This is a genomic window from Halomonas almeriensis, from assembly GCF_030409235.1.
In the GTDB taxonomy this organism is placed as follows: Bacteria; Pseudomonadota; Gammaproteobacteria; order Pseudomonadales; family Halomonadaceae; genus Halomonas; species Halomonas almeriensis.
Genome location: NZ_JAUFPO010000006.1, coordinates 169,981 through 226,747, shown reverse-complemented (window position 1 = coordinate 226,747; position 56,767 = coordinate 169,981). Strand labels below are relative to the sequence as shown.

Genomic DNA, 56,767 nt, shown 5'->3' with positions numbered 1-56,767 from the left:
GCCGCGGACAGACGCTCGGCTGCCGGACGCATCAGTTCACAATGCGATGGCACGGACACCGGCAACGGCATGGCCCGCTTGGCACCCGCCTCCTGGCAGGCGGTCACGGCGCGGTCGACGGCGGCCTGGCTGCCGGCGATGACCACCTGACCCGGCGCATTATAGTTGACCGCCGACACCACGTCGCCTTCGGCCGCCCTGGCGCAAGCGGCTTCGACCGCCTCATCATCCAGCCCGAGCACCGCGGCCATGGCCCCCTGACCCACCGGCACAGCTGCCTGCATGGCCTCACCACGCAGCTTCACCAGACGCACGCCCTCGGCAAACGGCAGAGCACCGGCGCAGACCATGGCACTGTATTCCCCCAGGCTGTGACCGGCCATGGCGGCAGGACGAGGGCCTTCGAGCTCCTGCCAGACCCGCCAGATCGATACGCTCGCCGTCAGCAGCGCCGGTTGCGTGCAGGCCGTTGCGTTCAGATCCTCGGCTGGGCCTTCCTGAACCACCTGCCAGAGGTCATAGCCCAGTGCATCGGACGCCTCCTCGAAGGTCGTTCCGACGACACTGTAGCGCTCGGCCAGCTCTCGAAGCATACCTATCTGCTGGGAGCCCTGCCCGGGGAAGATGAGGGCAAGGGGTTGAGTCATGTCGATCACCTTTGCTCTTGTTGACTGGCTTCGCCGCACCTTGGTGCTGTGACGCGACGGATATCCTGCGCCCCTCGACGCCTGCCTGATGACGCAGGACAAGAGACGCCGACCCGGGTTCAAAATTGAAGGAAAATGCCTTCGGCCGACGATGCCTAAACGCCTCCGACGGCCGACTGACCCAATACCGGCTCTTGCATTTCCTAGGAGCCTGTCGGACTTAACGCTGATTTGCTACGGAACCCGGGCTTTCGGCCAATTTCATTCGATCTGATTCGTTAAATAGCGGGCTATTCGCCTCATCAGATCGATAAACTTGTCTCGAAATCCGTGATTCTCGCGACGATCGGTCAAATCCGACAGGCTCCTAGCGCCTCGGTGTCTCGCCGATCGGCCTGCGCCTGCCAAGCTCCTCGGCCAGGCAGCCCGGCAGATCGTGCGCAACCTCACGCGCCGCCCGCGCCACGGCAAAATCAAAGCCTGCCGCATCGGCACTGCCGTGGCTCTTGACGACGATACCATTCAGACCCATAAGGCTGGCCCCATTGTAGCGTACCGGGTCCAGCTCACCACGCAGCCTGGCCAGCGCCGGACGGGCCAGCCAACCCACCAGCCGACTCGACCAATGAGCCTCGAACGTGGCCTGAACACGCCTGACCAACATCCGGGCGAGCCCCTCGCTGGCCTTCAACACGGCATTGCCGACGAAGCCGTCACAGACCACCACATCGACGTCGCCGGAGAAGATCGCATCTCCCTCGACGAATCCCAGATAGTTCAGTGAGGTCTCCTGCTCGAGCAGCTCATGGGCAAGCTGTACGCTGGCGGTGCCCTTGGTGCCCTCGACGCCCAAATTGAGCAGCCCGACACGAGGGCGGTCCAGCGCATCAATGCGCCGAGCCATCACCTCGCCCATCAGGGCAAAGTCTCTCAAACGCGGGGCATCGACATCCACGTTCGCCCCCAGGTCGAGAAGGTAACAGCGCCCTTCACGACGCGTGGGGATGGCAGTACTGATGGCCGGGCGTGACATACCTGCCACCATGCCCAGAGCGCGGCGCGCCAGCGCCATGAGCGCGCCGGTATTGCCGGCACTGACCCCCGCCTGGGCTTCGCCGTTTGCCAGACACGCCAGCATGCCAGCCATGCTGGTGTCCTGGGCATCGCGCAGGACCTGGGCCGGGGGCTGATCCTGGGTGACGACGCGTGGCGTATCCATGAGGCGTAAAGACGACGATGCCGCGGCTAGAGGCCGCGGCAGCCGCGAGATCTCATCTTTAAGCTGAGCGGCGGGGCCATACAGCAGAATGGTGAGATCGGAGTCGGCCGTGACGGCACTTGCGGCGCCGGCTACCGCGGCACGCGGACCGAGGTCCCCGCCCATGGCATCAACGGCAATGCGCATCTCAGTGCGCCACCATCACGACCGGGCCGGCGTGGTTACGCGTCCACGACCTTGCGACCACGGTAGTAGCCGTCCGGCGCCACATGGTGACGCAGGTGGGTCGCGCCGGTTTCTTTGTCCTGGGACAGCGCCTTGCCTTCCAGGGCGTCGTGGCTACGACGCATGCCGCGCTTGGAACGGGTCTTGCGGTTCTGTTGAACTGCCATGAGATATCACTCCAGAGTGAATCAGTGAATAATCAGTGTTTGCCCTTGAGGTGCTTGAGCACGTCGAAGGGGCTCTCGGCGGGAGTCGCTGCCTCGACATCTCCTGCCCCGCTGCTCAGCTGGTCGCGCGAGACCTGGCAATCGGCCTCGTCGTGGTAAACCACCTGGGGCAGACTGAGGATCAGCTCATCCTCGACAACACCCAGCAGGTTCAGCTGTTCGTTTTCCACCAGCACCGGCTCGTGGGTGCTCGGCAGGTTGGCCGCCAGCGCATCACTGGTGACCAGCCCCAGCAGAAAGTCACTCTCGACCACGCTTGCCATGGGCGACAGGCAGCGTCGACACGGCAACTGCAGCTCGGCCTCGAGATGTCCCTCGATACCCCGTCGCCCCTGGGCATCAATGGTGAAATCCAGCCACACCTGCGCATCGCCGCTCTGCTGGCCGACGGCTTCGGTCAGCCTGGGCATGTCCGCGAGCGATACCAGGCCTGCGAGGCGTTCGCCGTGGGCCGCAAGCTTGTAGGGCTCGACCCGTATAGGTAGTGGTGAGATCAACATAGGCGCGCAATGATAGGCACTCCCCCTCCCCCTGTCAAAGCCACCGTGCTCTCGGGTTAGAATGCCATGCCCGCCCTGCCCTCTGAATCGACTGGAGTCTGCATGTCACGATTGGTACTCGCCTCCGGATCCCGCTTTCGCCGCCAGTTGCTCGACCGCCTGGACCTGCCCTATGCCTGGGCCAGCCCGGATATCGACGAGACCCCGCGCCCGGGCGAGTCACCGCAGAGTCTGGTGCACCGCCTGGCCCTGGCCAAGGCACAGCGCCTGGCCGATGACTGGCCGCAACACCTGATTATCGGCTCCGACCAGGTCGCGGTGTTCGATGGCCAGACACTCGGCAAGCCCGCCGATGAAAACGCCGCCTGTGCTCAACTCGCCGCCTTTTCCGGGCAGCGTGTGGCCTTCCTGACCGGACTGGCGATGATCGATACACGCCAAGGCAGCCACCGGGTATGCCATGAACGCTATGACGTACACTTTCGCCGGCTCGAAACACGCGAAGTCGCGCGCTATGTCGAACGCGAACGCCCGCTGGACAGCGCCGGCAGCTTCCGCATGGAAGGCCTCGGCATCACCCTGTTCGAACGCCTGGAAGGCGACGACCCCAACACCCTGATCGGCCTGCCGCTGATCCGCCTGTGTCAATGGCTCAGAGACGCCGGGGAGGATCCGCTGGGCTAACCCAAAGAAGGAAGAACGCGGCTACGCCGCTGAAAGAATGAAGAGCGGCGCTCCGCGCCTGGAAGTGGGAAAAACCTGTCTTGCCACGGGCTTAACCTGGCTTCTTCCCTCTTCCTTCTTACCTCTTACTACTTCAGCGCAGTTGATACCTCACCGGCGCTTCAGTGCCCGAGAGGCCGAGCACCGAGGCCATGACATTGCCGAAGCGGCGCGAGAGGCGCTCGAAGGGGTCGAGGCGCGGGGTATAGTTCCTCAGGCGCGTCTCGTCCAGCAGGCGCCGGGCTTCTCCATCCAGGCTGCCGAGCCGGTCCACCAGACCCAGTTCGACGCCTTGCTCTCCGGTCCAGATCAGACCGCTGAACAGGCGTTCATCATCGCTGAGGCGGTCACCGCGACCGGCCTTGACGTCCTCGATGAACTGCTGGTGAGTGGTGGTCAGCACGTCCTGCCAGAACGCCCTTTGATCCGGTTCGACGGCCGAGAAGGGATCCAGAAAGGCCTTGTTCTCGCCCGCCGCGAAGACGCGCCGCTCGACGCCCAGCCGTTCGATGGCCTGTTCGAAGCCGAAGCCGGCATGAATCACCCCGATGGAACCGACCAGACTGGCGGGTGCGGCGACGATGTCATCTGCCGCGGCGGCAATATAGTAGGCACCGCTGGCGCCGATATCCCCGACCACGGCGATGATCGGCTTGTCACCGCTGTCACGCAGACGCATCAACTCATCGAAGATACGCTGGGACTGGACCGGGCTGCCTCCCGGGCTGTCGATATGCAGTGCCACGGCCCTGGCCCAGGGGGCTTCCCAGGCGCGTCGAACGCCCTCGATCACTCGGGCGGCACTGGCCGGCGATTCACGGTCGATGACGCCCTCGACAGAGACCACCCCGAGGTGCGGCCCCTTGGCCTGCCCCATGTCCTGCGCCATGAACAGGCCAAGCGAGGTAATTGTCAGGGAAGCCACGATCAAGGCCACGAAGACAAAACGAAAGAACAGCTTCCAGCGCCGGCTGCGGCGCTGTTCGGCGAGCACCTCGGCGATCCAGCGGTCCAGCATGGCCTGTTCGCCCAGCCGGCGGCGTTCGGCCAGGACCTCGTGGCTTCCGTCGGCAGGCGCCGCGGCACTGCCCGCCGGCGGCTCCTCGGCACCTCGGGCACGCGCCTCGCGGCGGCGACGCGCCTCCTCTGCCGACAGTTCCGGCCCGTCAGTCCAGTCGTCGTCTCGCTCACTCATCGGAATCGGGTCTCCAGGACAGGTTCAGGCTCTCAGCCAATGCAGGAGCTCGGGAAAGCTATCCGCCGTCATCACCGGCCGACTGGCGGCCAGACGATCGGCGTCATGCACGCCATAGGACACGGCCAAACGGTCCATGCCCAGGGCACGGGCCATTTCCATGTCGTAGACACTGTCACCGATCATCACGGCTTCGTCGATCGGCACATCGAGGGTTTCGAGCAACTCCTCGAGCATCTGTGGATGCGGCTTGGAGCGCGTTTCATCGGCGGTTCGACTGGCATGAAACCAGTCACCGCAGCCGCTCTGGCGGAACACCCGGTCCAGGCCTCGACGGCTCTTGCCGGTGGCCACGGCCAGACGCAGCTCTTGCGTCGACTGCAACTGCTGCAAGCCTTGCGTGACGCCGGGATAGAACGCCATCGGCGACGGGTCGCCGGCGACGAAGTAGTGAGCATATCGCTGCTTGAGTGCCTCGGCCTGGTCATCGCCGATGCCGGGACACATCTGGGCAATGGCCTCGGGCAACCCCAGACCGATGATGTCGCGGACCTGGTCGGCGGTCAGCTCTCCCCAGCCCACATCGCGGCTCGCCGCCTGCATGCAGGCGACGATGTGCCCCAGCGAATCCATCAGGGTGCCATCCCAGTCAAAGATGATCAGTCGGTAACGCATCGTGTCTCTCTGCTTGTTGACGACTCGTGAGTCGGCTTCACTTCGTCCGGCGAGCCTGGTGGAGCACCGCTTCCAGGGTGTCGTCGAGGGGCGCGCGAATTTTCACCGGCTTGCCGCTGGTGGGCTCCGCGAAGGTCAGCGACGAGGCATGCAGAAACAGGCGCGAAAGCCCCCACTGACGCGCCAGGTGCTGCCCCTGGCGGGAGCCGTATTTATCATCCCCGAGCAGGGGGTGGGCGGCATGGGCGGCGTGCACACGAATCTGGTGGGTGCGCCCGGTGACCGGCTCGGCCTCCATCAGGGTCGCGCCGGCAAAGGCCTCACGCACCGCGAAGCGCGTACGGGCCACCTTGCCGTTGGCATCGACGCGCACACGCCGCTCGCCATTGCCGGCATCGAAACGATCCAGCCGGGCACTCACAAAGTCGCGACGCACCGGCCAGCGACCGGCCACCAGCGCCAGATACTGCTTGCTCATCTGATGCTGCTTGAGCGAGGTATTGAGGGTGAGCAAGGCCTCGCGTGACTTGGCGAGCAGCAGACAGCCGGAGGTATCACGATCCAGGCGGTGCACCAGCTCGAGGAAGTCCAGATCTTCACGCACCTGGCGCAGGGCCTCGATCAGACCGATCTTGACGCCACTCCCCCCATGCACGGCGAGCCCTGACGGCTTGTTGATCACCATCCAGTCGCGCCCTTCCAGCAGCACACTGCCGGCCAGCAGATTGCGCAGATTGTCGCTGACCTCGCGCACCGCTTCCCGGGGTGCCAGCTTGAGAGGTGGGATGCGCACCACATCGCCTACGCATAGTCGCGAGTCGGCCTTGACACGTTTCTTGTTGACCCGCACCTCCCCCTTGCGAACGATGCGATAGACAAGGGAACGTGGCGCCCCCTTGAGACGCGTCATCAGGAAATTGTCGACGCGCTGACCGGCCTGGCCCTCGGTCACTTCCACCCACTGTACTTCGCGGCCTTCGGCCATCCCGGCTCACTCCACTGGAAACTGCAATGCGGAGGATTCTACCGCAGTCAGGCCCTTCCTGCGTCAATTGCCGGACACTTCCATTGCTGTTATATTGCCAATGCACTCTAGTGGGTTGACTGACTGAGGTTAAATTCAACCCGGCAAAGCGCCTGCACGACTCACACGCCGGCCGGAGTGAAAAGATCGGGCCGCGACGACTCTCGACAATCCGGGGTCCCGCCGCCGCAGTAAGTGATACGCAACCAAGCGATACAACGCCACGCCCGCCCTGTCGCGACCCACCTCGAGATACGCTCGACATGACGCGACAGATCAGCACGGGATACGTACAACATCGTGCCGGAGGCCGGCGTTGGCGAATCGATGAATGCCAGGTGTTGGCGGTGACCGCAAGGACCGGATGGGCGACGACCCGCCGAGACACGTCCTGCCTCCGCCGAGTACTCAACATGATCATGTCGTGGCAACAAGCCCTAAACGCCAGGGCCACGACCGGGCGCAGTACCGCATCCGCGACATGCGCTGAGCACAAGCACGCAGCACCCAGCGGTTCGCCTTCGTCGATGCATGGAAGTCCGAAGGCTTGATGGTCGTCACGAGGGAGCAGGGTTTCGATACGGGGAAGCCGGCACAAGCACGGTCTGCATGACGGCACCGTGGCCTCTGCCCGCCCGCCATGTCGCAACGCCTGACTCGATGCCTCAGGCCATCAGGTTGACGGGGCTGTCCGGGCGCCCACCGGCGCGTCCATATTGCGAGACACCATGAAACGGATGCTCATCAATGCGACCCAGCCCGAGGAGTTGCGGGTCGCTCTGGTCGATGGACAACGCCTTTACGACCTGGACATCGAATCCGGTGCCCGGGAACAGAAAAAAGCCAACATCTATCGTGGCAAGATCACCCGGGTCGAACCCTCTCTGGAAGCGGCCTTTGTTGATTTCGGTGCCGACCGCCACGGCTTTTTGCCGCTCAAGGAAATCTCCCGCGAGTATTTCGTCAAAGAGCCTTCGGGCCGGCCCAGCATCAAGGAAGTCCTCAAGGAAGGCCAGGAAGTCATTGTCCAGGTCGACAAGGAAGAGCGTGGCAACAAGGGCGCTGCCCTGACCACCTTCATCAGCCTGGCCGGACGCTTCCTGGTACTGATGCCCAACAACCCGCGGGCCGGCGGTATTTCGCGGCGCATCGAGGGCGATGAGCGCGCCCAGCTCAAGGAAGCCATGTCCGAGCTGACGGTCCCCGACAAGATGGGCCTGATCGTGCGCACGGCCGGCATCGGCCGATCTTCGGAAGAACTCCAGTGGGACCTCGACTACCTGGTGCAGGTCTGGGAGTCGATCACCGGCGAAGCGACCAAGCGCCCAGCTCCCTTCCTGATCTATCGCGAGTCCAACGTGATCATTCGCGCCATGCGCGACTATCTGCGTCCGGATATCGGGGAAGTCCTGATCGACAGCGAGAAGGTCCACGAGGAAGCCCTGACCTTCATACGCCAGGTCATGCCCTCCTATCAGCAGAAGATCAAGCGCTACGCCGATGAAGTGCCGCTGTTCTCACGCTTCCAGATCGAGTCGCAGATCGAGACCGCCTACGAGCGAGAGGTCAAGCTGCCCTCCGGTGGTTCCATCGTCATCGACCATACCGAGGCACTGGTGTCCATCGACATCAACTCGGCACGTGCCACGCGCGGCAGCGACATCGAGGAAACCGCGCTGCAGACCAATCTCGAGGCTTCCGACGAGATTGCCCGGCAGCTGCGCCTGCGCGATATCGGCGGCCTGGTGGTCATCGATTTCATCGACATGAGCCCGGCGCGCAATCAGCGCGAGGTCGAGAACCGCGTGCGCGATGCCCTCAAGATCGACCGCGCCCGGGTGCAGATTGGCCGCATCTCGCGCTTCGGTCTGATGGAGATGTCGCGCCAGCGCCTGCGCCCCTCCCTGGGCGAGACCAGCGGTGTGGTCTGCCCGCGTTGCGATGGCCAGGGGACGATCCGCGATGTTCGCTCGATCTCGCTGTCGATCATGCGCCTGATCGAAGAAGAAGCCATGAAGGAACGCAGCGCGCAGATCCGCGCCATCCTGCCGGTTCCGGTGGCGACCTACCTGCTGAACGAAAAGCGCGGCATGCTCGCCGACATCGAGCAGCGCCAGCAAGTGCGCGTGGTCCTGCTACCCCATCCTGACATGGATACGCCGCACTATGATGTGCAACGCCTGCGTGACGACCATGTCGATGACGAAGGTGGCGTGCAATCCAGCTTCGAGCTCTCCATGGACACCGAGGTGGGTCGCGAGCCCGAGGCGGCCTTCGGCAAGCCCGTCAAGCGCGACGAGGCAGCGGTGACCACCGTGGAGCACAACGAACCGGCCCCAGCTTCCCTGCAGCAGGATAACGCCAGCCAACCGGCCGCTACCGCCAAGCCGGAGGCCGCACCGGTCACTACCACGACGCCGGCCACTCAGCGCAGTGGTGTCGTGGGACGCCTGATCAAGGGGTTCACCCGTCTGATCAATGGTGAAGCCGATTCCAGGACAAGCACCGGAACCAGCGGCACCGGCGGCACCACCGATCAACAGCCGCAGGCCCGCGACAGCGGTAACCAGCGCCAGAATCAGGGCTCGCAGGGCAGCAGCAACCAGAATCGTCAACGCAATCGTCGCGGCTCGTCCTCCGGCCGTGGCGGTAGCAGCCGCCAGGATAGTCATCAGGAGAACCGCGGCAACAACGCGACTCAGGGCGATGACAGCAAGGCCGACCAGCAGAGCCGCAATCAGCGCGGCAACCGCGGAGGTCGTCAGGAAGACAATCGCGGCAAGTCGGGAGCTGCGTCCAAAACGTCCGACAAACGTGACGGCAAAACCGACAACAGCAAGACGGACAATAGCAAGTCGGATGGCCGCAACTCGAGCGGTAAGAACCAGGGCAAAGCCTCCGACAACCGTGCCAAGCCGGACAACAAGGGGCAGAGCAACAAGCCCCAGGAAGGGCAAGCCAAGTCCGGGGATAGTCGCAAGTCCAAAGCGGAAGCGAAGCCGTCCGCCGAGGCGAGCACTGCCGGCAGCAAGCGTGATGACAACAAGCAGCCGGCCAGTGGCGGTTCCGACAAGCCCAAGCGGACGCGAAATAATCCGCGCCAGCGCAGTCGTCAGCATGCACTGAACCCCAAGGCTGAAGCCGAACAGAAGCGTCTGCAGGAAGAAGCTGCTCAGCAGGACGCATCCTCCGAGCCCAAGGCCGAGGCCAAGCCTGAACCGAAGGCAGAGGCCAAGCCCGAGCCCAAGGCAGAAGCCAAGCCTGAACCGAAGGCAGAAGCCAAGTCCGAGCCCAAGGCAGGGGCCAAGTCCGAGCCCAAGGCAGAAGCCAAGCCCGAGCCGAAGGCAGAGACCCAGTCCGAGCCGAAGGCAGAGGCCAAGTCTGAACCGAAGGCAGAAACCAAGTCCGAGCCCAAGGCAGAAGCCAAGCCCGAGCCCAAGGCCGAGGCCCAGTCCGAGCCCAAGGCAGAAGCCAAGCCCGAGCCGAAGGCAGAAGCCAAGCCCGAGCCGAAGGCAGAGGCCAAGTCTGAACCGAAGGCAGAAACCAAGTCCGAGCCCAAGGCAGAAGCCGAGCCCAAGGCCGAGGCCCAGTCCGAGCCCAAGGCAGAAGCCGAGCCCAAGGCCGAGGCCCAGTCCGAGCCCAAGGCAGAAGCCAAGCCCGAGCCGAAGGCAGAAGCCAAGCCCGAGCCCAAGGCAGAAGCCAAGCCTGAACCGACGGCAGAAGCCAAGCCTGAACCGAAGGCAGAAGCCAAGCCTGAACCGAAGGCAGAAGCCAAGCCTGAACTGAAGGCAGAAGCCAAGGCTGAACCGAAGGCAGAGGCCAAGCCTGAACCGAAGGCAGAGGTCAAGTCGGAGCCGAAGGCAGAGGCCAAGCCCGAGACCAAGCCCGAGACCAAGGCCGAGGCCAAGGCAGAGCCCAAGCCTGAACCGAAGGCAGAAGCCAAGGCAGAGGCCAAGTCGGAGCCGAAGGCCGAGACCAAGCCCACGTCAGAGGCGCCGACCTCAACCGCGTCTGACAAGGCCGCTGACAAGACGCCGGCTCAGGCAGGGAGCGAGGCAACGCCCGCCGCCTCTCGCAAGCGTCGTCGCCGAGCTCATAATGATCCCCGCGAGCTGCGCAAGCGAGAGCAGGACGCCAAGCGCCAGGAAGGTGGCGCAGGCTGAGACCACCCGCACCTGACGCGAAAAAGCGCCCGCTGCCGATCGGCAGCGGGCGCTTTTGCATCATGAGCGTTCAACAGCGCCGTTGGTCTTCATAAAAGCGACGACGGGCCGCCGCTATCAGCGTCAGCCTGGGTCGATGATGCGGCGCGGTTCGCGCTGCAGCGTGACCCCGAAGCGCTGTTCGACGCGCCTTGCCACCATCTCGGCCAGCTCCAGCAGCTCTGCCGCCGTCCCGCCCCCATGATGAACCAGTACCAGAGCCTGGCGATCATGGACGCCAAAATGACCATGACGCCAACCCTTGAGGCCACACTGGTCGATCAACCAGCCCGCGGCCAGCTTGACGCCATCCGGCTGAGGAAACTGAGGCATATCGGGGTAGCTGACCCGCAGGGCGTCGGCCTGGGCCCGGGGCACCACCGGATTGGTGAAGAAACTGCCCGCATTGCCCAGCACGGCGGGATCCGGTAGCTTCTCGCGGCGTGTGGCACATACGGCCCGGGCCACTTCCAGGGGGGTCGGAGCTGCCGAGACCCGCTGCGCCAGGTCGCCATAATCGAGACGCGGAGTGGCCCGGCGCGACAACCGCAGGATCAGGCCGGTAATCACGAACTGACCGGCCAGCTCCCGCTTGAAGAGACTGTCGCGGTAACCAAAGGCGCACTCATCGGCCGACATCCAGCCGGCGCGGCCATCCTGGAGCGACACGACGCGAACGGCTTCCAGCACATCCGCCAGCTCGACCCCGTAGGCTCCAATGTTCTGGATCGGTGCCGCACCGCAATGGCCGGGAATCAGGGCTAGGTTTTCGATGCCCCAGAGCCCCCGGCCCGCCATGGCCATTACCAGCTCGTGCCAGACCACTCCGGCATCGACCTCGATCCTCGGCGTATCGCCCTGCTCAAGCCAGCGCCAGGCGTTCATGGCCGGCTGAATGACCAGCCGGGAAAGCCTCGACGGCAGGATCACATTGCTCCCGCCACCCAGTACCAGCGGCGCCAGGCCCTCCTGCTGTGCCAGACTCAGCGCCTCGCTCAGCGTGGCCTCAGAACTCGGCGCCACGAAACGCGCGGCATGACACGGCAGCCCCAGGGTATTGAGGCCCGCAAGGTCATGCTCGACGCGCACCTCGAGGCTCAAGACGAAGCCTCCAGGCGCTCTCTGAGACTGGCCATCAATCCTTCGCTGGCACGATCGAGCAGCTCCATCATCTCTTCGAAGCCACGCTCGCCACCGAAGTAGGGATCGGGAACGGGCGTGTCGCTGAGGCCGGCAAAGTCCAGGAAGAGCCCGACATGGGCACGGCACTCGGCAGGCCGGCGCCTCTGCAGGACAGCCAGATTGTCGTGGTCCATGGCCAGCAGATAATCGAAGCTCGCGAAATCGTTCGCCGTCAGGGTACGTCCGCGAAGATGTTCAATGTCCAGGCCGCGACCGGCCGCCGCTTTGCGGGCTCTCGGATCGGGGGGCTCGCCCACATGCCAGGCGCCGACCCCACAGGAATCGACCTCGACCCGGTCCGCGAGACCGGCTGCCTCCAGTTTGTGGCGCAACATCCCCTCCGCGGTCGGCGAGCGACAGATGTTGCCCAGACAGACGAAGAGTACACGAATCATGCATCGGCTCCCTGAGCGTTGATCCATTGGCGGACCCGTTCCAGGTCCTCGACGGTATCCACCCCGGCTGGATTGGGTTCCCGGGCCAGTCCCACCTGAATGGCATGGCCATGATGCAGGGCGCGCAATTGTTCCAGCTGCTCCAGCTGTTCGAGCGTCGACGGTGACCAGCCAAGGTACTCGGCCAGAAAGCCCGCCCGGTAGGCGTAAATGCCGATATGACGCAGCCAGGCATCGGTTTCGAGATGCTCCGGCGCCTTGGTAAAGGCATGGCGATCCCATGGAATCGGTGCCCGCGAGAAATACAGCGCCCGCCCGGAAGCCTCGCGAACCACTTTCACCGCATTGGGATTGAACAGCGACTCGACATCGGTAATGGGCTCGGCGAGCGTGGCGATGGAAGCCCCGCTGTCATCGAACAGGCGCTGGGCAACCTGGTCGATCAGGGCCGGCGGAATCAGCGGCTCATCTCCCTGTACATTGACCAGCACGGCATCATCGGGCAGCGCCAGGGTGTCGGCGACCTCCGCCAGGCGGTCGGTGCCCGAGGGGTGGTCCGCGCGGGTCATCACCACCTCGGCCTCCAGGCCGTCGAACACCTCGCCGATGCGCTGGTCATCGGTGGCGATCACCACACGCCCGGCCGAGCTCTCACAGGCGCGACGCCAGACATGCTTGACCATGGGCTCACCGGCAATGTCCAGCAGCGGCTTGCCCGGCAGACGGGTAGAGGCGAAGCGTGATGGAATGACGACAATGAAATCCTGCATCGGCGACTCCTCAGGGTCCGTCCGGGCGCCCGCGGGACGCCGGAAGCTTTTCGTCGACATCCATCTGCCGCGCATCATCGGGCAGCATGACCGGAATCCCGTCGCGCACCGGATAGGCCAGGCCGTCATAGCGACACAGCAGTTCATCGGCCTCGCGGTCGTATTTCAGCTTGCCCTTGCAAAGCGGGCACACCAGCATTGCCAGCAATTCCTTGTCCATCGCATCGCCTCCATGAGCGTTGTCGGCCATTCTCGGGGATGGCACGGGTTCGAAACAGGGTCACAGCCTTGCCAGGCGCGCCGCCAGCCAGTCGACGAAGGCGGGGTCGGGGTGCGCCTCTACATCCAGACTCCAGGCATCCCGGGTCAGTTCGCGGCATTTGACCGCATCCTTGGCCGTCATCACCAAACTGCGCTGGTCGCCGAAAGCCAGGTCGGCGGGGGTAAACCGATGATGGTCGGCAAACGCATGCGGCACATAGTCGACGCCCAGTTCATCCAGGGTGGCAAAGAAGCGAGCCGGCCGACCGATGCCCGCCAGGGCGTTGACCGTGCCGCTGAATGGCAGGGGCAACAGGGGCTGCGGCATGCCCTCCGTCAGCGAGCGCCAGGCGATCGGCGTGAGCTGCATGCCGTGACTGGCCACGGGCAAGCCCTGCTGCAGCTCGCCGGTGACCAGCACCGCATCAACCTGATGCAGACGCTCCACCGACTCGCGTAGCGGGCCGGCCGGCAGACAGCGGCCATTGCCCAGGCCGCGCTGACCGTCCACCACCAGCAGTTCCAGGTCGCGCTCCAGGGCCAGATGCTGCAGGCCGTCATCACTGATGAGGATATCGCAGCCGGCCTCCAGCAGACACTGACCACCCCGTGGACGGCGCGGGTCCACGACAACCGGACACCCAGTCTGGTCGGCCAGCATGCGTGGCTCGTCGCCGCTCTCAGCCACCGGCGTGCGCGGCGTCAACCGCAAGGGGTAACCGGCCGCCCGGCCTCCATAGCCGCGAGACAGGATACCCGGCGACCAGCCCGACTCGCTCAGGTAGCGCGCCAACCAGGCCACCAGCGGCGATTTTCCGGTACCGCCCAGGGTAATATTGCCGACCACGATCACCGGCACCGGCGCCCGCCAAGTGTCACGCCGCCCTGCCCCGTAGGCCCTCGCGCGGTGCTGGACGACCCGTCGATAAAGCCATTCCAGAGGGCGTAGCGCCTTCAGCCAGGCCTGCCCCGTATAAGCGGCCTCCAGCCAACGCTCGGCCAGTCGGCTCATGCCGGCTCGATCTCCTGAAACTGCAGCCGATGCAGGGCGGCATAGGCGCCGTCTTTCGCCATCAGCTGGGCATGACTGCCCTGCTCGACGATCTGTCCGGCTTCCATGACCAGGATGCGATCGGCCCGCTCGATGGTCGAGAGTCGGTGGGCGATGACGAATGTGGTGCGACCGCGGCAGACCTCTTCCAGTGCCGCCTGGATATAGCGCTCGGACTCGGTATCCAGTGCCGAGGTGGCCTCATCCAGTACCAGCAAGGGCGCATCCTTGTAGATCGCCCGGGCAATCGCCAGGCGCTGACGCTGACCGCCGGACAGCATCAGGCCGTTTTCGCCCACCACGGTGTCATAGCCCTCGGGCAGCGCCTCGATGAAGGCGTCTGCATGGGCCGCTCGCGCCGCGGCCTGAATGGCCTCCGGACTGGCCTCGTCCATGCCGTAGGCAATGTTGTCGGCGATACTGGCATTGAACAGCGTGACCTGCTGGGACACCAGGGCGATGCAGCGGCGAAGCGGCGCCAGCTGGAAGTCCTCCAGGGGGACCCCGTCGATCAGAATGCTGCCCTGAGTCGGGTGATAGAAGCGTGGCAGCAGGCCCATCAGGGTCGACTTGCCACTGCCCGAGCGGCCGACGATGGCCACCATTTCACCGGGGGCGACCTCGAGGTCTATGCCCCTGAGCACTTCGGGTTGATTCTCGCCATAGGCGAAGTGGACCCTGTCGAAGCGTACATGCCCCTCGAGGCGCCCGGGGTGACGATCGCCGCCATCGGCCTCCAGGGGCTCCTCGAGCAGACCAAAGAGCTCGCCCGCCGCGGCAATACCCTTTTGCACGATGGCATTGACCTCGGTGAGCTGGCGCACCGGCTTGGCCATCAGCGAGGCCGCGGTAATGAAAGCCACGAACTCGCCGGGCGTCATGTTGGCCATCAGCGCCGGTGACATGGCCAGCCACACCAGACCGGCCAGGGCCAGCGCCACCAGCAGCTGGATGACCGGTGTGCTGGTGGCCTTGGTCAGGGCCTCTTTCATGCTCTGCTGGCGATTGGCCTCGCTGGCCTCTGCAAAGCGCGACTTTTCATAGGGCTCGGCGCCATGGGTACGCACCACGCGGTAGCCCGACAGAGCCTCGGAAGCCACATGGGTCACATCGCCCATGGAGCGCTGAATGCGTTGCGAAATCCGGCGAAAGCGCTTGCTGGCGTAGCTGACCACCCCGCCGATCAGGGGCGTCACTGCCAGAAACAGCAGGGTCAGCATCCAGTTGGTCCAGAGCAGGTAGGCCACCAGGCCGATGACGAAAAAGCCCTCGCGCAGGATGATGGTAATGGCCTTGGTCGCCGCCCCGGTGACCTGCTCCACGTGATAAGTGACCCGCGAGACCAGGTGCCCGGAGGAATGGGTGTCGAAAAATTGTCCGGGCAAGTGAAGCATGTGATTGAAGACGTCACAGCGCAGCGCATGGACCAGGTTTCGGGCAACATGGGTCATGAAGTAGGTACCGAGGAAAGTGCCCATGCCGCGAAAGGCGAACATACCGACGACGAACAGAGGCAGCCACATGCGGAAAGCGGCATCCGGATCCTGAATGCCGTCGATCAGACGCTTCATCATCTCGGCCAGGGCGGTACTGGAGGCGGCGTACAGCATGTAACCCACGATGGCCAGCGAGAAGGCTTTCCAGTGCGGCCTGACATAGCCCATCAGACGCTTGTAGAGAGTCCAGCCGGAATATTCGCTCACGGTGTCTCCGCTCGAGTGGATAGGGCGCGGGATCAGCGCTTGCCTGACGCCGATTCTACCGCAAGGCAGTCCTGCCCGACACCGCCATTGCGGCCAGGGCCCGGCCGGGGCGGACCCGGGCCATGGGACGCACCACCGGCGGTCTCAATGCTCGGCACCGCACCATCCGCCAGGTGCAGCGTCACGGCACCATCCTGGGCGGTACTCCATTGACAGCTACCGGCACGACGAAAACGCCGCACTACCTCGTCGGCCGGGTGCTCGAAGCGTCCATCGAGGGCGGCACTGTAGATGACGACGCCGGGGTCAAGGCGGCTCACCAGAGTTGGCCCCGAGCTGGTACGACTGCCATGGTGCCCCGCCACCAGGACAGAAATGCCGGCCTCCATGCGCGCCACAAAGCTGCGTTCCACCCGGCGACCGACATCCCCGGGGATCAGCAACCGGTGCGAGCCGGTGCGCACCAGCAGCACACAGGAACGGTCATTGCGGGACAAGCCGCGCAGCGTCTCGGGAGGCCACAGCACACGGAAGGCCACCCCGTCGCGATGCCAGCTCTGCCCCGTATGACAGGGTTGAAAGGCCACCGGCAGGTCCGCCTCGGCAGGGGCCAGATAACGCGCCACCGCATGCTGTTCCTCTAGAGCCTGGAGGCCGCCAGCATGATCCCGGTCGCCATGGCTGACCAGGACGTCATCGAAATACTGGCCCGGCGGCCAGAGGGATTCCAGCGGCATGAAGCCGGAGCCGAAGCGCGGCCCGGTGTCCACCAGCAGCCGGTAGTCGCGGGTTCGCAGCTCGACCAGTTGCCCCTGGCCGACATCATGCACCCTTACCCGCAGCTCGCCGGCTGGAAGCGGCTCTGCCTTCGGCCAGGCCAGGCCGAGGATCACCAGGCCGGTCAACAGGCCCCGCCAACTGCCGGCCAGGCCAGGAAGCGCCCAGGCCAGCCCGCCCAGCGCCAGCCCGAAGGCCAGTGGCAAGCGTCGTGGGGCAGCGGGTTCCCAGAGCGGCGAGACGGCCACACCGAACTCAAGCAAGGCGGCCAGGCTCTCGCTGAGCATCGCGAAGAGGGTCCAGCAGGCTGACGACAAGGGCGGCAGCCAGGCCAGCAACCAGCCCGCCAGGCCCAGCGGCACCAGGAGGCTGCTGACCAGCGGCACGGCCACCAGATTGATCAGCGGGGCGGCCGGTGCCACGCGTCCAAACGCCAGCAGGACGGCGGCGGCCATGATCGGCGCCAGCAGGCACTGGGTTCGCACCAGGGCCAGGCACCAACCGGTTGCGCCCTGCGGCCTGGTTCGCCCCTGCCAGATGACGATCAACACGGCCACGGCCACAAAGGATAGCCAGAACCCGGGCCGCCAGGCCGACAGCGGGTCGATCAGCAGCACCACGGCCAGGGCCAGCCACCAGGCTTGCCAGGCACCAGGGGCGTGACGGCCACTGGCCACCCAGAGCCCCACCAGGGCCATGACCAGGGCGCGCAGCGCTGGCGCCTCGAGACCGGCCAGGAGCGCATAGCCACAGGCGCAAAGCCCGGCAGCCCACCAGGGCCAGATTGCCAGGCGCCAGTTGCCGGGGCGCAAGGCACGCGCCAGGCCACGGCAGAGCAGCAGGCTAAAGGCCGCCACCAAGCCGATATGCAGGCCGGAGATGACCACCAGGTGCGTGGTGCCGGTGGCATTAAGCAAGTCCCAGTCATCCCGGGTGAGCTGGTCTTCGGCACCCAGCGTCAACGCGGCCAGCCAGCGTGCGGGCCGGGCGCCCAGGTCCTGCGCGGCAAGATGCGACAGTGCACGGCGATGCACGGAAGGTGACGCCTTCGCCAGACGCCGGGGAGGTGGCGAGGCGCGCAGATACCCGGTGGCCTGAATGCCTTCACGCCACAGCCAGCCTCGATAATTGAAGGTCCCGGGGTTGCGGAATCCCGAAGGGGGGCGCAGGCGCGCCGTGAAGCGCCAGCGCTCACCGGCCCGGATCTTCGGCCCCTGATAGACGCTCAGCCGCGCACGCGACAGGTTCCGACAGGAAGGCAGTTGCGCCCTCATCGGGCGACACGCCTCGACCCTAAGGTCAAGACGCGCCATCCCCGCCTGGCGGGAGACAGCCTCGACCTCGGCGTCGAGCCGCACCTCCTGACGACTTAGGCCCGGCGCCAGCTCGCCGTCGATGACCGCCAGCACCCGCACCGCCACCAGCAGGACGACACCTGCCAGAGCCAGTCCTCGCCAGCGACGCTGCGCTAGTGCACACAGCCCCGCCAGCGCAACAAGCTGAAGCCAGGCCGCAGCGGCCAGAGCCGCGACCACAATGCCCAGCAGCGTCGCCAGTGCCAGTGGCATGGCCCATCCATATCGCATCGCGTCATCCATGACCGGCTGAATTTACCGTCTCGCCTGTCGGCTGGCCGACATGGCAGGAGACCTGCCTTGTATGGATAATAGACGCTGATTCGACCCTTGGGGCTCCCCTCATGCCGCGCCGACTGTTGCAGCGTTACCTTCCGCATCCGGAAACCCTCAGGCGCCAACCGTCGCTGCGCTTCATGAGTCAATGGATCGGTGATCCGGCCCTGTGGGTGCTTTCCCGGCGCAGCGTCGCCAATGCCTTCTTCATCGGCCTGTTCTGCGCCCTGCTGCCGATTCCCTTTCAGATGGCCCCGGCAGCGCTTGGGGCCTGGGCCCTGCGGGCCAATCTGCCGCTGTCGATCGCGCTGGTATGGATCACCAACCCCCTGACCATGCCGCTGATTTTCTATGCCAATTATCGGCTGGGGGCCTGGCTGCTGGATGCGCCGCCGAGACAGGCCCCGGACGGCCTGTCGACGCGCTGGATTGCCGAGCAGATGCTCGACATTCTGCCGGCACTGGCCCTGGGGTCTCTGGTCGCGGCGCTGGTCTGTGGTCTAGTGGGTAGCCTGGTGGTCCGGCTGGTGTGGCGCTGGCAGGTCGTCAGGAGCTGGAAGCGCCGTGCCGCTCGACGGCGGCACTGGCGCAGCAAGGGGCCGCCGAAGAGTGGCGGGCCCGACAGCTAGTCAGTCGCTGCCGGTCTGATCGCTGAGGCGACCGGCGTCCAAGCGCAGCACCCGATCCTGGTGGGCGGCAAGGCCGGGGTCGTGCGTCACGATGACAAAGGCACAGGCGGCCGAGGCAGAGAGTTCGTCCATCAGCCCCAGAATGCTGGCGGCGGTGGTCTGGTCGAGGTTGCCGGTGGGCTCGTCCATCAGCACCAGGCTTGGGTCGGTGACCAGAGCCCGCGCAATGGCCACGCGCTGTCGCTCGCCCCCGGACAACTCCCCCGGCTTGTGATCGGCCCGATCGCGCATGCCGACCCGGTCAAGAATCTGCATGGCACGTTGCTCGGCCTGGCGCTTGCGCTGACCGCGCACGATCAACGGCAGGGCCGCATTCTCGATGGCCGTGAACTCGGCCAACAGGTGATGGAACTGGTAGACGAAACCGATGTGTTGATTGCGGAAGCGCCCCAGCGCGGCATCGCCCAGGCTGTGCAACACCTGGCCGGCCACCCGAACCTCGCCATGACTAGGACGATCCAGCCCGCCCAGCAGGTTGAGCAGCGTCGTCTTGCCCGAGCCCGAACTGCCGACCACGGCGACCCGCTCACCGGCGCGGACTCGAAGCTCGAGTGCATCGAGCACGGTCAGGTCATGAGGGCCCTCACGATAGGTCCGAGTGAGGTCACGACACTCGAGCATGTAGTCGGCGGTCGCCTGCGCGGATTTCTTCGCCGTATCATTCATAGCGCAGCACCTCCGCGGGTTGCACCCGAGCCGCTCGCCAGGCTGGGTAAAGCGTCGACAGGAAGGTCAGGACAAAAGCCGCCAGCACGATATTGCCCACATCGGACCAGAGCAGCTGCGACGGCAGGTCGCTGATGAAGTAGACACCGGCATCCAGGAAGTGAACCCCCAGGGTCGACTCGACGAAGGCGATGATGTCGGAGATCGTCAACGCCAGCAGAACTCCCAGCCCGACCCCGATGAGAATGCCGATGATGCCGATGGTCAGCCCCTGCACCATGAAGATCCCCATGATGGAGCGAGGCGTGGCGCCGATGGTGCGCAGGATGGCGATATCGGCATGCTTGTCGGTGACCACCATGACCAGGGTGGAGACAATATTGAAGGCGGCCACTGCCACGATCACGGTGAGCAGCAGGCCGATCATGCGCTTCTCCATCTGGATGGCCTGGAAGAGGTTGCCGCGGCTGTGAGTCCAGTCCAGGCCCCGATAGCCGGTGCCCAGTTCATTGATGACCGACTGGGTCACGCTACCGGCTTTGAACAGGTCATCCAGCTCCAGGCGCAGCCCGCCCACGGCATCGCCCATACGGGCCAGGGTCTGCATGTCCTCGATGTGGGCGTAGGCCAGATTGGCATCGAGATCCGCGCCGACCTGAAACAGGCCACTGACGGTAAAGCGCTTGAGGCGCGGGAAGACACCCGCCGGCGTGATCGATGCCTCGGGCACCAGCAGCGTCACGCTGTCGCCGACGCCGACGCCGAGTTGGCGGGCGAGCGCCGAGCCCAGGACCACCTTCCACTCCCCGGGGGCCAGATCGTCCAGACTGCCCTGGGTCATGTGGTCACCGACGATCGACACCCGACGCTCCCAGTCGGGCTTGATGCCGTTGACCATGGCCCCCTGGTTGCGGCCGTCCACGGCGAACATGCCCTGCTGCTGGATGTACGGAGCCGCGCCGACGACATGTTCGCGCTCGCTCAGGCGCTCGGCCAGGGACTGCCACTCGGTCATGCCGGCGGGTTTTTCGATCTGAGTATGCGGCACCATGCCCAGAATACGGGTGCGCAGCTCCCGGTCAAAGCCATTCATGACCGAGAGCACCAGAATCAATACCGCCACGCCCAGGGTCAGGCCCAGCATGGAGGTCAGGGAGATAAAGGAGATAAAGTGGTTGCGCCGCTTGGCGCGCACATAGCGCAGCCCGAGCAGTAGTGGCAGACGATCCAGCATATCAGCGTTCCTTCTCGGCGGACGCTCATGGTAAGGCTTTTCGGGGTCGGCTGCACCGCCCCGACCGGGGATTTACGCTTTCCTTGCACGATCCCCGGGAGGCCCCGATTCTCCAGGGCCCCGACGAGGGTTGCACCGCTTGCCGGCGGCTACTTCCAGAAATCGCGGATGGAGGCGATCCCCTGGGCGCCCACGGCTCGCGCGTGATCGGCATCATGGCGGGTCATACCCCCCAGGGCGAAGACCGGCATGCCCGCATGCTCGACCAGTCGCTGAAAATCATGCCAACCGATCGGCGCCACCTCGGGGTGCGAGGGGGTGGTGCGCAGCGGCGACAGGGTCACGAAGTCACAGTCGATGCGATGCGCATGGTCGAGCTGTGCATGATCATGCGTCGAGGCGGCCAGCCATTTGTCGGCGGCGATGGGCCGACGCTCCAGGCTCATCAGGCGCTGGCTGGTCAGGTGAATACCGTCGGCATCGACGCGCTCGAGCAGCTCCGGCTCACCATTGAGGAGCAGGCGCGCCTCGTGACGGCGACACAACGCCAGGGCCTTCTCGGCCCGTGCGATATAGGCGGCTTCGTCGAGGTTCTTGGCCCTAAGCTGAACCAGACGCACGCCGTCTTCGCGCATGGCACGCGCCAGTCGCTCCAGAAAGACGTCATCCTCGTCTTCATCGGCACTGATCAGGTACTCGGTGGGCAGCATGACGGCACGCAGGATCGGCAGGTTGGCCGCCGGAAACGGATAGCCATGCAGATCCTTCATGGGCACCCAGCGCACTGCCTGGCCCTCGCGACCGAAGGGCTCGCCGGCAAAGTCGTGGACCTGCCAGACATCCAGCAGCACATGCTTGTCGGCATATTCGTGATGGATGCGAATCAGCGGCTGGGCACGACAAATCTCGATGCCCATTTCCTCGTGCAACTCGCGCTTCATGGCTTCCAGGCCGGTCTCGTAGGGCGCCAGCTTACCGCCGGGAAATTCCCAGAGGCCGCCCTGGTCAACATTGGAGGGGCGTCTGGCCAGCAGTACTTCGCGCCCATCGGCGCTGATGATGGCGGCAGCCGCCACATGCACCCTTCTTTTCACCATTGCGTTCATTCACCTATCCAACGTTTCCACCTGGTACGGTGGCAATTGCTATGAGGCTTGTCAGTCTCGATTGACAAGGCATGCACTGAGCGGGACCCGATCAAGTGCGATAGTCCGCATTGATGGCAACGTACTCACGGGTCAGGTCCGTGGTCCATACGGTGGCCGCTCGCTGGCCGCGGGCCAGATCGATGCGAATCCCGATTTCTTCCTGCGCCATGACTTCACTGCCGGCCTCCTCGGTATAGCCCGGCGCACGCCCGCCCTGCTCGACTAATCGCACACTACCCAGGTCGATTGTCACCCGGGAGACATCGAAGTCGACCACGGGTGCGCGGCCCACGGCAGCGAGGATCCGCCCCCAGTTGGCGTCGCTGGCTGCCATGGCGGTCTTGACCAGCGGCGAATGAGCCACCGTAAAAGCCACGTCGAGCGCTTCCTGACGGGTCACGGCACCATCCACCTGCAGGGTGACGAACTTGGTGGCGCCCTCGCCGTCGCGCACAATTGCCTGAGCCAGTTCGTTCATGACGCGCTGCAGGCCATCACGAAAGACGGCCAGGCGCTGGGGGTCGTCGACCGCCGGGCCACTTCCGGTAGCAATGAGCATACAGGCGTCATTGGTAGAGGTATCGCCGTCCACCGTGATGCAATTGAAGGAGTGGTCCACGGCCTCGCGCAGCAGTTCATCGAGCACCCCGGGTGGAATGGCGGCGTCCGTGGCGACAAAGCCCAGCATGGTCGCCATATTGGGTTGGATCATGCCCGACCCCTTGCTGATGCCATTGATGGTGACGGTCTCGTCTCCCATGGCAATGGTCAGGCTGGCCCCCTTGGGGCGGGTATCCGTGGTCAGAATCCCTTCGGCCGCGGCCTGCCAGCCCGCCGTTCCATCATCCAGGCCCCGCAATGCAGCGGGCAGACCGGCCAGCAGACGGTCCATGGGCAGGGTTTCACCGATCACGCCGGTGGAGAACGGTAATACCGCGCTTTCATCGACGTCCACCAGGCCGGCGAGCTCGGCACAGGTGGCCCGGGCATCACGCATCCCTACTTCGCCGGTACCGGCATTGGCGTTCCCCGTGTTGATCACCAGGTAACGCGGCGCGGCGTCTCGCAGGCGGCAGGCCTGGAGATGCTCTCTGGCCACCGTCACTGGCGCGGCGCAAAAGGCGTTGCGCGTAAAGGTGCCCGCCACGGTTGCCCCCTCGGGCACCTCGATCACCACGAGGTCCCGACGCTGGGCGGTCTTGATACCCGACATCGCGGTGCCGAGCCTGAGCCCCTCGATGCGGGGCATTTGCGGAAAATTGGCCATACCCACAGGCATGCTGGGATCTCCTCATGTTCTGGTCGGCGGCAGGTTACGAGACGCGAGTTAACTCAGCTTGCCGCAGCACTGCTTGAACTTCTTGCCCGAGCCACAGGGACAGGGGTCATTGCGGCCGACCTTGGGCCCTTCGCGACGTGCCGGACGCGTCTCTTCCGCAGCCTCTGGCGCCCCGGTCTCCGCCCCAGCGCTCTGCGTGTCTTCATCGCGCCGGCTGTCCGCAGCCGCCTGCTCGCGCTCCAGGGCTTCACGACGCTGACGTTCCAGCTCTTCGACTTCCTCGGGCTGACGTACCTTGACGTGGCTGAGGATCCGCGTGACATCGGCCTTGATATTGGTCAGCAGCAACTGAAAGAGCTCGAAGGCTTCGCGCTTGTATTCCTGCTTGGGGTTCTTCTGGGCATAGCCGCGCAGATGGATACCGCGCCGCAGATGATCCATGGATTGCAGGTGCTCTTTCCAGCGGGTGTCCAGCACCTGCAACATCACCTGTTTCTCGAAACGACGCATCAACTCGGGACCGGCGGTCTCGACCTTTTCCTCGTAGGCCTGTCGATGCATGGCATGCAGCTGTTCGCGGAGCTGCTCCTCGTTGAGCCGCTCATCGTTTTCCGACCACTCGACCACCGGGGCATCCAGGTTGAACTCGTTCTTGAGATGATCCTGCAGCCCGGCGAGGTCCCACTGTTCCGGCAGGCTCTGGGGTGGCACGAAACTGCTGATGGCCTCGTCGAGAACTTCCTGACGAATGCCGATGACATTCTCGGACACATCGTCGGCGCCCAGGATGTTATTGCGCTGCTCGTAGATCACGCTGCGCTGGTCGTTGGCCACATCATCGTATTCAAGAAGCTGCTTGCGGATATCGAAGTTGCGCCCCTCGACCTTCTTCTGAGCGCGCTCGACCGCATTGGACACCATCTTGTGCTCGATGGCCTCGCCCTTCTCGAGCCCCATGGCCTGCATCATGCGCTGCACCCGATCCGAGCCGAACAGCCGCATGAGGCTGTCCTCGAGGGACAGGAAGAAGCGTGTGGAGCCCGGATCCCCCTGACGTCCGGAGCGACCGCGCAGCTGGTTGTCGATGCGCCGTGATTCGTGACGCTCGGAGCCGATGACGTGCAGGCCGCCGGCTTCCAGAACAGCGTCGTGACGCTGCTGCCATTCGCTCTTCAGACGTTCGAGGTCGGCTTCGCTGGGGTTATCGAGCTTGGCCGCCTCGGCCTCCCAGTTACCGCCCAGGACGATATCGGTACCGCGGCCGGCCATGTTGGTGGCGATGGTGATCGCGCCGGGGCGCCCGGCCTGGGCAATCACCTCTGCCTCGCTCTGGTGCTGCTTGGCATTGAGGACATTGAACTCGAGTCTGGCGCGGTTCATCAGCTCGGCCAGGTACTCGGAAGTATCGATGGAGGCCGTACCCACCAGCACCGGGCGGCCCTGAGCGGTCTGCTCTTTGACATCCTCAATGATGGCGTCAAACTTCTCCTCGCCGCTCAGATAGACCAGGTCATTGTGGTCCTTGCGGATCAACGGCCGGTTGGTGGGAATCACCACGACGTCGAGGCCATAGATCTGACGGAATTCGAAGGCTTCCGTGTCCGCGGTGCCGGTCATGCCGGACAGCTTGTCATAAAGACGGAAGTAATTCTGGAAGGTGGTCGAGGCGAGAGTCTGGCTCTCGCGCTGCACCGTGACCCCTTCCTTGGCTTCGACCGCCTGATGGAGTCCTTCCGACCAGCGACGACCGGGCATGCTGCGGCCGGTATGTTCGTCGACGATCACCACCTGGCCGTCATCAACGATGTAGTCCACGTCGCGATGATAGAGATGCCGGGCGCGCAGTGCCGAGTGCATGTGCTGCAGCAGGTTGAGGTTCTGTGCCGAATACAGCGAGTCTTCGGCCCCCAGAAGACCTTCCTCGCGCATCACCTCCTCAACGCGATGGTGACCGCCTTCGGTCAGTTCCACCTGCTTCTGTTTCTCATCCAGCGTGAAGTCGCCGCTCTCCGGGTCTTCCTCGTCTTCACACACGGTCAGCGACGTCGCCAGCCGGTCCACTACGCGATAGAGCTCGGTGTTTTCATCCACCGCCCCGGAAATGATCAGTGGCGTACGCGCCTCATCGATCAGGATCGAGTCGACCTCGTCGACAATAGCAAAGTATAGGTCCCGCTGAACCTTGTCTTCCAGCGAGAAGGCCATGTTGTCGCGCAGGTAGTCGAAACCGAACTCGTTGTTGGTGCCGTAGGTAATGTCACAGCCATAGGCATGGCGTTTCTGTTCGGGGCTCTGACCGGCATAGATGGTACCCACGGTAAGCCCCATGGCTTCATACAAGGGGCGCATCCAGTCGGCATCACGGCAGGCCAGGTAATCGTTGACCGTCACGACGTGGACGCCCTTGGCCGGCAGGGCATTGAGGTACACGGCCAGGGTGGCCACCAGTGTCTTGCCCTCGCCGGTCTTCATCTCGGCGATGCGACCGTTGTGCAGCGTGACGCCGCCGACCATCTGTACATCGAAGTGGCGCATGCCCATGACACGTTTGCTCGCCTCGCGCACGGTGGCGAAGGCCTCGGGCAGCAGGTCGTCGAGGGACTCGCCGTTGTTCAGGCGCTCGCGAAAACGTTGCGTACTGGCCTTGAGGGTCGCGTCATCGAGGCCCTCGTATTCCGTCTCGAGCGCATTGATGCGCGTCACCATGCGGTTCATGCGCTTGACTTCACGGTCGTTCTTGGAGCCGACGACCTTGCGGAGCAGGTTGTTGATCATGAAGGGTCCTGTTGCTGCATAGGGGAAGCGGCCGCCATCCAGGGGCAGCCATTGAATCACTCAAGCAAGCAACGCGCCTGGGGGGCCACGGCGGGTCAGGACATCATGCGCGGCGACTGAACAAAGCGGTGCACGAGGCTGGTGGGGCAAGGCGGACGGGGTGTCGTCATCGTCGCCCGCCGGACGCGATGGCCAGCGAAAGACGGCACGACGCCGCGCGCGCAACTGCGAGCTGGCACGCATCACGGCGGGTGCCAGAATACACATCTGCACGACACGCTCGGTGGCACGCCACTCGGCCTGAGCCAGGCCAGCCGGCAGCAGACATCCGACCAGTAGGCCGGCCAGCCACCACCTGCCCGGCACCCCACGCGGACGCCGCGGGCGCGCGTGCACCGCTGTACGTTGGCTGTCGGCTCCAGGCGTCGCCATGCTGTTGAAGAACTCCCCTGCGTGCTAGTCTCGGATTGTCGAGGGCGCCACGGGGCGCCGCCGCCACCATTCACCCCGTACCGGGGTTGTTCCGAGAATCAGACTGATGAGTATAAAGGTTAAGCGGTTCCGAGCCCAGCCCATGTCGGGGCTTCTGGCAGGTCAAGGCGAACTCGGCAACCTGATGCGCACCGCGCGTCTCATCGAGCGCGCTCAAGCACACCTCCGAGCGCAGCTTTCCGGCGAACTGGGGGAGCACCTGTTCGTCGGTGGCTTTCGCAACGGTCGGCTGACACTGATCACCGACCGTGCCGTCTGGATGACACGACTGCGTTACGAGCAGCCACGCCTGTTGAAGCACCTCCAAGAGCTGGAAGGTTTCGAGGCGGTCACCGGCTTCGACCTCAAGGTTCGCCCCGTGCGGCCGCCCAAGGCACCGCTGCGCCAGACACGCCAGCTACCCGCCCACGCCGCCGACGAACTCTCGAGCTGCGCCAATGACGTCGATGACCCACGCCTGAAGCAGGCACTGGAACGCCTCGCCTCGCATGCTGAGCGTGAGAAGTGAGGGGCAAGGTGTGAGAAGTGAGCCGGTCTGCCATTGATGTCGTGCCCGGCAACATGAAGAAGGCCCGCCAGATGTCTGGCGGGCCTTCTTGGTGAAGCGGGTGGCTTATGGCTCCCGGCGCAACCGGAATCAGGCCATCGCCGGGGCGGCGTAGGAGATGGGCGCCACCTGTGCTTCGTCCTCGAAGGTGACCAGCTCCCAGGCCTGGGGGTTATCGATAAGGGCCCGGCACAGCTGATTGTTCAGGGCATGACCGGATTTCACTCCGCGAAATTCGCCGATCAGGCTGTGGCCTAGCTGGTAGAGATCCCCGATGGCGTCCAGCACCTTGTGCTTGACGAACTCATCGTTATAACGAAGGCCCCCTTCATTCACGATGCGATAGTCATCGACCACGATGGCATTGTCCAGACTACCGCCCAGCGCCAGATTGTTGGAGCGCAGATATTCCAGATCACGCATGAAGCCGAAGGTGCGAGCGCGGGAGACCTCCTTGACGAAGGAGGTAGTTGAAAAGTCGACCGAGGCCGTCTGCTGCTGATCCTCGAAGACCGGATGCTCGAAGTCGATTGAGAAGGACACCTTGAAGCCCTGATGAGGCAGAAAGATGGCCTCCTTGTCTCCATCGCGCAAGACCACTTCGCGCTTGATGCGAATAAACTGCTTAGGCGCCTGCTGTTCGGCGATGCCGGCCGACTGGATGAGGAACACGAAGGGGCCGGCACTGCCATCCATGATCGGAACCTCAGGGGCGCTGACATCGACGAAGGCATTGTCGATGCCGAGCCCAGCCAACGCCGACATCAGGTGCTCGACAGTCGCCACCTTGACACCATCTCGAGACAGGGCAGTACACAGGGTGGTGTCGGTGACGTTCTCGGCACGAGCCGGAATCTGGACTTCCGGCTCCAGGTCGGTGCGCACAAAAATGATGCCGGTGTCGACGGGTGCCGGGCGAAGCGTCAGGTAGACCTTTTTTCCCGAATGCAGGCCGACGCCGGTGGCGCGAATGACATTCTTGAGCGTTCGTTGTCGGATCATGGGCGTTCGCCAGGCAGTCGTTGGTTATCAAACACCGTTCACTATAGCACCGAACGATCGTTTTAACAAAAACATCATCGCAACCACTGCCTCAGCTCGTGAGAGCCAGGTCAGTCAGCCTGGCGACGCAGGAAAGCCGGGATGTCCAGGTAGTCGTCCAACTCCTGGGACTTGCGCGATTCGGGCTGGGCGCGCTGCGACTCCTGAGACTCGGGCTTCGAAGCCGCGGCCGTGCGGCCCTGCTGACCATGCCCCTGAGAGCGGCTGGCAGCGGCCTGCTGACGAATCGCGGCGGCATCGTTGCGCCGAGCGGTCGGCTTCTCGCGGCTGGCTGTGGTCGCCGAAGGCGCCTGACGCTGACCATCCAGGCCAGCGGCAACGACGGTGACACGCAGCTCGTCGCTCATTTCCATGTCGATCGAGGTGCCCACCACGATGGTAGCGTCCTGGGAGGCGAACTCCTGAACAGTGGCACCCACGTCGTTGAACTCGCCGATGGACAGGTCCGGACCGGCCGTGATGTTCACCAGGATGCCACGTGCCCCATGCAAGTCGATATCCTCGAGCAGCGGGCTGCGAATCGCCTTCTCGGCGGCTTCGCGGGCGCGACTCTCGCCGGTGGCCCCGCCGGTGCCCATCATCGCCATGCCCATCTCGGACATCACGGTACGCACGTCGGCAAAGTCGACGTTGATGATGCCCGGGCTGGTAATCAGCTCGGCGATACCCTGGACGGCGCCCAGGAGCACATCATTGGCGGCGCTGAAGGCCGTCAGCAGGCTGGCACTCTTGCCCAGCACGGAAAGCAGCTTCTCGTTGGGAATCGTGATCAGCGAGTCGACATGCTCGGAAAGTTCCTTCATGCCCTCTTCCGCTGCACGCATGCGCTTCGGCCCCTCGAAGGGGAAGGGTCGCGTGACCACGGCCACGGTCAGGATGCCCAGTTCCTTGGCCACCTGCGCCACCACGGGTGCGCCACCGGTACCGGTGCCTCCCCCCATGCCGGCGGTGATGAAGACCATGTCGGCACCACTGAGCAGCTCGGCGATGCGTTCACGATCTTCCATGGCAGCATTACGGCCGACTTCCGGGTTGGCACCGGCGCCCAGCCCCTTGGTAATCTCGCTACCCAGTTGCAGGACCGTCTTGGCCGAGACGCTCTTGAGCGCCTGGGCATCGGTATTGGCGCAGATGAATTCAACGCCCTCGATGCTGCTCTCGACCATGTGGTTGACAGCGTTACCACCGCCGCCACCGACACCAACTACCTTGATAACCGCACTGCTGGATGGTGCGCTATCGACAAGTTCGAACATTTGCCCCGTCTCCTGGGCCGCTGAAGCGGCCCTGTCAAAAATTTCCCTTGAACCAGCTCTTGAGCTTAACCAGCGCTGAGGACCCTTCCTCTGGCCCACGCCGGGAGACATCATTGCGCCTCGTTTGCGCCGGAAGAGCGCCATCCTGCTCTTGCTGCCCCACTCCCTGGCGGTTCTCGTTTAAAGCGTAATGTAGCAAACCGACGCCAGTCGAATAAATCGGGTTGCGAACCACATCGGCCAGCCCACGGACATTCTGCGGGCAAGCGATGCGCACCGGCATGTGGAAGATTTCCTCGGCCAGCTCGACCACGCCTTCCATGCGAGCGGTTCCGCCCGTTAGTACCACGCCGGCTGCCACCAGATCCTCGTAACCGCTTCGCCGCAATTCGTCACGTACAAGCGTGAAAAGTTCCTCGTAGCGCGGCTCGACCACCTCGGCGAGGGATTGCCGCGATAGATCGCGAGCGGCACGGTCGCCAACGCTGGGCACCTTTATCATCTCATCGCCGGAGGCCATCTGGGTCAGCGCACAGGCATACTTGACCTTGATTTCCTCGGCATGCTGCGTGGGGGTCCGCAAGGCCATGGCGATATCGTTGGTCACCTGGTCACCGGCGATCGGAATCACCGCCGTATGACGGATGGCGCCCTCGGTGAAAACGGCGATATCGGTGGTTCCACCGCCGATATCGACCACGCAGACACCCAGCTCGCGCTCATCTTCGGTGAGCACGGCATGACTCGAGGCCAGTTGCTCGAGAATGATGGCATCGACATCGAGACCACAGCGGCGCACGCACTTTTCGATGTTCTGGACGGCATTAAGCGCCGCCGTGACAAGGTGCACCCGTGCCTCGAGGCGAACGCCCGACATTCCAAGCGGCTCGCGAATGCCACCCTGGGTATCAATGGCAAACTCCTGGGGCAGGACGTGCAGCACGCGCTGCCCTTCAGATATTGCCCGGGCGCGCGCCGAATCGATGACTCGGTCGATATCGGCCGAAGCGACTTCACGCTCCTTTATGGCCACGACACCATCGGAATTCATGGAGCTGATATGGCTACCGGCGATGCCGACGTAAACGGAATGAATATCGCAACCGGCCATAAGCTCCGCTTCTTCCACGGCACGCTGAATCGATTGCACGGTGGACTCGATATTGATGACCACACCCTTCTTCATTCCGCGCGAGGGGTGTGAGCCAATACCGGCAATCTCTATTCCGCCATCGTCGGTGGGCTGGCCCACAATTGCGACGACCTTGGACGTTCCGATATCCAGCCCGACAACCATATTGGACACATTGGAAGGACCTGCCATGAGCCGGGAATACTCCTCGAGCCTGACCCGCTAGGGGGAATGCATGATTACCACGAAAAAACTGGGCTAATTATAGGAACAACTCAGGGTATTTCACCAGCCCGTTTGCAAAAAACAATCTTTAACGATACGGCGATTTTCGCGCTAAAGGAACACCGTCAGGCTACGCCATACGTCACTTGCACTCAAAAAAACCGCTTAGCCTTCTTCTGCCTCTGCGTCTTCTACCGGTTCGGTTTCGCCATGCCAGGCAACCGAGACACCGTTCGGGTAACGCAGGTCGATGTAGCGAATGTGCGACGCCCACTGCCCCAGCTCTCGCTGCCAGGCGGCTTCGAATCGACCCAGGCGGCCATCGCGCTGACTGCGCCCCAACATGACCCAGATACCATCGTCCAGCTGCAGGCGCCACGCGCCCCTAGCCTCCAGACGAAGCTGGTAGACCCCTAGACCGACGTCATCCAGCCGCGACACCAGGGTATCGTGGTATGCCAGGACCTCCGGGCCGCTTCCGGCAGGGCCGGAGAGGTCCGGCAGCCCCTGCGGCGGCGTCACCGGTTCGTGGCGAAACGGCTGGCCTTCGGTGTTGAGCAGGCGGCCATCACTCCAGCGTGCCACGGGACGCTGCTCTTCGAGCTCGAAACGCAGGGCGTCGGGCCATTCACGGTGAATGCGCACCTCCTTGAGCCAGCCAATGTCACGCGCATTATCGCGCATGGCATCGATATCCACCGACAGCCAGCTCTGCCCCTGAACCAGGGGCGCCAGCTGGTTGCGCAGGTATTCAGCGCTGACATGGCGCAAATCGCCGCTGATCGACACCCGCTCGATGGGGCGGTCCAGCCACACCCAGAGGGTACGCCCGGCCGCCCCGAGCAGCACCACCAGCAGCAGAACACCTACAAGGGTAGAAGAGCGCGTCATCCGCCACACCGGTCGGCCGTATCAAGAATGCGCATGACCAGACTGTCGAAGTCGATCCCGGCAAAGGCGGCGGCCTGGGGCACCAGGCTATGATCCGTCATCCCCGGGATGGTATTGACCTCGAGCAGCCAGAAACCGCCCTGGTCATCACGCATGACATCCACACGCCCCCATCCCTTGCCACCGATGGCCTCGAAGGCCCGCAGGCAGAGATCGGCGAGCTCGGCCTCCTCGGCATCGGTCAGGCCACAGGGCAGATGGTAGAGCGTATCGTTGGACAGGTACTTGGCTTCATAGTCGTAGAAGCCACTGGGCACTTCGACCCGTATCGCCGGCAAGGCCCTGTTGCCCAGCACCGACACCGTATATTCGCCGCCCCGCACGAAGCGCTCCGCCATCACGCGGGCATCATAGCGGGCGGCATCACGATAGGCAGCGGCCAGTTCCGCAGCGCTTTCGACAATGGTGATGCCCAGGGTCGAGCCTTCATTGACCGGCTTGACAATCAGCGGCAGGCCCAGGCGCTCGGCGACCTCTTCCCAGTCGGAATGCTCTTCGAGCATCACGCATTCAGGGGTGGGCAGCCCCATGGCCTGCCAGACCAGCTTGGTGCGCTGCTTGTCCATGCCCAGCGCTGAGGCCAGGACACCACTGCCCGTGTAGGGAATGCCCAGCAGTTCGAGGGCGCCCTGCATGGTGCCATCCTCGCCACCACGCCCATGCAGCGCGATAAAGACGCGATCGGGGGCCAGGGCTTCCAGACCGGCCAGGCCACCCTCGGCCGGATCGAAGGCGATTGGCGCCAACCCCTGACGCTTGAGGGCCGCGCACACGGCCTCCCCGCTTTTCAGGGAGACTTCCCGCTCGGCGGACTCGCCGCCGTTCAATACCACTACCCGTCCATGGTCGATGGTCATAAGGTTACCTCATCAAGCATTAGCCGCGCGTCACAGAGCTGCTGTGCGATACCGCCCACATCTCCGGCGCCCTGGGTGATCAGGATATCACCGGGACGCAACAGCTTGCTCAACAGATCCGGCAGCTCGGCCTTGTCCTGCACAAAGATGGGATCGACATCGCCACGCTGACGAATCGAGCCAGCCAGGGTTCGCCCATCGGCCCCGGGGAGAGGGGATTCACCGGCACTGTAGACATCCAGCAGCAGCAGGGTGTCAACACCGGCCAGGACCCGGACAAAATCCTCGTAGAGCTCACGGGTCCGCGAATAGCGATGCGGCTGATAGACCATCACCAGGCGACGCTGAGGCCAGCCATCGCGAACGGCCTTGATGACCATTTCCACTTCCCTGGGATGATGGCCGTAATCGTCCACCAGCATGACCTCACCGCCGCCCTGCGGCGCCGGAAAATGGCCATGTACCTGGAAGCGCCGGCCGACACCGGCGAAACTGGCCAGGCCGTGCAGAATCGCCTCGTCAGCGACACCGGCATCGCTGGCCACGGCAATGGCCGCCAGGGCATTGAGCGCATTGTGTTCGCCGGGCATGGCCAGGCACACAGCCAGAGGCGCCTGACCGGCTGGCCGGCGTACACGGAAACGGACTTCCCCGGCATCCTGAACGAAGTCCTCGAGCCGGTAGTCGGCATCCTCGCTGAAGCCATAGGTGACAAACTGGCGATTGAGGCGCTCGATGAGCCCTCGCACATTGGCATCATCGATGCAGAGCACCGCCAGACCATAGAACGGCAGATTATGCAGAAACTCGACAAAGGTGGCCTTGAGACGCTCGAAGTCCCCCCCATAGGTGGCCATGTGGTCGGCATCGATATTGGTGACAATGGCCAGCAGGGGCTGCAGGTGCAGAAAGGACGCATCCGATTCGTCGGCCTCGGCGACCAGGTACTCGCCCTCGCCGAGGCGCGCATTGACCCCGGCACTGGTCAGGCGCCCTCCGATGACGAAGGTCGGATCCATGCCGCCCTCCCCCAGCAGGGTCGCTGTCAGGCTGGTGGTGGTGGTCTTGCCGTGTGTGCCGGCCACGGCGATGCCATGGCGGAAACGCATCAGCTCGGCCAGCATCTCGGCACGCCGCACCACCGGCACGCGATGTTCGTGGGCCCAGCGGATTTCCGGATTGGTCTCGTCGACGGCCGTTGAGACCACGACGACATCGGCATCCTGCATGTTGGCCGCGTCATGGCCAATGGCCACCTCGATACCGCACTGGCGAAGATGCTCGACCACCGGTGACACCTTGAGGTCACTACCGCTGACCACATAGCCCTCGTTGGCCAACACCTCGGCAATACCGCACATGCCGGCCCCGCCGATGCCGACGAAATGAATCCGCCGGATCCGCCGCATCCCCATGCCGCGCCCTCGGCGAGGCGGGTGAGCCGGACCATTCACCGCTTGCTGACTGAGATCACTCAAAACCTGTCTCCATGCAACCTGCCGCCAGCCGCTCCATGGCATCGAGACGCGCACAGCGCCGTGCCTGAACGGCCATAGCGGCCAATGAATCGGGATCCAGCAACGTTGCCAATCGCTCGGTCAACGCCGCCGCGCTCATGGCGTCCTGGGCTATCAGCGAGGCGGCCCCTTCCTCCACCAGCGCCGCTGCATTGGCCGTCTGATGGTCGTCCACGGCATGGGGAAAAGGCACGAACAGCGCCGGCTTGGCGGCCGCCGCCAGCTCGGCTACCGTCAGGGCACCGGCGCGGCAGACCACCAGGTCGGCCCAGTCATAGGCACCAGCCATGTCATCGATGAAAGCGGACACGTGCGCCTCCAGGCCATGCCGGGCATAGCCTTCTCGGGTCGCCTGGTCCTTGTCTCGGCCTGCCTGGTGACACACCTCGGGGCGCTGCTCGGGCGCCAGCCCCGCCAGGGCTTCAGGCAGACGCTGATTGAGGGCCTGAGCCCCCAGGGAACCGCCGACCACCAGCAAGCGCAGTGGCCGCTGACGCATGCTGTCCGCAGCACGCGGCTGCTCGCCGAGCGCGGCGATTTCGGCGCGAACCGGATTGCCGACCACCTCGCCACGGCCGGGAAAGGCCTGCGGGAAGGCCGCGAAGGTCCGCCGGGCGAGACGCGACAGCACCCGGTTGGTCAGCCCGGCCACGGCATTCTGTTCATGGATCACCAGGGGCCGGCGCATCAGCCAGGCGGCTAGCCCGCCGGGGCCGCTGGCAAAGCCGCCGAGGCCCACCACCAGTTGGGGGTCGAATTCGCGGACCACACGCCGCGCCTGCAGCACGGCCTTCGCCAGTCGCCAGGGCGCAGCGAGCCAGCCCGTGAGGCCATTGCCGCGCAGGCCGCTGACCGCAATGCGATGCAGCACAAGTCCGGCGTCGGGTACCAGTTGGTTCTCGATGCCGCGCGGGCTGCCCAGCCACTGAACCTCGACGCCGCGCTCGGTCAGGGCTCGTGCCAGTGACAGGGCCGGGATGACATGCCCTCCCGTGCCGCCGGCCATGATCAGGACTCGTCGCTGTGGGGCTGTTGTCATGCTCGGGCCTCCCTGCCCTGATGCGGCGCCGTGGGCTGCTGACGGCGCTGAAGGTGACGCGTCTCGATGTCGGCACGCAACAGCATGCCGATCATGGCGGCACTGATGACCAGACTCGACCCGCCATAACTGAGCAATGGCAGGGTCAGCCCCTTGGTCGGCATCATGCCGCTGCTCACCGCGATATTGATGAAGGCCTGGGCACCGATCACCAGCGCGATGCCGTAGCACAGATAGGCCGCAAAGGGCCGCTTCGCCAGCTCGGCCCGCCGCCCCACGGCCATGGCCCGCCATACCAGCAGGGCAAAGAGCCCGATCACCGCAATGGCACCGACCATGCCCAGCTCCTCGGCCAGCACGGCAAAGACGAAATCTGTATGCGCCTCGGGAAGGTAGAACAGCTTCTGGACACTGTTGCCCAGGCCAGTCCCGAACCACTCACCACGCCCGAACGCAATCAGCGCCTGGGTCAGCTGATAACCGCTGGCAAACTGATCCGCCCAAGGGTCGATGAAGCTGGTCAGGCGCGCCATGCGGTACGGCTCGGCGACGGCCAGCAGTCCGCCCATGACCCCCACCAGCACGAGCAACAGAATGAAGCGCCCCCAGGGGGCCCCGGCCATCAGCAGCATGCCCATGACACAGCCCGTCATGACCACCACGGCGCCATAGTCCGGCTCGAGAATCAACAGGCAGCCAATCACCCCCATGACCGCCAGCGGACGCAGGAAGGCGCCCCATTGGCGGCGCACCTGGGGCAGGAACTTTTCCAGATAGCCGGCCAGATAGACGATCAGGCAGAGTTTGGCGATTTCCGAGGCCTGGACATTGATGGGTACGCCGGGCACCGAGAGCCAGCGCTTGCTGCCGTTGACCTCCCGCCCGACCAGCAGCACCAGGACCAGCAGCACCATGCCCACCAGCAACAGCAAGGGCCCGTTGGCCTTCCACCAGGCCAGGGGCACCCGCATCACGCCCAGGGCAAAGACCATGGATATCAACAGGAAGACCCCGTGGCGGATGCTGAAGTACCAGGGATTGCCGGTCAGACTGGTGGCCACTTCGGTGGAAGCCGAGGTCACCATCACCCAGCCGACCAACATCAGCGACAGCGCGGCCACCACGAGCCAGCCATCGAAAGCATGATCTCGCGTGGACAGCTGCTCACGCAGGCGAGCGAAGCGGTTCATGGTGTCTCCTTGCTTATCCACTGCCTGACGGTCTGGCGGAAGGCCTCGCCACGTGCCTGGTAATCGGTGAATTGATCGAGACTGGCACACGCCGGTGACAGCAGCACGCAGTCGCCCGGACGCGCCTGTTCGAAGGCTTCTTCCATGGCGTCTTGCAGGTCCTTCACCCGGTGGGTCGTCAAGGCCCCTTTCAGCGCATCTTCCAGCCGCTCGGCATCCTGACCGAACACAATGGCCCGGCGACCATATTGCGCGAGCGGTGACGCCAGCGGCGAGAAGTCCGCGCCCTTGCCGTCACCGCCGGCGAGCAGCAGCAAGCGTCCTTCAAGGGTCGGGCCGATGCCGGCAATAGCCGCCAGCGTGGCGCCGACATTGGTGCCCTTGGAGTCATTGATCCAGCGCACTCCCCGGATATCGGCAACCCATTCGCCGCGATGCGCGAGTCCGGCAAACCGCTCCACCACCCGGAGCATGTCCGGCATCGGCAGGCCGAGGCGCTGCCCCATGGCCAGGGTGGCCAGGGCATTGGCCTGGTGGTGTCGTCCCTGGAGCCGCATGGCCCCGGTAGGTAGCAGCGCCACATCGCCATGCATCAGCCAGGTGTGTCCATCCTCGCCCGGCCGTATTCCCCATTCGCCCGGCTGTGGCGCCGAGGTGGTAAAGCGCTCGAGCGCGGGAAGTGCTGCATCCGGCCAGGTAGCAACCTGCTCGGCATTGACGATCGCATGCTGCGCACCACGGAAGATGGCCTGCTTGGCGCGACGGTAGCCCTCCATGTTGCCATGCCGGTCGAGATGATCCTCGGAAAGATTGAGAAAGGCGGCGGTGGTCGCTCCCAGGCTGGGCGTCGTCTCGAGCTGAAAGCTGGAAAGTTCCAGGACGTAGAGGTCGGCGTCCGGCTGTTCGGCCAGCAGGTCCAGCGCCGGCGTCCCCAGGTTTCCGCCCACGGCCACCCGACGGCCGGCAGCCTGGGCCATCTCTCCCAGCAGGGTCGTCACGGTCGACTTGGCATTGGACCCGGTGATCGCTGCCACGGGCGCCTTGCAGGCCCGGGTAAAAAGCGCCATTTCGCCGACGACCAGCGGTTCGCCGCATGGCCCGGGGCGCTCGGCCAGCACCGCCAGCTCGGGCTGATAGGGGTCCACCCCGGGACTGACCACGATTTGCCGTGCCTCCGCCATGTCGAGGCCGGCCAGCGCGCCACAATACACCTCGATGTCGGGGTGCGCCGCGCGAAAGGCGGCCAGACCGGGCGGCGCGTCACGTGTGTCGGCCACCATGAAGGCAAGCCCTAGGCCCTCAAGGTGGCGGCAGATGGCGCGTCCCGAGACCCCCAACCCGACCACCAGCGTGACTCCTTCGGGCACCTTGACCATCAACGGCTCCTCGCGTGATCGACAGCTCTCTCGACGAGCCTCAACGAATCTTCAGGGTGGCCAGGCCGAGCAGCACCAGCACCACAGTGATGATCCAGAAGCGGACGATGACCCGCGGTTCCGGCCAGCCCTTGAGCTCGTAATGATGATGCAGGGGGGCCATGCGAAAGATGCGCCGCCCGGTCACCTTGTAGGACATCACCTGCAGGATCACCGAAACCGTCTCCAGCACGAAGATACCGCCCATGATGAACAGCACGATTTCCTGGCGCACGATGACCGCCACCACACCGAGTGCGGCCCCCAGGGCCAGGGCGCCGACATCACCCATGAAGACCTGGGCCGGATAGGTGTTGAACCACAGAAAGCCCAGACCGGCACCGGCGATGGTGGCACAGAACACGGCCAGCTCGCCGGCACCGGGGATCATCGGAATCTGCAGATACTCGGCAAACACCACATTGCCGCTGGCATACGCAAAGACCGCCAGGCCCATCGCCACCAGCACGGTCGGCATGATGGCCAGGCCATCCAGGCCGTCGGTCAGGTTGACGGCATTGGAACTGCCGACAATCACCAGGTAGGTGAGGACGATGTAGAAAACCCCCAGGGGCAGCACGAATTCCTTGAACAACGGCAGTATCAGGCTGGTTTCGACGCTGGATGCCGCGGTCACGTAAAGGATCACCGCAGCGCTCAGGCCGATTACCGACTGCCAGAAATATTTCCAGCGTGCCGGCAGGCCGCGGGGATTCTTTTCCACGACCTTGCGAAAATCATCCACCCAGCCAATGGCACCGAAGCCCAGCGTCACCGCCAGCACCACCCAGACGTAATGATTGGTCAGATCCGCCCACAACAGGGTGCTGATGGCAATCGCGATGAGAATCATGGCGCCGCCCATGGTCGGCGTGCCCGCCTTGGAGAGGTGCGATTGCGGCCCATCATCGCGAACCGCCTGACCGATCTGGCGCTCCACGAGACGGCGTATGACCAGGGGCCCCAGCCACAGGCACAGCACCAGCGCGGTCAGCGTACCGAGAATCATCCTCAGGGTGAGGTAGTTGAAGACATTGAAGGCGCTCTGAAATTGCGCCAGGAAATCAGCCAGAAAAAGCAGCATGTAATGCGTTACCTTGATGCATCCGAGCGCAGCGCCGCCACCACATGCTCCATGCCGGCGCTTCGCGACCCTTTGACCAGAACACTGGCCGAAGGCGGCAGATGGTGGAGAACATGGCGCGTCAACGCCTCTCTATCATGAAAATGGTACCCGCCTTCACCGAAGGCCTGGCTGGCCGGCTGTGCCGCCTCACCCAGGGTACCGAGAAAATCGATGCCGAGCGCTCGGGCATGGCGTCCGATCTCGGCATGCCAGTCCGCCGCCGCATCGCCCAGCTCGCCCATGGCCCCCAGCAGGCACCATCGGGGGGCCGGCAGCGCGACCAGCGCCTCCAGTGCCGCCTTCACGGCACCGGGGTTGGCATTATACGTATCATCCAGCAAGCAGGCACCGTTGCGGCCGGCCACGATGCCCATGCGCCCGGCGACCGCCCCAACCTCGGCCAGGCCCGCCAGCACATCCGCCGGCTCGGTTTCCAGAGCCAGGGCCGCCCCCGCCGCCGCCAGGGCATTAGAGACATTATGACGTCCAATCAGCGGCAGTTGGAGACGACCCAGCTCCCGGCCCTCGAAACACAGCGTAAAAGCATAGCGCCCCAGCTGATCGGCGACCAGTGCCCTGGCCTGCAAGCGGCCCTCGCCGTGCAGACCGTAATCGACCACTTCGCGGGGCACCGCCTGGCTCGCCCAGAAGGGATAATACCGATCGTCCCGGTTGAGCACGGCGACCCCCGTGGCCGACAGGCCGGATAGGATCTCGCCCTTGGCCTGGGCAATGCGCCCCATGCCGCCGAATTCACCGACATGCGCGCCCGTCACGTTGGTGATGACGGCCACATCGGGCAGCGCCAGGGAGGTGGTCCAGGCGATCTCGCCCAGATGGTTGGCACCGAGCTCCACCACGGCCTGCTGGTGTTGCGCGCTCAGTTCGAGCAGCGTCAGAGGGGCGCCAAAGTCATTATTGAGATTGCCATGCGTGGCCAGGGTATCACCGCGGCGCGAGAGGATGCCGGCGAGCATCTGCTTGACGGTCGTCTTGCCGCTGTTGCCGGTGACCGCTGCCAGCGGTCCGCCCCAGGCTCGGCGCCGCGCACGACCCAAAAGCCCCAGCGCCAGACGCGTATCGGCGACCTCCACCTGCGGCAGCGGGTCGTCCTGGCGGGACTCCACCAGCGCCGCCACAGCGTCGGCCTCCCGGGCCTCGGCCAGGAACCGATGGGCATCGAAGCGGTCCCCGACCAGCGCCACGAACAGAGCCCCCGGCGCGAGCTGGCGTGTGTCGGTGGTAATGGTGCTGATAGGGACGTCATGGCCCGGGGCCTCGACGCCGAGTGCCCGGGTCACATCGCTGAGGCGCTGCAGGCCGGCGTGTGTCATGAGGAGGCATCCCTGTAGCGTGCGTTCAGGGCAGTATGCGCTTCCTGCCCGTCGGAAAAGGGGTGACGCACGCCAGCGACTTCCTGATAGGTCTCATGGCCCTTGCCGGCGATCAGGATGACGTCGTCGGCATCGGCCGATTGAATCACCGCGCGAATGGCTGCTGCTCGCCCTTCGTGAACCTGGGCACGGGACCGGGTTGTCTCGCTCAGGCCGGCCAGAATCTGTTCGCGTATCGCGGCCGGCGACTCGCTGCGCGGGTTGTCATCGGTCACCACGGCAATGTCGGCGTGACGCTCTACGGCAGCGGCCATGAGGGGGCGTTTCCCCGGATCGCGATCACCGCCACAGCCGAACAGGCACCACAGTTTACCCTGGTCGGGCAGGTGCAGGCGCAGGGCCTCCAGGGCGTTCTCGAGTGCATCCGGCGTATGGGCATAGTCGATGACCACCGTGGGCCCCCGGTCATCCGACACGACCTCCATGCGACCGGGAACCGGTGTCAGTTCGGCGGCGGCACGGAAAAGCGCCTCGAGATCGTCCCCCAGGCCATAAAGCGTGGCGATGGCCAGCAGCACATTGGTCAGGTTGAAGCCGCCGACCAGGCCGATTTCCAGGACACGTTCGCCGTCCGGCGTGGCAATGACCGCTCGCTGCCCCTGGGGCAGCGGTTCGATACCCACCACCCGCAGGGTCACGGATTCATCATCACCGACCGCCAGAACGCGCACACCGCTCGGCAGACCGGCCAGCATGAGGCGCGCCAGCGGGTCGTCAGCGTTGACCACGGCCAGCGAGAGTTCCGGGCGCTGGAAAAGCCGCGCCTTGGCGGCGGCATAGGCGCCCATGCCGCCATGGTAATCGAGGTGATCGCGACTCAGGTTGGTAAAGACGGCCGCCGAGACCCGACACCCCGCCAGCCGTTGCTGGTCGAGGGCATGCGACGATGCCTCCATGGCCACACGGCGGAGCCCCGTGGCGGCCAGCTCGCCCAGCGCGGATTGCAGCGCCAGTGGCCCCGGCGTCGTCAGCCTCCCCTCGTGCAGTGCACCAGGCCGACCGTGCCCGAGGGTACCGATCATGCCGGCCTCGCTCCCCAGCCGTTGACTGAGAGCGGCAATATAGTGGGTCACCGAACTCTTGCCGTTGGTGCCGGTCACCCCGATCAGTTCAAGATCCACGGGAACCTCGAACAACTCGCGACCAAGCTCACCGAGACGTTCGGCCAGCCCCTCGAGTCGCAGTACCCCGGGGGAAGACGACGCCGGCTCGCCCGCCTCGATGTGGCAGAGCACCCCGCTGGCACCCGCCGACAGGGCCTGATCGATGAAGTCACGGCCATCCACGCTGGTGCCGGGCAACGCCACGAAGATATTACCCTGCTCCACGGACCGGCTGTCCAGGGTCAGTCTGATAGCGTCAGGGAGCTCGAGCGAGCCAACCTCGCTGGCCTGCGCCGGCCAGTGCTGGCTCAGGGCGGCTCTCAGCCGTGCCGCGGTTACGTACATGCCGGCCTCACTAGGGTCGTTGGGTCAGGATCCATCATCGGCGTCCGCCTCCTGGTTCACTCGATCGGGGGGGACATCCAGCATGCGCAGGGCATTGCCGGCCACCCGGGAGAAGACCGGCGCCGCAATAGCTCCGCCATAATAAGCATCCCCGCGGGGATGGTCGATCATCACCACGGTAATGATGCGCGGATCGGAGGCCGGCGCAATGCCGACAAAGAGGGCACGATAGGTGTTTTCCTGATAACCGCCACTGCCGGTCTTGCGGACGGTGCCCGTCTTGCCGGCCACGCGATAGCCGGGCACCAGTGCTCGCCTGGCACCGGTGCCGGGGGTGACCACTTCATCCATCATACTCAGCACCCTGTCGGCCACCTGTGGATCAGTCACCGGCTCGCCCTGGGGAGCCTGGTTGAGGCGCAACAGCGAAGGCGGAAGACGCGTGCCGTGGTTGGCGATGGCCGTGTAGGCACTGGCCAGCTGAAGGGCCGACACCGAGAGGCCATAACCGTAGGAAAGCGCCGCCCACTGGCTGCTCGACCAGCGCACCGGCGCCGGCACACTGCCACTGGCTTCACCGGGGAAGCCGGTGCCCGGGGCACGATCGAAACCCAGGGCGCGATAACGCCGGGGCACCACGGGATCATCCAGCTCCAGGGTCAGCTTGGACATGCCGATGTTGGACGACTTGCGCAGGATCCCGGTTAGGCTCAACTCGCCATTGTTGGACACATCGCGGATGGTATAGTTGTCGATGCGCATCCAGCCGGGCGAGGTATCCACCACGGTGTCCGCTGGAAATCTGCCGGTCTCGAGAAGGGCCGTCATGGCCAGCGGCTTCATCACCGAGCCAGGCTCGAAGGCATCGACGATGGCCTGATTGCGCAACCCGGCCGGGTCCAGGCCGGCCCGGTTGTTGGGGTTGTAGGAAGGCTGGTTAGCCATCGCCATAACCTCCCCGGTATCCGCATCGAGCATCACCAGGGTGCCACCATCGGCATCGTTCTCCTCGACGGCCGCTTTGAGCTCGCGATAGGCCATGTATTGCAGGCTCTGGTCGATCGCCAGGGTCAGGTCACCGCCCGGCTCAGCCTCCTTGAGCACCTCCAGATCACGCACCAGACGACCACGGCGATCCTTGAGAACACGGCGCTTGCCCGGCACGCCGGCCAGGTAGGGTTGATAGGCCAGCTCCAGCCCTTCCTGACCCTGATCGTCGATATTGGTTACGCCGAGCAACTGAGCAGCCACCTCACCGGCCGGATAATAGCGCTTGTACTCCTTGCGGGCATGCACCCCGGGCACTCGAAGGTCCAGCACGTCCTGCGCCGCGCCAGGCGTCATGCGACGCTCAAGGTACATGAACTCGCGATCGGCATAGCGCTCGACGCGTTCATTCAGGGCATCAAGGTCCTGCCCCAGGGCCTGGGCCAGGCGCAGGCGCTGAATGCCGTCCTCCGGCAGATCCTGAGGGTTGGCCCAGAGCGTGACCACCGGCGTCGAAATGGCCAGCGGATTGCCGTCACGATCGGTAATCATCCCGCGGTGCGCCGGAATTTCGTCGACCCGCAGGGTGCGCGCATCGCCCTGCCCCTTGAGAAAGGTGTGATCGAAGACATGCAGGTCGACGATGCGGCCCGCCAGCAGGCTCAGGCCGATCAGCACCAGGGTCATTATGACGATGTAGCGAGCAGGACCCATGGGCTCTATGGGGGGCGGACGCCGCGGTGTGACACCGTTGGGGGGTGTTCGACTCATGGTCGGATCACCTCGACCTCGTCAACACCGGGCAGGCGCATCTCGAGGCGCTGGGTGGCCAGGCGCTCGATACGCGACGGTGACGACCAGGCACTTTCTTCCAGCAGCAGCTGCCCCCATTCGGTCTGCAACTGCTGTTGTTCACTCTGCAACTGCTGGAGGCGCGCGTAGCGTTCGCGAATCTCATGGCTGGTGGCGATCACCACCAATGCCGTGGCCAGACACAAGCCCAGCAGCACGGCGTTGAGCAGCAGCTTGAAGGTCGGCTTCGGGCGGGGGGTGGGCCAGCCGAACCCGGGGGCTGCGGCGGAGGCATTGCGTCCCTGTGCCATGTCACTCCCTCAATAACGTTTACGTGCTGCTCGCATGACAGCACTTCGAGCGCGCGGATTGTCCTCGACCTCTTCCGGGCTGGCGCGCCGCGCCTTGCCCAGGGCCTCCAGACGGCGCTCGATCTGGTCATCCCGCAGTGGCACGCCACGCGGCAGATGCGTGTCGCCCCGGACGTGATCGCGTATAAAGCGCTTGACGCGACGATCTTCCAGCGAATGAAAGCTGATCACCACCAGATGACCGCCGGGTGCCAGCGCTTCCAGGGCGGCGTCCAGGGCGGCTTCCAACTGATCGAGCTCGCCGTTGATGTGGATGCGCAGCCCCTGAAAGGCTCGCGTCGCCGGATGCTTGCCCTTCTCCCAGGCGGGGTGTGCCGTCTTGATGACCTCGGCCAGGTCAGAAGTGCGCGTAAAAGGTTGCTCGCTGCGTCGCGCCACGATGGCTCTGGCCAGTCGCCGCGCGAATCGCTCTTCGCCATAGGTCTTGAACACCCGGGCAATCTCGGCTTCGTCGGCACGCGCCAGCCAGTCGGCAGCACTCTGGCCATGATCCGGATCCATGCGCATGTCCAGCGGGCCGTCACGCAGAAAACTGAAGCCGCGCTCCGGGTCATCGAGCTGCGGCGACGACACGCCGATATCCAGCAGAATCCCGTTCAGCTTGCCATGCAGGCCGCGAGCCTCGGCGAGCTGCCCCAGGTCCGCAAACTCCCCGCGGGCAATGGAAAAGCGCGGGTCATCGATCGCCGCCGCTTCCTGAACCGCTTGGGGGTCACGGTCCATCGCCAGCAGGCGACCTTCGGGCGCCAAGCGCTGGAGGATCGCTCTCGAGTGCCCACCACGGCCGAAGGTGCCATCCAGGTAATGCCCGGCCGGGTCGTGAATCAAGGTATCGACTGCACCATCGAGCAGAACGCTGGCATGGCGGAATCCGCGCGGGGCGTGTTCGGAAGCGGGTGACGACATGCGGCTCTCGTGGTGACTCGGAAGGACCGTTCGCCGGGGCGACGGCAGGGGCATAATCTTTTACGATTACCGAAAATGACGGGAGTCGGCCGATAAGCCGGGTTCTGTCGAGGACAGTCATTCGTCTAGGAGCGCCGTCACCGACGCCCTCAAGCAACCTACCCGGACCCAGCGCGGGCCACGCCGTCGGGTCCCTATTTGGCCTTGCTCCGAGTGGGGTTTACCGTGCCACGCACTGTTGCCAGGCGCGCGGTGCGCTCTTACCGCACCCTTTCACCCTTACCGGCCTCCCGCGGGAGACGTAGGCGGTCTACTCTCTGCTGCACTTTCCATCGGCTCACGCCGCCCAGGTGTTACCTGGCACTCCGCCCTGTGGAGCCCGGACTTTCCTCCCCCGAAACGCACATGGCGCTCGGCGGCGACTGTCTGGCCAACTCCCGAGCCGTAGCATAACAGTGCCGCGCCCCCCTCTCAATCCCCGTCCTTGAGGCGTTGCGCCCGGGCGTACCAGGCCTTGCGGGGGCCGCCGAGCAAGCGTGCCACGCAGCCGGCAGCCTGCTTGACCCCCACGCCCTCGGCGAGCAGACACTCCAGCAGTCTATCCGACTCCACCTGGACGCTCTCATTGACCTCGCGCGGCGGAGCCCCCTCGACCATGATGACGAATTCGCCGCGCGCCTGATCCGGATCCGACGCCAGGCGTTCAATCAGGCTGGCAGCCGTGCCGTCAAGGAAGGTTTCGAAGGTCTTGGTGAGCTCACGGGCCAGGACCAGCCGCCGCTCGCCGAACACCTGGGCCAGATCCGCCAGGGTGTTGTGTATGCGATGCGGTGATTCATAGAAGACCAGGCTGGCCTGGTGATCCTGCAGGGCTTCGAGTCGCCCGCGACGGGCACCTCCCTTGGCCGGCAGAAAACCGCTGAAGAGAAAGCGATCGGTGGCCAGCCCGGCTGCCGACAGTGCCGCTACCAGGGCACAGGCGCCGGGCACCGGCACGATGCGACGCCCCCGGGCACGCAGCTCGCGCACCAGCACAAAGCCGGGGTCACTGATCAAGGGAGTGCCGGCATCGCTGACCAGCGCCACATCCTCGCCGTCCGCCAGGCGCCGATCAATCTGTTCGACCCGGCCCGCCTCGTTGTGCTCATGCAAGGAGATAAGCGACGGCGACACCCCCAGATGGCGCAGGAGCCGCGCGGTGTGGCGGGTATCCTCGGCGGCCACCAGAGCCACCTCGCCGAGCAGGCGGGACGCCCGAGGCGAAAGATCCTCGAGATTACCAATCGGCGTGGCGACCACGTACAATGACCCTACTAACGCGTCTGACATTTCGGCCCCCTGGGATGCTTTCTGCCACCATGCGACAAGGAAGGATCGATGAAGATTTCGTTTCGCGGCCTGATGGCCGCCCTGTTATTGGCACTCTTGCTGGCTGGCTGTGGCACGCAACCCAGCAAGACACAGCGCCAGCCTGCGGATGACCCGGATCAGCTACTGCAGGCCGCCGGCGAGCAGGCACCTGCCGCAGCGGCTGAATCCCGCCTGGAAGCCGCCAACATCCTAGCACGCCAGGGCCGCGCACCCCAGGCGCTGGAAGTCGCCCGAAACCTCGACTCGGCGAAACTTTCCCTCGAACAGCGTCGCCGCTGGGCCATGCTGCTTTCCGAGCTGGGCGAGTCCCAGAACGATCCCCAGGCCGTGGTACAGGCCGGTCGCCTGCTCAAGGACGACACTCCGCCGCGCGAACAGGCCAATCTGCTGCTGGGCCGCCTGGCCCGGGCGCTCGACGAGCTGGATCAGCCCCTGCCGGCGGCAGCCGCCTTTCTACGTCTGCAGGCCGCCAACGATGACGCCGAGCTCAATGACCCCATCTGGGATCAGCTTTCCAGCCTGCCCGGCCGTTCGCTGGACAAGCTGCGCAACAGCCAGCAAGCCAACACCCAGGCGTGGCTCGCCCTGACCGATGTGACGCGGGGCGCCAGCACCAGCCTGGAGCAGTTGTTCCGCGAACTGGAAGACTGGCGCATCGAGTACCCGGATCACCCTGCCGCCCGCCAGCTTCCCGCAAAGATTCGCGCCCTTCGCGACCTCCAGGGCAGCGAGGTCCGCCACCTGGCCGTTCTGCTCCCCGAATCCGGCCCGCTCGAGCGCGTCGCCGATGCCATCGAAGAAGGACTGCGCAGCCATCGACAAAGCGTCGGCAACCCCGGGCCGGAGCTGAGTTTCATCGATTCGAGCACGGGCGACATCGAGGCACTGTACCAAAAGGCTCAGGATCTCGGCGCCCAGGCCGTCATCGGCCCACTCGACAAGGACCTGGTCAATCGCCTGGAAAAGCGGGAGCAGGTCCCCCTGCCGACACTGGCCCTCAACTATGGCACAGCGGAGCGCAACCAGGCCCAGGGGCTCTTTCAATACGGTTTGTCGGCGGAAAATGAAGCCCGCCAGGTGGCACGTCGCGGGCGGCTCGATGGCTTGAACAGCGCGGCCATCCTGGTGCCTGACAACGAATGGGGACGACGCGTCAGCGCCGCCTTCCGAGGCACTTGGGAAGCGCAGGACGGCGAGATCACCGCCACCGAGCGTTACAACCCTGAACAGTCCGCCACCGAGAGCACACGGCGCGCGGCCCGCTCGCCGCAGCCCGACATGATCTTCCTGCTGGCACTGCCCGACTATGCACGCCAGATCCCGCCGACGCTCGAGTACTACAGCGCGGCCGACCTGCCGGTCTATGCCACCTCGCATCTCTACAACGGGCGCCTGCAACCTCGCCTGGACAAGGACCTCGACGGCGTGAGCTTCGTCGACATTCCCTGGCAGATTCCGGATGCCGCCGTCGGCGGTGAAGACGCCCTGCCCTTTGCCGAGACCTACCGCAAGCTCCACGAATCTTCCGAGCCCTCGATGTTTCGCCTCATGGCCATGGGCGTGGATGCCTATGAACTGGGGCGGCGCCTGCCCCTCTTCCGGGCTCTGCCGGGCAGCAAGCTGTTCGGTGCCACCGGCACGCTGTCAGCGGCCGAGGATGGGCGTATCCAGCGCCAGCTTCCCTGGGCGCGCTTCCGCGACGGTACGCCACAACCCATGATGACAACGGAAAGTCTCGGTGATGAGCTGCCCTGATGCGCGCCACCGCGGCGCCCATATCGAGCGCCTAGCCGCCGACTGGCTGGTGGCACAAGGACTGGAACTAGTCGCCACCAATCAGCATGCCAAGGGTGGCGAGCTCGATATCATCATGCGCGATGGCCAGACGCTGGTGTTCGTCGAGGTGCGCCACCGGGCCTCGGCACGTCACGGCCACCCTCTGGAAACCATCACCACGACCAAGCAGCGCCGCCTGATCAAGGCGGCGCGTTTTTATCTTCAGCGCAACGGGCTATCATGTGCATGCCGCTTCGATGTGCTGGCCGTCTCCGGCCGGCCTCCCGAGCTCGATTTCGACTGGGTGGCCGGAGCCTTCGAAGCGTTTTGACCCAAGGACCAGGAAGCCAAGATGGATTTCCAGACTCGCATTCTCGGACACTTCAACGCCAGCATCGATACCCAGACCTATGCCAGCGAGGTACTGCCGCCCTTCATCGAGGTCGCCAGTCAAATGATGGTTCAAGCGCTGGTCACCGAAGGCAAGATCCTGGCCTGCGGCAATGGCGGCAGTGCCGGTGACAGCCAGCACTTCTCCTCGGAACTGCTCAACCGCTTCGAACGGGAGCGGCCTAGTCTGCCAGCGCTAGCCTTGACCACCGACACCTCGACGCTGACCTCCATCGCCAACGACTACACCTACAACGATGTCTACTCCAAGCAGATTCGTGCACTGGGCCAACCCGGCGACGTCTTGCTGGCCATCTCCACTAGTGGCAACTCGGGCAATGTCATCCAGGCCATTCAGGCGGCGCATGACCGGGAAATGACGGTGGTGGCGCTGACCGGCCGGGACGGCGGCAACATGGCCTCCCTGCTCGGGCAGGACGACTGCGAGATTCGAGTACCGGCCACCACGACTGCACGTATCCAGGAAGTCCACCTGCTGGTGATCCACTGCCTGTGCGACCTGATCGACGAACAACTCTTCGGCCCAAGCGAGTAACCCATGAGCTACAAAACACTGAGCACTGCCCTGACCCTAATCGTTGTGATGGCCCTGTCCGGATGCGCGGCCATGAATGACGGTCCCGTCAACGAGAACTACGGCCAGCGTACCGAGGGCACCAAGGTCGAGGACGGCAATATCGAGGACAAGATCGACCGCAACCTCGGCGCCACCGATGCCCGTCTCGACGATGCCCGCATCAATGTGGACACCTTCAATGGTGTCGTGCTGCTCACCGGCCAGGTGCCCAGCCAGGAGCTCAAGACCATGGCCGGCGAGGTGGCGCAACAGGTCCGCAATGTTCGCAAGGTACACAACGAGCTCAGCATTGCCGCCAACCTGCCAAACTCACAGCGACTCAACGACACCTGGATCACCACCAAGGTGCGCACCGCCCTGGCGACCAATGAAGCCGTCGACGAAAGCCGCCTGTTGGTGGTGACCGAGAACGCAACCGTCTACCTGATGGGTATCGTCAGCCGTGCCGAGGCCGAGCGTATTGTCTCGGTGGCATCAAGCGCCGGCGGCATGCAGCGCATCACCAAGGTCTTCGACTACCTCGACTGACCTGGCCAGTGGACGCCATAAAAAACGGCAGACTCGAGGCCTGCCGTTTTCTTGATCCATCCCTCAACGCCTCTACCACGGGGCAGCGCCTCTGAAGACGAGCAGAATGCCCTGTCACTTGACGACGCGCAGGGAGGGCCGAGCCTTCTTGGGCGCCTGGCCCTCGTCGGTATGGCTGTCGCCATCAGTGTCAGCGGTGTCATCGACGCTGGCCAGCGCCGGACCGGTTTCGTCCTGCTCGGCCTGTGGCGCTTCGGATTCCTCTTCCTCGGGCATCTCGGGCTCGTGACCGAAGACCATGCCGACACCATTCTCGCGGGCATAGATCGCAATCAGTGCCTCCATGGGCACCATCAGCTGGGTCGGTTTGCCATCGAAGCGCGCCGAAAAGGCGATGGCATCATTCTCCATGGACAGGTCGCGAATGGCCGAAACCCCCAGATTAAGAACAATCTGCCCATTCTGGACAGCATCACGGGGAACCTCGACGCCCTCCTTCTCGGCATCCACCACGACATGAGGCGTCAGGTCGTTGTCGAGCAACCATTGATAGAGTGCTCGGGCAATATAGGGTCGGCTGGAATGCATCGTCATTCGGCCCTCTTGAGTCGATCGCATATGAAATTTACGGCCGCATCTCGCGCTCGGCTTCACTCAGCGCTGCCTTGAAACCGTCTCGCTCGAAGACACGCTCCATGTACTCCACCAGGGGCTGCACCTGTTTTTCCGGCAGCTCGATCCCCAGGGACGGCAGACGCCACAGAATCGGCGCCAGACAGCAGTCCACGAGAGTAAACTCATCACTCATGAAGTACGGCATGTCCTCGAAAATCGGCGAGATGCCAACCAGGCTCTCGCGCAATTCCTTGCGCGCCTTGTCGGCTTCCTTCTTGGAGCCACCGTGTATCCTTTCGACCAACGGGCACCACTCGCGTTCCAACCGGTGCATCCACAACCGGCTCTGGGCACGTGCTACCGGGTACACCGGCAACAAGGGCGGATGCGGGAAACGCTCGTCCAGGTACTCCATCATCACCTTGGACTCATACAGCACCAGGTCGCGATCAAGCAGTGTAGGGACACTGTTGTACGGATTGAGGTCGGCAAGCTCCTCGGGATGGTTATCCTCGTTGACCTCGACAACGTCCACGGCAACGCCCTTTTCCGCCAGGACGATACGTACCCGATGACTGCAGTGGTCATCGCCGCCGGAATAGAAGATCATCGATGACCGCTTGGTCACTACACCCATGAAACAACCCTCGCATCAGTTCGTCACGCCATCATAACACGAGCCAACCTTGGCGGGGGTGTCGTGGAATCTCTCAAGGTATCATCGGCGTCTCAATGAATATCTCGCCAGTACTCGCGTTTCAGAAAATATGCGAGCAACGCGAAGACCGCCAGGAAAATCAGCACCTTGGGGGCCAGCGCCTGAGCTTTGAGGCGGGAGGGCTCACCGACATAGACGAGAAAATTGGTCAGGTCGAACATGGCTCGCTCGAAGGCGTCCGGTGACAGACGCCCCTGCTCGACCAGCTCAAGCTGGCAATCCCCGTCGTGACAGACCCGCTGCTGAACGCCCTGCAGAGGTTCAAGCACATTGGGCATGGCGACCGCGGGAAAGACACTGTTGTTGACCCCGGTGGGCTGCTCGGCATCGCGATAGAAACTCAGCAGATAGGAGTACAGCCAGTCACTGCTGCGCAGACGAGTCACCAGCGTCAAATCCGGCGGCGCCTTGCCGAACCAGGTGCCGCTTTGCTGCGCATCCATGGCAATCTGCATCTGGTCGTTGAAGGCCTGCTCCTCGGCCAGGATCAGATGGTCCTCGACCAGCCCGCGAGGAATGTCCAGGTCCTCGGCGGCCCTGGAGAAGCGCTGATACTGCAGGGAGTGACAGCCCATGCAGTAGTTGACGAAAAGCTGCATGCCATTCTGCAAGGAGGCCTTGTCCTGCAGAGCCGGCGTCATGCTTCGCAGTCCCGCGGTGTCACCGCCCGCCGCCAGGGCCGTCATCGGCAGCCAGATCACACAGAGTATCAACAGGGATTTTTTCATCAGTCCGTCACCCTCTCCGGCAAGGGCCGGGTCGGTTCCAACCGAGTGTAGAAAGGCATCAGCAGAAAATAGGCGAAATAGCCCAGGGTGCATATCTGCGCGATGACCGTCCGGGTCTCGGTGGACGGCAGCACGCCCAGCACCCCGAGTGTGGTGAAGCAGACAACGAACAACCCCAGCATGACCCGCGACATCCAGCCCTTGTAGCGCATGGAGCGGACCGGACTGCGGTCCAGCCAGGGCAGGACGAACAGCACGGCGATGGCAAACCCCATGGCCACCACACCGAGGAACTTGGCCTCCAGGCCAAACAGCGAGAAGGTGACGCCGCGCAGAATGGCGTAGAAGGGCGTGAAGTACCATACCGGGGCGATGTGGTCCGGCGTCTGCAAGGGGTTGGCGGGCTCGAAATTGGGCTGCTCGATGAAGTAGCCTCCGCCTTCAGGGAAATAGAACACCACCACACAGAACACGAAGAGAAAGACCGCCACTCCCACCAGGTCCTTGAGAGTGTAATAGGGGTGGAAGGGAATGCCGTCCAGCGGCTTGCCGTCGGCATCCCGTCTGGCCTTGATATCGATACCATCCGGGTTGTTGGAGCCCACCTCGTGCAGCGCCACGATGTGCAGCACCACCAGCGCCAGGATCACGATGGGCAGCGCCACCACGTGCAGGGCAAAAAAGCGGTTGAGGGTAATCCCCGTCACTAGGTAGTCGCCCCGGATCCACTCGGCGAGTCCCGGACCGATGGCCGGTATGGCGGAGAACAGCGAGGTGATGACCTGGGCACCCCAGTAGGACATCTGCCCCCAGGGCAGCAGATAGCCCATGAAGGCCTCGGCCATCAGGGCCAGGTAGAGCGCCATGCCGAACACCCAGACCAGCTCGCGCGGCGCCTTGTAGGACCCGTACAGCAGGCCGCGAAACATGTGCAGATAGATCACCACGAAGAACGCCGAGGCCCCGGTGGTATGGAGATAGCGGATCAGCCAGCCCCACTCCACATCGCGCATGATGGTCTCGACGGAGGCAAAGGCCTCCTCCGCCGTTGGTGTGTAGGTCATGGTCAGCCAGACCCCGGTGAGAATCTGATTGACCAGCACGAGCAGCGCCAGAGAGCCGAAGAAATACCAGAAATTGAAATTGCGCGGCGCGTAATACTGGGTGAGATGTTCACGCAGCATCTGCGTCGCCGGGAAGCGATCATCCACCCAGCGCATCAGGCCGCGCTCCGCCTTGGGCTTGTCGGAGCGTTCCATCAACCCACCTCCTCGCCTTCACCGAGCCCCACCACGATGACCGAGTCACTCTCGAAGTGGTAAGGCGGCACCTCCAGATTGAGCGGTGCCGGGACATTGCGAAAGACCCGCCCGGCCAGATCGAAGCGCGACCCATGGCAGGGGCAGAAGAAGCCCCCCGGCCAGTCATCGACGCCCACACCCTCGGCGCTAGGTTCGGGACGAAACACGGGCGAACAGCCAAGGTGGGTACAGATACCCACGAAGACGCCGATCTCCGGGCGGATGGAACGCAACGGCCCGCTGACATAATCCGGCTGCTGCGGGTTGCTGGAGGCCGCATCGGCGAGGCGATCCTCGCCCAGCGCCTCGGTGCGCCGGATCATCTCGGCGGAGCGGTCAAGGATCCATACCGGCCGGCCCCGCCACTCGACGACCATGCGCTGGCCGGGCTCGAGCTTGGAGATATCGGCCTTGACGGGCGCACCGGCGGCCCGCGCCTCGGCGCTCGGCTTCCAGGCCGAGAGGAACGGCACCGCAACGGCCGCCGCGCCAGCAGCGCCGACCATGGTGGTGGCCGCGACAAGAAAGCGACGCCTGCCCCTGTTTACGCCATCTTCAGCCATGCACAGACCTCTCCTTCGAATGGCCCTCGCAGCACACGGATGCGATAGGGTCAGCCGGGTGCTGCCTCAAACGGCCCTGCGGGCCCTGTCAGCACCGGGCTGGGCTCATCCCGACTGCCTGACAACCGGTCAGACACTGCCTCCTGATGCCAGCTGCTGCTACTAAACATAGAACCAATTCGCCCAAGCCGCACTCGCGTCTTTCACGCAAGCGTCAGCGGTGAAGCCCGGACATAAAAAAACGCCCGGACCGCAGGGTCCGGGCGCTTGGATCGGCAAGCGAATCGGCTTAACGCTTGGAGAACTGCGGGCGACGACGCGCCTTGCGCAGACCGATTTTCTTACGCTCGACTTCACGGGCATCGCGCGTCACGTAACCTGCATCGCGCAGTGGCTTGCGGAAGTCCTCGTTGTACTGCATCAGGGCACGCGTGATGCCGTGACGGATGGCGCCGGCCTGAGCCGAACCACCACCACCCTGGACGGTGACATACACATCGAACTGGTCCAGTGTCTCGGTCAGCTCGAGAGGCTGGCGAACCACCATGTGCCCCGTGACACGACCGAAGTAGTCGTTCAGCTCACGGTTGTTGACGGTGATCTTGCCGGTGCCCGCCTTGAGAAAGACGCGGGCGGTAGAGGTCTTGCGGCGACCGGTTCCGTAATACTGTTGTGTCATGGCGAAGACTCCCTCAGATGTTCAGTTCTTGCGGCTGCTGGGCGGCGTGGGGGTGCTCGGTGCCGGCGTATACCTTCAGCTTCGAGTGCATGGCACGACCCAGCGGACCCTTCGGGAGCATGCCCTTGACCGCGAACTCGATGACCCGCTCGGGGGCATGATTGATCATCTGTTCGAAACTCATCGAGCGCAGACCACCCGGATAGCCGGTGTGGCGATAATACTGCTTGTCGGTCGTCTTGTTACCGGTGACCTTCACCTTCTCGGCATTGATCACGACGATGTAGTCGCCGGTGTCGACATGCGGGGTGTATTCCGGCTTGTGCTTGCCACGCAGGCGGCGAGCGATTTCCGTGGCCAGTCGACCAAGCGTCTTGTCCGCGGCGTCAACGACGAACCAGTCGCGCTGGACGGACTGCGGTTTGGCAGTGAACGTCTTCATGGGTGAATCACCAAATTGATGCGTTGAGCCCTGGCGGCGCACCGCGACAGGACCATCCCTATTTTTCTTGGTTGCCGCCCGACTCTGTGTGAGCAGGCCACAACGGTTGAGCGAGCGAGCATTCTACACGATGCGCGACGGGCATGGCAATCGCGAAGCATGCGAGGTGCGAGATGCGAGATGCGAGATGCGAGATGCGAGATGCGGGCAGAGCATACCTCGCCGAGGCACGAAACTCGAAGCTCGCAACTCGAAACTCGGCCGAAGGGTCATGGCTTGTGCGGCAATGCGAGGTAGTCGTGGGACTGCATTTCCTGCAGCCGCGAGAGGGTGCGCTGATACTCGAATTCCAGCTTGCCGCCCTGGTAAAGCTGCTCGGCCGGGGCTTCGGCGGACATCAGCAACTTGACACCGCGGTCGTAGAATTCGTCGACCATGTTGATGAAACGTCGGGCCAGGTCGTCGGTGGTGGCGTCCATGCGGGTGACATTGGAGACCAGCACGCTGTGATACTCGCGGGCCAGCTCGATGTAGTCGTTCTGGCTGCGAGGACCATCGCACAGCTCGCTGAACTCGAACCACACCACGCCTTCATGCTGGCGCCGCGTTGCCAGCTGGCGGTGATTGACCTCGATGGCCAGGTCCTGACGGCCCTCGCCCCCTGCCAGGGAATGAAAGCTGTGCTCAAGCTCGGCCTCAGCGGCATCGTCCAGGGGCGAGTGAAAGATCTCCGCCTGCTCCAGGGTGCGCAGCCGGTAGTCGACGCCCGCATCGACATTGACGACCTCACAGTGGCGTTCGAGCAGGTCGATGGCCGGTAGAAAGCGGGCACGCTGCAGGCCATCCTTGTAAAGCTCGGCCGGCTCGATGTTGGAGGTCGCCACCAGCACCACATCACGGGCAAAAAGGGCTTCCAGCAGGTTGGCCAGGATCATGGCATCGGTGATGTCCTTGACGAAGAATTCGTCGAAGCAGATCACCCGGGCCTCGGAGGCAAGCTGCTCGGCGACCAGCGTCAACGGATTGGTGCGCCCCTTGTAGCGCTCCAGCTCGTCGTGAACCCGTTGCATGAAGCGATGAAAGTGCGTGCGCATCTTTTCGTCAAAGGGCAGCGACTCGTAGAACGCATCCACCAGGTAAGTCTTGCCGCGGCCGACACCGCCCCAGAAATACAAGCCCTGGATCGCGGGCATCGGCGCCCGGGATGACGAGGCCTGGCGGCCGAACAGACCGGCCACCCTGGCCTTCCAGCTCGACCCCTCCGACGCTCCCCTGACGGCAGGTTCACGCGGGGTGGTCAGCAGCTCGTCATGCAGGCGCTGCAGATGCTGAACGGCCTGCTCCTGGGCGGTATCATGCTCGAAGCCTTCGCGCTCCAGGTCCGCACGGTAGCGCTGCAGCGGCGACGTCGCCGAGGAGGTATCGAACGGCGTGGCAGGGTCGCTGTGGGGCATTGTTCACCATCCCTTCTGGACTGCTGTCGAAAACGCCATTATACGCCTCCCTGCCCGTCCTGACATTGCCGGCGTTGACCCCGACGCTGGCCCGGGCTCTATAATGGCGCCTGAGATTTCCCCGATCCATGAACCACGTCAGGCCGAACGACGATACAGGGAGAAGCACGTGGAATTAGGCAACATCAACGAAATGCTGGTCATCGCCTGTTTGCTGGCCGGCGTCGGCATTGGCGCACTGGGTTATCATCTGCTCAATGGCGGCGCGCGAAGTGCCCAGAAATTGCGCAAGCGCCTGGCGGAGCGAGATCGTGAGCTGGCCGAGCTGCGCAGCCAGCTGAGCGAACATTTCGAGCGTGCCGACAACCTCCTCTCGGCCCTGCTGGCGAGTGGGCGCAGCCTCCAGGAGGAGATCCACGACTCGGCAGTGCGCCTGGACTCGCCACAACCCAGCCAGCCGGACTTGAAGCAGGCCGACGAGCAAAAGGATGACGTGGACGCACCGCGCGATTATGCCGATGGCAACCGCGGCACCCTCTCGGAGGATTTCGGTCTCAAATCCGGCCAGACTCCTCCGGCGCAACCCCCCCGCTACTGAATACCGCGATCCTGCCGGCCCTCCCACGTCAGGGGGCCGGCATTCAGGCCGGGTTGTCGATATCCACGAAACGATGCTCGACGCCGAAGCCTTCCGCCAGC

53 protein-coding genes and 1 other RNA gene (2 of these 54 running past the window's edge) are annotated in these 56,767 nt (G+C 64.3%); 9 read left to right on the top strand and 45 right to left on the bottom strand.

The features are described from left to right. The 4 genes from fabD to QWY74_RS04960 all read right to left on the bottom strand — a co-directional run. Window positions 1-647 carry the 5' portion of an ACP S-malonyltransferase gene (gene fabD, locus QWY74_RS04975; protein WP_264825611.1) on the bottom strand. It extends 325 nt beyond the left edge of the window, so 647 of the gene's 972 nt are visible here — the first part of the coding sequence; it begins with the start codon at window positions 645-647; the stop codon falls past the left edge of the window. 367 nt (window positions 648-1,014) lie between these two features. Then, window positions 1,015-2,052, bottom strand: coding sequence for a phosphate acyltransferase PlsX (plsX, locus tag QWY74_RS04970; RefSeq protein WP_264825610.1), 1,038 nt, complete (start codon window positions 2,050-2,052; stop codon window positions 1,015-1,017). A 35-nt stretch (window positions 2,053-2,087) separates the two neighbouring features. Continuing rightward, entirely contained in the window at window positions 2,088-2,258 is a 171-nt protein-coding gene (rpmF, locus tag QWY74_RS04965; protein ID WP_264825609.1) for a 50S ribosomal protein L32, read from the bottom strand. A gap of 32 nt (window positions 2,259-2,290) precedes the next feature. Continuing rightward, window positions 2,291-2,818, bottom strand: coding sequence for a YceD family protein (locus QWY74_RS04960; RefSeq protein WP_264825608.1), 528 nt, complete (start codon window positions 2,816-2,818; stop codon window positions 2,291-2,293). 102 nt (window positions 2,819-2,920) lie between these two features. Here QWY74_RS04960 and QWY74_RS04955 point away from each other — a divergent pair, with 102 nt between their 5' ends. Then, window positions 2,921-3,502 (top strand): Maf family protein, encoded by a 582-nt coding sequence (locus QWY74_RS04955; RefSeq protein WP_264825607.1) that lies wholly within the window; start codon window positions 2,921-2,923, stop codon window positions 3,500-3,502. Window positions 3,503-3,635: 133 nt separating this feature from the next. On the opposite strand, the gene sppA is transcribed toward QWY74_RS04955, so the two are convergent. From sppA to QWY74_RS04940, 3 genes are read right to left on the bottom strand one after another with little or no spacing between them, the layout of a single operon-like run. After that, the gene (gene sppA / locus QWY74_RS04950) at window positions 3,636-4,736 is read right to left on the bottom strand and encodes a signal peptide peptidase SppA (RefSeq protein WP_264825606.1); all 1,101 of its coding nucleotides are present in this window, start codon (window positions 4,734-4,736) and stop codon (window positions 3,636-3,638) included. Between the two features lie 24 nt (window positions 4,737-4,760). Continuing rightward, entirely contained in the window at window positions 4,761-5,411 is a 651-nt protein-coding gene (locus QWY74_RS04945) for an HAD family hydrolase (protein ID WP_264825605.1), read from the bottom strand. Between the two features lie 37 nt (window positions 5,412-5,448). Then, entirely contained in the window at window positions 5,449-6,396 is a 948-nt protein-coding gene (locus QWY74_RS04940) for an RluA family pseudouridine synthase (protein ID WP_264825604.1), read from the bottom strand. Window positions 6,397-7,163: 767 nt separating this feature from the next. Here QWY74_RS04940 and rne point away from each other — a divergent pair. Beyond that, window positions 7,164-10,598, top strand: coding sequence for a ribonuclease E (gene rne, locus QWY74_RS04935; protein WP_290313912.1), 3,435 nt, complete (start codon window positions 7,164-7,166; stop codon window positions 10,596-10,598). Between the two features lie 123 nt (window positions 10,599-10,721). On the opposite strand, the gene murB is transcribed toward rne, so the two are convergent. From murB to QWY74_RS04900, 7 genes are all read right to left on the bottom strand, one after another. Next, window positions 10,722-11,738, bottom strand: coding sequence for a UDP-N-acetylmuramate dehydrogenase (gene murB / locus QWY74_RS04930; protein WP_290313911.1), 1,017 nt, complete (start codon window positions 11,736-11,738; stop codon window positions 10,722-10,724). After that, window positions 11,735-12,214 carry a low molecular weight protein-tyrosine-phosphatase gene (locus QWY74_RS04925; RefSeq protein ID WP_264825601.1) on the bottom strand — a complete coding sequence of 160 codons (480 nt, stop codon included), beginning with the start codon at window positions 12,212-12,214 and terminating at the stop codon, window positions 11,735-11,737. The genes murB and QWY74_RS04925 overlap by 4 nt, the downstream gene beginning before the upstream one ends. Further along, window positions 12,211-12,984 (bottom strand): 3-deoxy-manno-octulosonate cytidylyltransferase, encoded by a 774-nt coding sequence (gene kdsB / locus QWY74_RS04920; protein ID WP_264825600.1) that lies wholly within the window; start codon window positions 12,982-12,984, stop codon window positions 12,211-12,213. Before kdsB ends, QWY74_RS04925 begins: the two co-directional genes overlap by 4 nt. A 10-nt stretch (window positions 12,985-12,994) precedes the next feature. After that, window positions 12,995-13,204, bottom strand: coding sequence for a Trm112 family protein (locus tag QWY74_RS04915; RefSeq protein WP_264825599.1), 210 nt, complete (start codon window positions 13,202-13,204; stop codon window positions 12,995-12,997). 60 nt (window positions 13,205-13,264) lie between these two features. Next, window positions 13,265-14,257 (bottom strand): tetraacyldisaccharide 4'-kinase, encoded by a 993-nt coding sequence (gene lpxK / locus QWY74_RS04910; protein ID WP_264825598.1) that lies wholly within the window; start codon window positions 14,255-14,257, stop codon window positions 13,265-13,267. Then, entirely contained in the window at window positions 14,254-15,960 is a 1,707-nt protein-coding gene (gene msbA, locus QWY74_RS04905; protein ID WP_264825647.1) for a lipid A export permease/ATP-binding protein MsbA, read from the bottom strand. Before msbA ends, lpxK begins: the two co-directional genes overlap by 4 nt. Before the next feature lie 71 nt (window positions 15,961-16,031). Beyond that, complete coding sequence (locus QWY74_RS04900; protein WP_264825597.1) at window positions 16,032-18,344, bottom strand: DNA internalization-related competence protein ComEC/Rec2; 2,313 nt, start codon at window positions 18,342-18,344, stop codon at window positions 16,032-16,034. 131 nt (window positions 18,345-18,475) lie between these two features. Here QWY74_RS04900 and QWY74_RS04895 point away from each other — a divergent pair, with 131 nt between their 5' ends. Then, entirely contained in the window at window positions 18,476-19,036 is a 561-nt protein-coding gene (locus tag QWY74_RS04895) for a DUF2062 domain-containing protein (protein WP_264825595.1), read from the top strand. On the opposite strand, the gene QWY74_RS04890 is transcribed toward QWY74_RS04895, so the two are convergent. The 5 genes from QWY74_RS04890 to secA form a co-directional block, all read right to left on the bottom strand. Further along, window positions 19,037-19,762, bottom strand: coding sequence for an ABC transporter ATP-binding protein (locus QWY74_RS04890; protein WP_264825594.1), 726 nt, complete (start codon window positions 19,760-19,762; stop codon window positions 19,037-19,039). It lies immediately after the preceding gene. Continuing rightward, complete coding sequence (locus QWY74_RS04885; RefSeq protein WP_264825593.1) at window positions 19,755-20,996, bottom strand: lipoprotein-releasing ABC transporter permease subunit; 1,242 nt, start codon at window positions 20,994-20,996, stop codon at window positions 19,755-19,757. The genes QWY74_RS04890 and QWY74_RS04885 overlap by 8 nt, the downstream gene beginning before the upstream one ends. A gap of 149 nt (window positions 20,997-21,145) precedes the next feature. Next, a complete protein-coding gene (locus QWY74_RS04880; RefSeq protein WP_290314011.1) occupies window positions 21,146-22,093 on the bottom strand; it encodes a Nudix family hydrolase in 948 nt (315 codons plus the stop codon). Window positions 22,094-22,193: 100 nt separating this feature from the next. Next, window positions 22,194-23,423, bottom strand: a complete 1,230-nt coding sequence (gene argJ / locus QWY74_RS04875; RefSeq protein ID WP_264825592.1) for a bifunctional glutamate N-acetyltransferase/amino-acid acetyltransferase ArgJ — start codon at window positions 23,421-23,423, stop codon at window positions 22,194-22,196. A 48-nt stretch (window positions 23,424-23,471) separates the two neighbouring features. Then, entirely contained in the window at window positions 23,472-26,198 is a 2,727-nt protein-coding gene (gene secA / locus QWY74_RS04870) for a preprotein translocase subunit SecA (RefSeq protein ID WP_264825590.1), read from the bottom strand. A gap of 538 nt (window positions 26,199-26,736) precedes the next feature. Here secA and QWY74_RS04865 point away from each other — a divergent pair. Continuing rightward, complete coding sequence (locus QWY74_RS04865) at window positions 26,737-27,198, top strand: DUF721 domain-containing protein (protein WP_264825588.1); 462 nt, start codon at window positions 26,737-26,739, stop codon at window positions 27,196-27,198. A gap of 129 nt (window positions 27,199-27,327) precedes the next feature. Here QWY74_RS04865 and lpxC read toward each other — a convergent pair whose 3' ends face one another. From lpxC to rsmI, 17 genes are all read right to left on the bottom strand, one after another. After that, window positions 27,328-28,239, bottom strand: a complete 912-nt coding sequence (gene lpxC, locus QWY74_RS04860; protein ID WP_264825587.1) for a UDP-3-O-acyl-N-acetylglucosamine deacetylase — start codon at window positions 28,237-28,239, stop codon at window positions 27,328-27,330. 110 nt (window positions 28,240-28,349) lie between these two features. Further along, entirely contained in the window at window positions 28,350-29,555 is a 1,206-nt protein-coding gene (gene ftsZ / locus QWY74_RS04855; protein WP_264825585.1) for a cell division protein FtsZ, read from the bottom strand. A 34-nt stretch (window positions 29,556-29,589) separates the two neighbouring features. Next, window positions 29,590-30,879, bottom strand: a complete 1,290-nt coding sequence (gene ftsA, locus QWY74_RS04850; RefSeq protein ID WP_264825584.1) for a cell division protein FtsA — start codon at window positions 30,877-30,879, stop codon at window positions 29,590-29,592. A gap of 198 nt (window positions 30,880-31,077) precedes the next feature. After that, window positions 31,078-31,803, bottom strand: coding sequence for a cell division protein FtsQ/DivIB (locus tag QWY74_RS04845; RefSeq protein WP_264825583.1), 726 nt, complete (start codon window positions 31,801-31,803; stop codon window positions 31,078-31,080). Continuing rightward, window positions 31,800-32,720, bottom strand: coding sequence for a D-alanine--D-alanine ligase (locus tag QWY74_RS04840; protein WP_264825582.1), 921 nt, complete (start codon window positions 32,718-32,720; stop codon window positions 31,800-31,802). Before QWY74_RS04840 ends, QWY74_RS04845 begins: the two co-directional genes overlap by 4 nt. Continuing rightward, window positions 32,717-34,135 (bottom strand): UDP-N-acetylmuramate--L-alanine ligase, encoded by a 1,419-nt coding sequence (murC, locus tag QWY74_RS04835; protein WP_264825645.1) that lies wholly within the window; start codon window positions 34,133-34,135, stop codon window positions 32,717-32,719. The genes QWY74_RS04840 and murC overlap by 4 nt, the downstream gene beginning before the upstream one ends. 55 nt (window positions 34,136-34,190) lie before the next feature. Beyond that, window positions 34,191-35,276 (bottom strand): undecaprenyldiphospho-muramoylpentapeptide beta-N-acetylglucosaminyltransferase, encoded by a 1,086-nt coding sequence (gene murG, locus QWY74_RS04830; protein ID WP_264825581.1) that lies wholly within the window; start codon window positions 35,274-35,276, stop codon window positions 34,191-34,193. After that, a complete protein-coding gene (gene ftsW / locus QWY74_RS04825) occupies window positions 35,273-36,466 on the bottom strand; it encodes a putative lipid II flippase FtsW (RefSeq protein WP_264825579.1) in 1,194 nt (397 codons plus the stop codon). Before ftsW ends, murG begins: the two co-directional genes overlap by 4 nt. Next, a complete protein-coding gene (gene murD, locus QWY74_RS04820; RefSeq protein ID WP_264825578.1) occupies window positions 36,463-37,842 on the bottom strand; it encodes a UDP-N-acetylmuramoyl-L-alanine--D-glutamate ligase in 1,380 nt (459 codons plus the stop codon). The genes ftsW and murD overlap by 4 nt, the downstream gene beginning before the upstream one ends. 40 nt (window positions 37,843-37,882) lie before the next feature. Further along, the gene (gene mraY / locus QWY74_RS04815; RefSeq protein ID WP_264825577.1) at window positions 37,883-38,965 is read right to left on the bottom strand and encodes a phospho-N-acetylmuramoyl-pentapeptide-transferase; all 1,083 of its coding nucleotides are present in this window, start codon (window positions 38,963-38,965) and stop codon (window positions 37,883-37,885) included. Window positions 38,966-38,973: 8 nt separating this feature from the next. Beyond that, window positions 38,974-40,341 (bottom strand): UDP-N-acetylmuramoyl-tripeptide--D-alanyl-D-alanine ligase, encoded by a 1,368-nt coding sequence (locus QWY74_RS04810; RefSeq protein WP_264825576.1) that lies wholly within the window; start codon window positions 40,339-40,341, stop codon window positions 38,974-38,976. Further along, entirely contained in the window at window positions 40,338-41,849 is a 1,512-nt protein-coding gene (locus QWY74_RS04805; RefSeq protein WP_264825574.1) for a UDP-N-acetylmuramoyl-L-alanyl-D-glutamate--2,6-diaminopimelate ligase, read from the bottom strand. The genes QWY74_RS04810 and QWY74_RS04805 overlap by 4 nt, the downstream gene beginning before the upstream one ends. A 24-nt stretch (window positions 41,850-41,873) precedes the next feature. Beyond that, entirely contained in the window at window positions 41,874-43,607 is a 1,734-nt protein-coding gene (locus QWY74_RS04800; protein WP_264825573.1) for a peptidoglycan D,D-transpeptidase FtsI family protein, read from the bottom strand. Then, window positions 43,604-43,939, bottom strand: coding sequence for a cell division protein FtsL (gene ftsL, locus QWY74_RS04795; RefSeq protein ID WP_264825572.1), 336 nt, complete (start codon window positions 43,937-43,939; stop codon window positions 43,604-43,606). The genes QWY74_RS04800 and ftsL overlap by 4 nt, the downstream gene beginning before the upstream one ends. Before the next feature lie 9 nt (window positions 43,940-43,948). After that, a complete protein-coding gene (rsmH, locus tag QWY74_RS04790) occupies window positions 43,949-44,905 on the bottom strand; it encodes a 16S rRNA (cytosine(1402)-N(4))-methyltransferase RsmH (protein WP_264825571.1) in 957 nt (318 codons plus the stop codon). Window positions 44,906-44,982: 77 nt separating this feature from the next. Further along, window positions 44,983-45,343, bottom strand: an RNA gene (gene rnpB, locus QWY74_RS04785) — RNase P RNA component class A. Window positions 45,344-45,376: 33 nt separating this feature from the next. Further along, on the bottom strand, window positions 45,377-46,234 hold the full coding sequence (gene rsmI, locus QWY74_RS04780) for a 16S rRNA (cytidine(1402)-2'-O)-methyltransferase (protein WP_264825570.1): 858 nt from the start codon (window positions 46,232-46,234) through the stop codon (window positions 45,377-45,379). A 48-nt stretch (window positions 46,235-46,282) separates the two neighbouring features. Here rsmI and QWY74_RS04775 point away from each other — a divergent pair, with 48 nt between their 5' ends. The 4 genes from QWY74_RS04775 to QWY74_RS04760 are packed head-to-tail and all read left to right on the top strand — an operon-like array spanning window position 46,283 to window position 49,568. After that, the gene (locus QWY74_RS04775; RefSeq protein ID WP_264825569.1) at window positions 46,283-48,031 is read left to right on the top strand and encodes a penicillin-binding protein activator; all 1,749 of its coding nucleotides are present in this window, start codon (window positions 46,283-46,285) and stop codon (window positions 48,029-48,031) included. Next, complete coding sequence (locus QWY74_RS04770) at window positions 48,018-48,383, top strand: YraN family protein (protein ID WP_264825568.1); 366 nt, start codon at window positions 48,018-48,020, stop codon at window positions 48,381-48,383. The genes QWY74_RS04775 and QWY74_RS04770 overlap by 14 nt, the downstream gene beginning before the upstream one ends. Window positions 48,384-48,404: 21 nt before the next feature. After that, window positions 48,405-48,998, top strand: coding sequence for a phosphoheptose isomerase (locus tag QWY74_RS04765; RefSeq protein ID WP_264825567.1), 594 nt, complete (start codon window positions 48,405-48,407; stop codon window positions 48,996-48,998). 3 nt (window positions 48,999-49,001) lie between these two features. Next, window positions 49,002-49,568, top strand: a complete 567-nt coding sequence (locus QWY74_RS04760) for a BON domain-containing protein (protein WP_264825566.1) — start codon at window positions 49,002-49,004, stop codon at window positions 49,566-49,568. Window positions 49,569-49,682: 114 nt separating this feature from the next. Here the strand turns inward: QWY74_RS04760 and QWY74_RS04755 are convergent, their stop codons facing one another. From QWY74_RS04755 to zapE, 8 genes are all read right to left on the bottom strand, one after another. Beyond that, complete coding sequence (locus QWY74_RS04755; RefSeq protein ID WP_264825644.1) at window positions 49,683-50,156, bottom strand: ClpXP protease specificity-enhancing factor; 474 nt, start codon at window positions 50,154-50,156, stop codon at window positions 49,683-49,685. A gap of 37 nt (window positions 50,157-50,193) precedes the next feature. After that, window positions 50,194-50,820, bottom strand: coding sequence for a stringent starvation protein SspA (gene sspA, locus QWY74_RS04750; RefSeq protein WP_264825565.1), 627 nt, complete (start codon window positions 50,818-50,820; stop codon window positions 50,194-50,196). 92 nt (window positions 50,821-50,912) lie between these two features. Then, a complete protein-coding gene (locus QWY74_RS04745; protein ID WP_264825564.1) occupies window positions 50,913-51,629 on the bottom strand; it encodes a cytochrome c1 in 717 nt (238 codons plus the stop codon). Further along, the gene (locus tag QWY74_RS04740) at window positions 51,629-52,888 is read right to left on the bottom strand and encodes a cytochrome b (protein ID WP_264825563.1); all 1,260 of its coding nucleotides are present in this window, start codon (window positions 52,886-52,888) and stop codon (window positions 51,629-51,631) included. Before QWY74_RS04740 ends, QWY74_RS04745 begins: the two co-directional genes overlap by 1 nt. Further along, window positions 52,888-53,493, bottom strand: coding sequence for a ubiquinol-cytochrome c reductase iron-sulfur subunit (petA, locus tag QWY74_RS04735; protein ID WP_264825562.1), 606 nt, complete (start codon window positions 53,491-53,493; stop codon window positions 52,888-52,890). Before petA ends, QWY74_RS04740 begins: the two co-directional genes overlap by 1 nt. 289 nt (window positions 53,494-53,782) lie before the next feature. Next, window positions 53,783-54,172: a 30S ribosomal protein S9 gene (gene rpsI, locus QWY74_RS04730; protein ID WP_264825561.1), complete on the bottom strand. Its 390-nt coding sequence runs from the start codon at window positions 54,170-54,172 to the stop codon at window positions 53,783-53,785. A 13-nt stretch (window positions 54,173-54,185) separates the two neighbouring features. Continuing rightward, the gene (gene rplM, locus QWY74_RS04725; RefSeq protein WP_264825560.1) at window positions 54,186-54,614 is read right to left on the bottom strand and encodes a 50S ribosomal protein L13; all 429 of its coding nucleotides are present in this window, start codon (window positions 54,612-54,614) and stop codon (window positions 54,186-54,188) included. Window positions 54,615-54,883: 269 nt separating this feature from the next. Further along, window positions 54,884-56,068, bottom strand: coding sequence for a cell division protein ZapE (gene zapE / locus QWY74_RS04720; RefSeq protein ID WP_264825558.1), 1,185 nt, complete (start codon window positions 56,066-56,068; stop codon window positions 54,884-54,886). 169 nt (window positions 56,069-56,237) lie between these two features. On the opposite strand from zapE, the gene QWY74_RS04715 reads away from it, so the two are divergent. Next, a complete protein-coding gene (locus QWY74_RS04715) occupies window positions 56,238-56,666 on the top strand; it encodes a Z-ring associated ZapG family protein (protein ID WP_264825557.1) in 429 nt (142 codons plus the stop codon). 43 nt (window positions 56,667-56,709) lie between these two features. On the opposite strand, the gene QWY74_RS04710 is transcribed toward QWY74_RS04715, so the two are convergent. Beyond that, window positions 56,710-56,767, bottom strand: partial view of a Nif3-like dinuclear metal center hexameric protein gene (locus QWY74_RS04710; protein ID WP_264825556.1) — the 3' portion only. 704 nt of this gene lie beyond the right edge of the window; 58 of the gene's 762 nt are visible here — the last part of the coding sequence; its start codon lies beyond the right edge, outside the window — the gene reads right to left on this strand; its stop codon occupies window positions 56,710-56,712.

Excerpts from the sequence above, each read along its gene's own strand:
- plsX (WP_264825610.1), bottom strand. The coding sequence starts at position 2,052 with ATGCGCATTGCCGTTGATGCCATGGGCGGGGACCTCGGTCCGCGTGCC.
- rpmF (WP_264825609.1), bottom strand. The coding sequence starts at position 2,258 with ATGGCAGTTCAACAGAACCGCAAGACCCGTTCCAAGCGCGGCATGCGT.
- QWY74_RS04960 (WP_264825608.1), bottom strand. The coding sequence starts at position 2,818 with ATGTTGATCTCACCACTACCTATACGGGTCGAGCCCTACAAGCTTGCG.
- QWY74_RS04955 (WP_264825607.1), top strand. The coding sequence starts at position 2,921 with ATGTCACGATTGGTACTCGCCTCCGGATCCCGCTTTCGCCGCCAGTTG.
- sppA (WP_264825606.1), bottom strand. The coding sequence starts at position 4,736 with ATGAGTGAGCGAGACGACGACTGGACTGACGGGCCGGAACTGTCGGCA.
- QWY74_RS04945 (WP_264825605.1), bottom strand. The coding sequence starts at position 5,411 with ATGCGTTACCGACTGATCATCTTTGACTGGGATGGCACCCTGATGGAT.
- QWY74_RS04940 (WP_264825604.1), bottom strand. The coding sequence starts at position 6,396 with ATGGCCGAAGGCCGCGAAGTACAGTGGGTGGAAGTGACCGAGGGCCAG.
- rne (WP_290313912.1), top strand. The coding sequence starts at position 7,164 with ATGAAACGGATGCTCATCAATGCGACCCAGCCCGAGGAGTTGCGGGTC.
- QWY74_RS04925 (WP_264825601.1), bottom strand. The coding sequence starts at position 12,214 with ATGATTCGTGTACTCTTCGTCTGTCTGGGCAACATCTGTCGCTCGCCG.
- kdsB (WP_264825600.1), bottom strand. The coding sequence starts at position 12,984 with ATGCAGGATTTCATTGTCGTCATTCCATCACGCTTCGCCTCTACCCGT.
- QWY74_RS04915 (WP_264825599.1), bottom strand. The coding sequence starts at position 13,204 with ATGGACAAGGAATTGCTGGCAATGCTGGTGTGCCCGCTTTGCAAGGGC.
- lpxK (WP_264825598.1), bottom strand. The coding sequence starts at position 14,257 with ATGAGCCGACTGGCCGAGCGTTGGCTGGAGGCCGCTTATACGGGGCAG.
- msbA (WP_264825647.1), bottom strand. The coding sequence starts at position 15,960 with ATGGGCTATGTCAGGCCGCACTGGAAAGCCTTCTCGCTGGCCATCGTG.
- QWY74_RS04900 (WP_264825597.1), bottom strand. The coding sequence starts at position 18,344 with ATGCCACTGGCACTGGCGACGCTGCTGGGCATTGTGGTCGCGGCTCTG.
- QWY74_RS04895 (WP_264825595.1), top strand. The coding sequence starts at position 18,476 with ATGCCGCGCCGACTGTTGCAGCGTTACCTTCCGCATCCGGAAACCCTC.
- QWY74_RS04890 (WP_264825594.1), bottom strand. The coding sequence starts at position 19,762 with ATGAATGATACGGCGAAGAAATCCGCGCAGGCGACCGCCGACTACATG.
- QWY74_RS04885 (WP_264825593.1), bottom strand. The coding sequence starts at position 20,996 with ATGCTGGATCGTCTGCCACTACTGCTCGGGCTGCGCTATGTGCGCGCC.
- QWY74_RS04880 (WP_290314011.1), bottom strand. The coding sequence starts at position 22,093 with ATGGTGAAAAGAAGGGTGCATGTGGCGGCTGCCGCCATCATCAGCGCC.
- argJ (WP_264825592.1), bottom strand. The coding sequence starts at position 23,423 with ATGCCTGTGGGTATGGCCAATTTTCCGCAAATGCCCCGCATCGAGGGG.
- secA (WP_264825590.1), bottom strand. The coding sequence starts at position 26,198 with ATGATCAACAACCTGCTCCGCAAGGTCGTCGGCTCCAAGAACGACCGT.
- QWY74_RS04865 (WP_264825588.1), top strand. The coding sequence starts at position 26,737 with ATGAGTATAAAGGTTAAGCGGTTCCGAGCCCAGCCCATGTCGGGGCTT.
- lpxC (WP_264825587.1), bottom strand. The coding sequence starts at position 28,239 with ATGATCCGACAACGAACGCTCAAGAATGTCATTCGCGCCACCGGCGTC.
- ftsZ (WP_264825585.1), bottom strand. The coding sequence starts at position 29,555 with ATGTTCGAACTTGTCGATAGCGCACCATCCAGCAGTGCGGTTATCAAG.
- ftsA (WP_264825584.1), bottom strand. The coding sequence starts at position 30,879 with ATGGCAGGTCCTTCCAATGTGTCCAATATGGTTGTCGGGCTGGATATC.
- QWY74_RS04845 (WP_264825583.1), bottom strand. The coding sequence starts at position 31,803 with ATGACGCGCTCTTCTACCCTTGTAGGTGTTCTGCTGCTGGTGGTGCTG.
- QWY74_RS04840 (WP_264825582.1), bottom strand. The coding sequence starts at position 32,720 with ATGACCATCGACCATGGACGGGTAGTGGTATTGAACGGCGGCGAGTCC.
- murC (WP_264825645.1), bottom strand. The coding sequence starts at position 34,135 with ATGGGGATGCGGCGGATCCGGCGGATTCATTTCGTCGGCATCGGCGGG.
- murG (WP_264825581.1), bottom strand. The coding sequence starts at position 35,276 with ATGACAACAGCCCCACAGCGACGAGTCCTGATCATGGCCGGCGGCACG.
- ftsW (WP_264825579.1), bottom strand. The coding sequence starts at position 36,466 with ATGAACCGCTTCGCTCGCCTGCGTGAGCAGCTGTCCACGCGAGATCAT.
- murD (WP_264825578.1), bottom strand. The coding sequence starts at position 37,842 with ATGGTCAAGGTGCCCGAAGGAGTCACGCTGGTGGTCGGGTTGGGGGTC.
- mraY (WP_264825577.1), bottom strand. The coding sequence starts at position 38,965 with ATGCTGCTTTTTCTGGCTGATTTCCTGGCGCAATTTCAGAGCGCCTTC.
- QWY74_RS04810 (WP_264825576.1), bottom strand. The coding sequence starts at position 40,341 with ATGACACACGCCGGCCTGCAGCGCCTCAGCGATGTGACCCGGGCACTC.
- QWY74_RS04805 (WP_264825574.1), bottom strand. The coding sequence starts at position 41,849 with ATGTACGTAACCGCGGCACGGCTGAGAGCCGCCCTGAGCCAGCACTGG.
- QWY74_RS04800 (WP_264825573.1), bottom strand. The coding sequence starts at position 43,607 with ATGAGTCGAACACCCCCCAACGGTGTCACACCGCGGCGTCCGCCCCCC.
- ftsL (WP_264825572.1), bottom strand. The coding sequence starts at position 43,939 with ATGGCACAGGGACGCAATGCCTCCGCCGCAGCCCCCGGGTTCGGCTGG.
- rsmH (WP_264825571.1), bottom strand. The coding sequence starts at position 44,905 with ATGTCGTCACCCGCTTCCGAACACGCCCCGCGCGGATTCCGCCATGCC.
- rsmI (WP_264825570.1), bottom strand. The coding sequence starts at position 46,234 with ATGTCAGACGCGTTAGTAGGGTCATTGTACGTGGTCGCCACGCCGATT.
- QWY74_RS04775 (WP_264825569.1), top strand. The coding sequence starts at position 46,283 with ATGAAGATTTCGTTTCGCGGCCTGATGGCCGCCCTGTTATTGGCACTC.
- QWY74_RS04770 (WP_264825568.1), top strand. The coding sequence starts at position 48,018 with ATGAGCTGCCCTGATGCGCGCCACCGCGGCGCCCATATCGAGCGCCTA.
- QWY74_RS04765 (WP_264825567.1), top strand. The coding sequence starts at position 48,405 with ATGGATTTCCAGACTCGCATTCTCGGACACTTCAACGCCAGCATCGAT.
- QWY74_RS04760 (WP_264825566.1), top strand. The coding sequence starts at position 49,002 with ATGAGCTACAAAACACTGAGCACTGCCCTGACCCTAATCGTTGTGATG.
- QWY74_RS04755 (WP_264825644.1), bottom strand. The coding sequence starts at position 50,156 with ATGCATTCCAGCCGACCCTATATTGCCCGAGCACTCTATCAATGGTTG.
- sspA (WP_264825565.1), bottom strand. The coding sequence starts at position 50,820 with ATGGGTGTAGTGACCAAGCGGTCATCGATGATCTTCTATTCCGGCGGC.
- QWY74_RS04745 (WP_264825564.1), bottom strand. The coding sequence starts at position 51,629 with ATGAAAAAATCCCTGTTGATACTCTGTGTGATCTGGCTGCCGATGACG.
- QWY74_RS04740 (WP_264825563.1), bottom strand. The coding sequence starts at position 52,888 with ATGGAACGCTCCGACAAGCCCAAGGCGGAGCGCGGCCTGATGCGCTGG.
- petA (WP_264825562.1), bottom strand. The coding sequence starts at position 53,493 with ATGGCTGAAGATGGCGTAAACAGGGGCAGGCGTCGCTTTCTTGTCGCG.
- rpsI (WP_264825561.1), bottom strand. The coding sequence starts at position 54,172 with ATGACACAACAGTATTACGGAACCGGTCGCCGCAAGACCTCTACCGCC.
- rplM (WP_264825560.1), bottom strand. The coding sequence starts at position 54,614 with ATGAAGACGTTCACTGCCAAACCGCAGTCCGTCCAGCGCGACTGGTTC.
- zapE (WP_264825558.1), bottom strand. The coding sequence starts at position 56,068 with ATGCCCCACAGCGACCCTGCCACGCCGTTCGATACCTCCTCGGCGACG.